Consider the following 57671-nt stretch of genomic DNA (forward strand, 5'->3'; position numbering starts at 1 on the left):
AGAAGAGGGCCGAGCCTTTCACGCCCGCTGCAAGGCCATACTGGGCGAGCTCGACGAGGCCGAGTCCGTAATTACTGCGCGATCGGCGCAGGCCAGTGGCTTGGTGAAGATCAATGTGCCGGTGACCTTCGGCAACTTGCATCTGGCCCCGCTGTGGTCCGACTTCATGACCCAGAACCCCAGGGTCACGCTGGATGTGACGCTGAACGACCGGGTGGTGGACTTGGTGGAAGAGGGCTATGACATGGCGGTGCGCATCGGGACCCTGCCCAGTTCGTCGCTGATCAGCAAGAAGCTGGCATCCACACGAATGGTTTTGTGTGCATCGCCCGCGTATCTCAAAGAACACGACCAACCAGAACACCCCTCGGATCTTGCACGGCATGCCGTCCTCGCCTATAGCCTTCTCGCCACGGGCGAGCAGTGGGGATTTGACGGTCCGGATGGCAGGCAGACCGTAGTCGTTAACCCCGTACTGCGCACCAACAGTGGTGATACCTGCCGCGCTGCGGCGCTCAAGCACCATGGCATCATCCTGCAGCCCACGTTCATGGTTGGAGAGGATCTGCGAAGCGGCGCCCTGGTCGAATTGATGCCGCAGTACCGCTCTTCAGAGTTTGGTATCTACGCGGTTTACCCGAGTCGGCGGTATATGTCGGCCAAGGTGCGCCTGTTGATTGAGTTTCTCGCCAAGGCGCTGGGAAACGCCAACTGGTGCGCAAGCTAGCGTATTAATACGTTGGGGAAGACCGTCTTGGGTCCACGATGCGAGCGTACTGAAATCATCGACACATTGCTGACAGTCACTACCGTGATTTGAATGGCGGGTTTGGAGCGATCAGTTCGGAAAACTGTACAGCCGCCTTCGGTCTCAAGCGGACGAGAAACCGCGCACCGCAAAAGTCTGCTCATCTAGGCACGAACACAGCCGGGCTGATACCAAAGAATCGACCCAATTTTCCCGCCATCGTGACGCTGATCTTTCGCTTGCCCGCCAGAATCGCTGACAGATTTCTCCGGGGAACGATGGCAGAGAGGTCTTCCTGCTTCAGGCCGCGCGCCTCCATCAAAAACCGCAGGGCGTCTCTGGGATTTGCTGCTTCGATTGCATGGTGCTTCTGTTCATAACGGGAGACCCACTCTGCGGCCAGCTCAAGCAGACCCGACAGCGGATGATCCTCGTCGTCCCCGGTCACATCCAGCAGCGCATTCATCAGGGTGACCGTGCGGTCGTAGTCCGCCTCGCTGTGAATAGGTCGCAGGTGCGCCACCGTATCAAACGCCCGCCAGGAGACTTGCAGGGCTGAAATGTCCATTTGAGTATCCATCCCTGAATCGAGATGGGTTTGAGCGGTTTGCATGATTAACTCTTCGGCATTCGTCACGTTCCTGCTGCATTGCTAGAACCCGCACCCCACCCGCTGTAAACGTGACAGGCCAGGCTCGATCTGGAGCGAGCGGTCAGATCGGCGTCAAGCCGCCAGCTGACCCAAAATTCCAGCAACCTGCCTCTCTCCCAATGCGATATCCACCATCATCTCGGTCGCCAACGCGCCAAGCTCCAGCCGCAACGCATCGACCGACAAGGCCGCCGGCACCAGCAAGTGCGCGTCGATCTTGAAGTGCTTGCCGGACACGCCGTTATGGACGATTTCGGTGTGCATGTTTTCTATGCTGATGCTGCGCTCGGCCAGTATCTTGGTCAGGCTGCTGACGATTCCGACCCGGTCTGAGCCGACCAGTTTTAGCTCGACGCTGCGCAACGACGTGGGCACTGCCGCGTCGTCGCTCTTGGCAACGACGACCTGCAAGCTGCTGGAATGCAGGCTGCGCAGCGCGGCTGCCAGGGCGTCGGCGTTTTGGCGCGGCACTTCGAAATGCACCATGCCGGCAAATTCACTGGCCAGCTTGGTCATGCGGCTGGCGGACCAGTTGGCGCCAAAGCGCTCTGCCCGCTCGGCCAGAGAACTCACGATGCCGTGCCGGTCTGCGCCGACGATGGAGACGACCAGCGAGGTGTTCGCCGACGACACCTCCTCGGTCAGCACGACCGCCTTGCGAATCATGGGAGCCCGGGTGGCGAAGTTGGGGTCTTGCGGGCAGGCAGGAACGGCGCCTTGCAAGCGGGCGTCATGAACAACTTTTCTCAACAGGGCCAAGCCCATAGGCGCCAAAGCGCGCTCCCACAAGTCGCGCGCGGTCTCGCCCTTTTTGACAAAGCACCAGTCCTGCGCGGCGATGGCGCCCGCGTCCCAGCCGTCGGCCAGGTGATAGATCGAACCACCCGCGATCGGGTCGCCTTCCAGAATCGTCCATTCGACGGCGGCAATGCCGCGGTGCCGCGGCAACAGCGAGGGGTGATAGCCGATGCCGCCCAGACGCGAACGCGCAAGCGCCTCGTCGCTCACGCGTGCGTGCGTGTGCGCGGCAATGATGAGATCGGTGCCCTCGGCAATGGCGTGGCCCGGCACGATGCGGGGGTTGTCAAGCACATGCACCGCAACGCCGGCCCCTCGCGCGGCCAGCGCCAGCCGGTCATCGGCGGCAGGGGCGACGATGCTGGTGAACTCGACTCCTTCCTCATGACGCAGCGCCTCGAACACCGAGGCAGCGAAAAAACGGGATCCGACCAAAGCGCATTTCATTTGGACATCTCTTTATTCAAGAATGGGAAAGTGGGGCCTCCTTGCATCGGCGCCCCTTCAAGCCAATCAGGTGACGAATACTGCCCGTCTACCTCTGGAAGAGGAAAAGACGCTCAGCCCCCAACCGTTTCAGCAACAGGCGCGACCAAGCCGATACGATCGAGCGCCGCCGCTAACTGCGCCACCGCGCGGTCCACGTTGTGCCACTTCTCCAGCCCGAACAGGCCGACGCGAAAGCTCTTGAAGTCAGCGCCTTCATCGCACTGCAGCGGGACGCCGGCGGCGGTCTGCAAACCCTGGTCCAGAAACTTGCGGCTGGACTGGATCTCGGGGTCAGTGGTGTAGCTGACCACCACGCCTGGCGCCTTGAAGCCTTCGGCCGCAACGCTCGGCAGGCCACGGCTTTCAAACAGCGCGCGCACCTTCTTGCCCAGTTCTTCCTGTTCGACGCGCACCTTGGCAAAGCCATAGGCTTGCGTTTCCTTCATAACGGCCGACAAGCGTGTGAGGGCGTCGGTGGGCAGGGTGGCGTGGTAGGCGTGGCCTCCCTTTTCGTAGGCCTCCATGATCTGCAGCCACTTTTTCAGGTCGCAGGAAAAGCTGGAGCTGGTGGTGGTTTCAATGGCGGCGCGGGCGCGCTCGCTGAGCATGACCATGGCGCAGCACGGTGAGCTACTCCAGCCTTTTTGCGGCGCAGAAATCAGCACGTCAACGCCGGTGGCTTTCATGTCCACCCACATCGCGCCAGATGCGATGCAGTCGAGCACGAACAGGCCCCCCACGGCATGCGCCGCGTCGGCCACGGCGCGCAGGTAGCTGTCGGGCAGCATCATGCCGGAAGAGGTTTCAACATGCGGGGCAAAAACCAACGCGGGCTTTTCTTTGGCTATGGACGCCTGCACTTCGGCAATCGGCGCGGGTACCCAAGGCGCCTGCTCGCCCGGCCCAGTCTTGCGGGCCTTGAGCACGGTGTGCGACGCGGGGATTTGCCCCATGTCGAAGATCTGCGTCCAGCGGTAACTGAACCAGCCGTTGCGTAAAACCAGCACATGTTTGCCGGCGGCGAACTGGCGCGCCACCGCTTCCATGCCGTAGGTGCCACTGCCGGGCACCAGCGCCGCAGAATGCGCGTTGTACACCTGCTTCAAAATGCTGGAAATATCGGTCATCACGCCCTGAAAGCTGCGCGACATGTGGTTGAGCGAGCGGTCGGTGTACACCACCGAAAATTCAAGCAGGCCGTCAGGGTCAACGTTGGGCAGTAATCCGGGCATGGTGTGGTCTCGCTTTAGTTGTAAAAAAATGGCATTGGCAGCTTAGCACGCCGTGCGCCGGCCGTGGGGTCGCAGACCGACGCGGATCTCCAAGCGCCGTGCATGGGGGCTCAATAAGTAAAGGTATCAAGGCGTCAGAAACTCAGCCCCCAAGTGGCCGACCTTGACATAAATGAGCGCGCCCTCTGCGCCGTGAAGGGGGCATGCTGGCTCCGGCGCGGGCTGCGCAGCCAGCTTAATTCGGGGTAGTCGCCCGCGTCATCGCGGAACAGGCCCTGGAGCACCAGAATCTCCTCGCCCCCGGGATGCGTGTGCGCCTTGAAGCGGGTGTCGGGCGCCCATCGCACCAAGGCCGTGCTGACGCCGTCGTGTTCGTGCAGCGGCATCACCGACAGGCCGGGCACCAGCCCCTGCCGCCAGAGCTCGGTACGGGTGTCTATGCGAACCGGCTCTACATCTTGCGCGGCAAACTGCCAAAGCTTGACGAAAAGCACGCAGCCTTCGCGCGAGAACGGCGCGTGGGAAGACCCCGGCGGGTTGCGCAAGTAGCTGCCGGCGGGATAGTTGCCTTGCTCGTCTGAAAACACACCCTCCAACACCAAAATTTCTTCACCACCGCCGTGAACATGTCTGGCAAAGCTGGAGCCCGGCTGGTAGCGCACGAGGCTGGTGGCGCGCGCCACTTCGCCGCCGACGCGGTCCAGCATGCGGCGATCGACGCCCGGTAGCGGCGACGGCGACCATTCGGCGTTGGCCGCGTGAGAGACGACGCGTTGCGCTAAGTCGTCATTCAGGTTTGGGGTAGGGGCGGCTGGCATCCTGGAATTTTAGGACTGGCGCCGGGATTTGGTGCGGTGGATTAAAGGCAACCTATGTGCAGCCACGGCGACTCGCTCAGCTGAAGCGCTATCTCAAGGGTGACGGGGCTCCGTCCACCAGCCTCAGCGCACCGGTTCAAGAAATGGCGTGTCAACTTCGCTCACATAAAAGATCACCACGCGCAGCGGGTCTGTGGCGCTTTTGTTGTAGCCCGTCATTTTGACGTTGGGTGGTTCGACGAAAGCCTGACCGGCACTGACGACGACAGGTGCCCTGCCGTCCAGGTCGAGCGTGAACTGGCCTTCGAGGACATACACCGTCACAGGGGAGCGGTGGGTGTGAAAGACAGTCTTGTCACCGGGCTTGAAAGCTGCAGTCAACACCCTGACCTCCTGCGTGTCGCCCTTTGGCATTTGCAAAACGCTTTCCCTCAAAACGAGCTTGGGGGCGGCAAGGCCTGGCGCCTGGGCATGAGCCGCAGGCGCAAAAGAAAAGACGCCTATCAGCAAGACCAGACAGACCCACCGCAAGCCAGCTGCTGTTTCATTGGGGTGGTTCATAAGAAGACCTTTCAAGAACGGTGGATGTCTGAACAGTTTAAGCACAACCCATGCGCTTCACCAGCTCCAAATTTGAATAGTTGCGCCGCAACGCGCGGGGCACGCGTTCGACCGGGCGCACAGACTATTCTGACTGTTGCGGCGCTGCCAACGGCGTTGGGGGATGCCGAGTCTGATCTGCCGCAGTCGCCGCGCCCCACCTTGCCGGGTGATTCAGCGCGTCAATGCGGCACAGCTGCCCCGACCAGTTTTGCCAGCGCTGCCATGTCGGCGAAAACAATGACAGCGCCAGCCCGCCGCAACGCCTCTGGCGCATCGTGCCCGGCCTGCGGCGGGCTGTAGCCAAACACCGTCGCCCCCGCCGCCACGCCAGCCGCAACCCCGGTCACAGTGTCTTCGACCACCGCGCAGCGCGCAGGCTGGATGCCGAGAGCCGCTGCTGCGGCCAGGTACACGTCTGGGAAAGGCTTGGAGCGCGGCATCTCATGGCCGCTGAAAATCCGGCCCTTGAAATAAGGCATGAGCCCGCACTTCTGCAGCTGCAGTTCGACCTTGAAGCGGTCGGCGCCGGATGCGCAGGCGATGCGGCTTTCAAACACCGCGTGAATTTTCGCCACCGCTTTGACGGCACCGGGAATCGGTTTCAAGTCACGCGTCAAGCCGGCGTTGCGGCGCTCGCGAAAGCGCACCATCCAGTCTTCGGTCAGGGGCTGGCCAGTGTGGGCCTCGATCAGCGCGGTTTCGTCCTTTACCGCCTTGCCGATGAAGCGCTGCATGCATTCCAGCGGACTGAGTGTCCAGCCGCGCTCTTCCAGCATGTCGCGCAGCACACCATTGGTGATGGGTTCGCTGTCCACCAGCACGCCGTCACAGTCAAACAACACAGCATCGAACTTCAGAATAACTTCCTCATATGCTATCTATTTAATAGCTGCTCGCGCCCGTTTTTATTGGGCTAGAGGCCTATTTAATGCCTTATTGGGGTTCAATCTTCGCGTCGCGAATCGCCTTGGCCCATTTGGCCGTCTCCGCCTTGCTGCGCTGGGCCAGGGCTTCGGGCGAACCGGGCTCGACCACGAAACCGATCGGCGCAAATTTTTCCTGCAGGTCTTTGCTATTGGCGGCAGCGTTGATGGCCTGGTTGAGTTTGGCAACGATCTCGGGCGGCGTGCCGGCCGGTGCAAACATGGCGAAGTAGGCAATGAGTTCGTAGTCTTTCAGGCCCAGCGCTTCATTGACCGTCGGCAAGTCGGGAATGGCGGCTGAGCGTTTGATCGAGGTGACGGCCAGGCCGCGTATCTTGCCGCCTTTGACCTGGGGCAAGGTCACCGCAAAGTCTGCGCTGAACATCATCACCTGGCCACCGATCAGGTCCGTCATGGCGGCCGGGCCGCTTTTGTAAGGCACGTTGGTCATCTGGACGCCCGCCATGCTGGCCAGCACCTCAGAAGACACCAGTTGCGAGGTGCTGGCGCTGGCAAAGGTGACGTTGCCCGGCTTGGCTTTGGCCAAGTCGACAAACTCGCGCAGGTTTTTGGCCGGCACGTCGTTGTTGACGGCGATGATTAGCGGGACCGAGCCCAGGTAACCCAACGGCGCGAAGGCGCTGTCCTGGTCGTAGGGGAGCTTTTTCATCAGGCTTTTCAGGGCCGCGTTGGTGCTGTTGGTGCCGATCAAAATCGTGTAGCCGTCGGGCGCCGACTTGGCGACTGCATCGGCGCCCAGCATGCCGTTGACACCGGCCTTATTTTCGACCACGACGACCTGACCCAGCGTTTCGGACATTTTGGCCGCGAAGGCGCGCCCGATCTGGTCGGTAGCGCTGCCTGCGGCAAAGGGCACGATGGCCTTGATGGGCTTGGCCGGATACGACTGGGCCAGGGCGGCAGCGCTGCAGAGCACGGCGCCGCACAGGGTTGCCAAGGAGCGAAGAATAAGGCGCATGGATGTCTCCTGAAAAATGTTGTCGAGCAAGTTTAGGGCATCTCATCCAGCAAAACGTCAAGAATGGCGGCGCTCAAGGTCTTGCCGTGCGCATCAAGCGCCAGCGAACGGGTTACGCCGCCGCCCAGCGCTTCGTTCATGACGAAATGCACAGCGCCCAGATGCGGCAGCGTGTAGCGCTGAACCGCACCGCAGACGATGCCTTCGTAATGGGCCCGCACGCGCTCGGCTGTCAGCACGCGTTCGAGCAGCGGGTAGTCGGCGAGGTCGCGCGCAATCACGCTGAGCGTGGCGCGGTTGCCCTTGTCGCCTGATCGGGCCAATGCAATGTCGCGCACTTTTCGCACCGTCATTTCTACAACTCCAATATCTGCAATGCAGGTCGAACGGCTTCGCGGGGGATCAGCGCCGAGGCGGCCGCAATGACTTCACGTACCGATTGGGTCACGCCACCACCGCCCGCCGGGCCGTTGAGATAGAGCGCTTCCACTTCCTGGCCCACCTGCTCGGCCTGGGCATGTGTGGCGCAGCGCACGGCGAGCCGGACGCGCACTTCGTAAGGCTCTTGAAAATTGTCCAACGAGGGGCCCAGCGCTGGCCCGTGCATGGCATTGACGCCGATCAGTTCGCTGCGATGCTCCAGCGCATCAAGTCCGAGCTTTTGCAGCCGCCGCTCCAGCACAGCAAGGGCCATCTCGCCGCGGGCTCTGGCACCGGGGCCGGCGTACGAGATCTGGCCCTCGCCGATAAAACCGTCCCGGTAGCCCAGCGTGACTTTCAGCTGGTCGGGCCGGGCATGGCCGCTGGCACCGGCTACCTGCACGCGATCCAGGCCAAGCTCTTTGATCTGCACGCCGGAAAAGTCGGCCACCACATCGGGCTGCAGGTAGCGCGCGGGGTTTTCCAGTTCATACAGCAGCTGGGCGGTGCAGGTGAGGCGGTCTACCCGCCCGCCCGTGCCCGGCAGCTTGGTGATGACGGCGCTGCCGCCCTCCTGCACCTCAGCCAGCGGAAAGCCGATGTCGTGCAGCCCGGGCACATCAAAATAACCTGGATCGGCAATGTAGCCGCCGCTGACCTGGGCCGCGCATTCAAGCAGATGACCCACCAAAATGCCTTGCCCCATGCGCGGCCAGTCATCGGCCTTCCAGCCGAAGTGGTGCATGAGGGGCGCCAAAAACAGCGCCGGGTCAGCCACCCGCCCGGCGATCACCACATCGGCACCGGCGCTTAGTGCAGGCAGCAGCGCGTCGGCGCCCAGGTAGGCATTGGCCGATACCAAATGACCGTCCAGGCTGCGCACGGTTTGGTCGGAGTCGAGCAGGCGTGCATCATTGGCAAGCATCCAGGGCAACACGTCATCGCCGGTGACCACGGCCACGCGCAGGCGCGGCAACCCAAGCTCGCGCGCGACCTGCAACACCGCCTGGCCAGCGGCCAGCGGGTTGGCCGCGCCCATGTTGGTGATGAGGGTGACGCCCTGCCTGACGCAGGCGGGCAGCACTGCCTGCATGCGTGCCTTTAGCAAAAGATCGTAGCCCTGCTGCGGGTCACGGCTGCGCCGCAGTTGCGCCAGGGCAATGGTGCGTTCAGCCAGGCATTCAAACACCAGCGCATCCAGCTCGCCGCGCTCAGCCAGATCCTGCGCCGGGTCAATGCGGTCGCCGGAATAGCCGGCGCCGGAGCCGATGCGAAAGGGTTTCATGAAATTCGACCCGCGCCGCCTTCTGCCGCGTTGCCAGCATCGACCCGGACCGCCTCACAGGCAGCACCCGCATATTCAAGGGCGAGGTGGGAGGCCGGGGCACAGCTGCGGGGCGCGTAGTAGAGGGTAAGCATCCCGCATGATAAATCGGCGGGCCGCCGCACGCCACTGCCTCCTACTTCAGAACACACTCCAATTGCTATTTATTTAATAGCTGCTTGTGCAAGTCCTGCATGGGCTAGCGGTCTATTTGACACCTGATCACAGCTGGTCGCCGTCCACATAGAACCAGCGGCCTGCCTTCAGCACGAAGCGGCTGCGCTCGTGCAAACGGACAGCCGGAATGCCCGGGCTTTTCTGCCGCGCGACGAATTCCACTTCGGCATGGCTGTCGTCCAGCAGGCGATGCTGCCGCAGGTCCAGCCCCAGCCACTTCACGCCGGCTTCAAACTCAATTTGGGCCGGGCGTTGGCTGGCCTGCCAGGTGGCCAGCAGGTAGCCGGCGCGCTGCAGCACAAAGGCGCTGTAGCGCGAGCGCATCAGCGATTCGGCGTCCGGCGCCGGCGCCGGCGTTCCATCAAAGTCGTCGAGGAAACGGCCGCAGCAACTGCCAAATATCAGCGCCTTTTTCGACGGGCCAAAGCGGCCGCAAGGGCAGGGCAAAGACGACTGTGCCGGCTGCAGCTGCGGCATCAGCCCTTGCTTGCTTTGCTGGCCCTGCGCGCTTCCAGCGTCTCGACCGGCGCGCCCTGCTTCAGCCATTCCGCAAAACCGCCGTCGATATGGGCCACATTGGTCATGCCCATGTCCTGCAGCGTCTTGGTAGCCAGCGCGCTGCGCCAGCCGGCGCCGCAAAACAGGATGAATTCCTTGCCCGCGTCGCCAAACACCGGCTTGAAATAAGGCGAGGCCGGATCGACCCAGAACTCCAGCATGCCGCGCGGTGCCAAAAAGGCCCCAGGCACCGTCCCTTCGCGCTCGAGTTCGCGCGGGTCGCGGATGTCGACAATCTGCACACCAGGGTCAGTCAGCCGGGCTCTGACCGACTCGACCGAATAGCTCTTGACCTCTTCCATGGCCTCATCGACGAGGGCCTGAAAACCTTTGGTAATGGGCATGGGAATCTCCTTCAGGTTGAAATCACGCTACCGCGGCGCAGCAGCCTGCATTGTCGCAAGGAACGCCAGCGCAATCAGACTTTGAATCCTGTAAACCGCTCGATCCTAGGACCGCAGCCCGGCCCGGCGACAGGTTTTGCAAAAACTGGCGCCGCCGCATACTCTCAAGCCAGTGCCCGCTGAATAATGATTTTCTGCACGTCCGACGTGCCTTCATAAATCTGGCAAACCCGCACATCACGGTAAATGCGCTCGACCGGAAAGTCGGTGACATAACCATAGCCGCCCAGCGTCTGGATGGCGGCGCTGCAGACTTCCTCGGCCATTTCGCTGGCAAACAGCTTGGCCATGGCGGCTTCCTTCAGGCAGGGCCGGCCGGCGTCGCGCAGGCTGGCGGCGTGCCAGATCAGCTGGCGGGCTGCCTCCAGCTTGGTCGCGCATTCAGCCAGCCGGAAACCAACCGCCTGGTGGTTGAAGATGGCGGTGCCGAAGCTCTGGCGCTCTTTGGCGTAGCTCAGCGCCACTTCGAAGGCGCTGCGCGCCATGCCGACACTTTGCGCGGCAATGCCGATGCGCCCGCCTTCCAGGGCGGACAGTGCGATCTTGTAGCCTTCGCCCTCGGCGCCTATGAGGTTCTCGACCGGGATGCGGCAGTTGTCGAAATTGACCTGCGCGGTGTCGCTTGAATGCTGGCCCAGCTTGTCTTCCAACCGTGACGCGGAGTAACCGGGCGCATCGGTCGGCACGATGAAGGCGCTCATGCCCTTTTTGCCGGCGCCCTTGTCGGTGACGGCAATGACGATAGCGACCTGCCCGTTCTTGCCGCTGGTGATGAACTGCTTGACGCCGTTGATCACATAGACGTCGCCGTCTTTCAGCGCGCTGGTCCGCAGCGCGGAGGCATCGCTGCCGGTATGCGGCTCAGTCAGGCAGAAGGCGCCCAGCAACTTGCCCTGCGCCAGCGGCATGAGCCACTGCCGCTTTTGCGCCGCGTTGCCGTAGCGCATCAAGATGGCATTGACCGGGCAGTTGGTCACACCGATGGCGGTGCTGGTGCCGCCGTCGCCTGCGGCGATTTCTTCAAGCACCAGCGCCAGCGTCAGGTAATCAAGGTTGGCGCCGCCGAATTCCTCAGGCACGCAGATACCGTAGGCGCCGAGTGCCGCCAGGCCCTGGTGCGCCTCCTTGGGAAAGTAGTGCTCTTTGTCCCAGCGCGCGGCATGGGGCCAGAGTTCAACCTGTGCAAAGGCACGCACCGCGTCGCGAACCTGTTCCTGCTCTTCATTAAGTATCAATTTTGCCTCCAGCCCTTTGTTTATAAGCGCAGCTAGCTATATTATTTATAGCACCTCAAGCGCTAGCGCAGTACCCTCGCCGCCGCCTATGCAGAGCGTGGCAATGCCCTTCTTGAGGCCGCGCGCCTTCAGCGCATAAATCAGCGTAACGATGATGCGCGCACCGCTCGCGCCAATCGGGTGGCCCAGCGCGCAGGCGCCACCGTTGACGTTGACGATGTCGTGGTTGATGTCCAGCTCAAGCATCGCGGCCATGGGAACGACAGCAAAGGCCTCGTTGATTTCCCACAGATCGACGTCTTCCACGCTCCAGCCAATTTTCTTCAGCAGCTTTTGCACCGCGCCTACCGGGGCGGTCGAAAACCACTCCGGCGCCTGGGAAAAAGTGGCGTGGCCGACGATGCGGGCGATCGGCTTGGCACCCAGCGCTTTGGCGGTCGATTCACGCGCCAGCACCAACGCTGCGGCGCCGTCGTTGATGGACGAGCTGGAAGCCGCCGTGATGGTGCCATCTTTCTTGAAGGCGGGTTTCAGCGTCGCAATTTTGTCGAGCTTGACCTTGCCCGGGCCTTCGTCGATGGAAATGACGGTCTCGCCGGCGCGGGTTTTGACGCTGATTGGCGTGATTTCTGCCTTGAAGGCGCCGGACTCGGTAGCGGCCTTGGCGCGCTGCACGCTGGCCGTGGCAAATGCATCCTGCGCGGCGCGCGTGAAGCTGTACTTGGCGGCGCAGTCTTCGCCGAAAGTGCCCATGGAGCGGCCGGGCTCGTAAGCGTCTTCCAGGCCATCAAGCATCATGTGGTCAAAAATGCGGTCGTGGCCGATGCGCATGCCGGCGCGCGCCTTAGGCAGCAAGTACGGCGCGTTGGTCATGCTTTCCATGCCACCGCTGACCATCACATCGCGGCTGCCGGCCAGCAGTTGGTCATGCGCCAGCATGGTGGCTTCCATGCCGGAGCCGCACATTTTTGACAGCGTGACCGCGCCGGTGCTGGCGGGCAGGCCGCCCTTGAAACCGGCTTGCCGCGCCGGCGCCTGGCCCTGGCCCGCCATCAGGCAGTTGCCAAACAGCACTTCGTCTATTTTGTCGGGCGCGACACCCGAACGTTCAATGGCGGCCCTGATGGCGGCACCGCCCAGGTCGTGCGCCGCCAGGCTGGAGAAGTCGCCCTGGAAGCTGCCCAGGGAGGTGCGGGCAGCGCCAAGGATAACGATGGAATCAGTCATGAGGTTTTCCTTTAAGTAGAGTTGATAGTGTTCGGCTAAGCTGTCGCAACAGTGAGCGCCAACGGCCGCCGCGCCCGGCCGCCCCAGGCAAGGCCAGCCCCCAAGGGGCTGAAGCCTACGGCTCCAAACCTGCTTGAGCAGGTTTGGACAGGCGACAGAGGCGCAGCGTCCCGCAAGCCGCGGCCTGCAAGGCCTCGAGAGTTACACGAAGTGAACGAACGTGGGGGCAACATAATCAGCGGGTCATGCCGCTCAAGCCGGTCAGCAACGGCCCCGGGGGTAACTCGGTCAGTACCTCCTCATCCGGCGTGCCAGGCGCATGCAGCTTGATGAAGCGCTTTTCGCGTTCGTAGGGAAACACATCGTAGACATGGCCGGCCCGAATGCGTGCCTGGTGGGTCTGCCAAAACGTGGCCTCCAGCAAGTCGCCGTGGTGCTTCATGAAGACTTCACGCACCGCATCGTTGCCCAGCAGGAATGGGCCGAATGTTTCAGGAAACACATCCTTGGGTCCGACCGAATACCAGACCTCGCCGCTCATCTCTTCTTCTTCATTGCGCGGCGTCGGCACCTTGCGAAATTTGCAGTCGGTGATGTATTCGATTTCGTCGTAGTCGTAGAAAACCACTTTGCCGTGGCGCGTGATGCCAAAATTTTTCCACAGCATGTCGCCCGGAAAGATGTTGGCCGCCACCAGGTCTTTGATGGCGTTGCCGTACTCGACCACCGCGCGCTCGATCTGGTCCCTGGCGGCGGGTTCGGTCACGCCGACATCGAAGGCTTCCTGCAGGTAGATATTCAGCGGAATCATGCGCCGCTCGATGTACACATGCTTGATGATGACTTCCATGTTGCCGTCGCCGTCGCGGTCGCTTATTTCTATCTGGCTGGGCGCGAATTCCCTGATTTCAGCAATCAGCTCTTCACTGAAGCGTTTCAGTGGAAAGGCGACTTCGCTGTACTCCTGCGTGTCGGCCATGCGGCCGACACGGTCATGCTGTTTGACCAGCAGATACTTGCCCTTGATCTGCTCGCGCGTGGTGTCTTTTTGCGGCGGGTAGTAGTCCTTGATGACCTTGAAGACATAGGGAAACGAGGGCAGATCAAACACCAGCATGACCATTCCCTTGATGCCGGGCGCAATGCGGAACTGGTCGGTGGAGTGACGCAGGTGGTACAAAAAATCGCGGTAAAAAAGTGTCTTGCCCTGCTTGGCCAGGCCCAGCGCGTTGTAGATTTCAGCGCGCGGCATCCGCGGCATCATGCTGCGTAAAAATTGCACATAAGCCGAGGGGATGCTCATTTCCACCATGAAATAAGCACGCGCAAAGCTGAACAGGATCAGCAGGTCGTCTTCGCCGAACAGCGCGGCGTCTATGACCAGTTTTCCGCCAGCGTCGTGCAGCAACGGCAACGCAAACGGCAGCTCGTTAAAGCCGTTGATCATTTTTCCAACGACGTAAGCACCCTTGTTGCGAAAAAACAGGCTTGATAGCACCTGGATCTGGAAATTGGCGCGCAGCTTCACGTCCTTGAGGCGCTCGCTCAAAGCCTCCACGACGTAACCAGCATCGCGCTCGATGTTGTCAAATTCAAGCCGCAAATCAAATGCACGCACCAGGCTGACGATGCACTCGTGCATGTTGTCGCGGGCCGGATAGTAGGCGCGGTAGGTCGGTCGCGCCGTCGGCTCGTCGTTTTCGATGTATTCGGTGCTGACGGCCGGCCGGACAAAAATGAAGTCGTTCTGAAAATAGCTGCGGTGCAGGATTTTGCAGGTGACGGAATTAAAAAAAGTCTCGGCCAGTTCAGGCTGCTGATGATTGACCAGCAACCCGATGTAGTGCAGCTTGACCTGGTGCCAGACATCCATGGGCTGCTCGCCGGCCTTGAATTCGCGCTCTAGCCGCGTCGTGGCTTCGCGCACCCGCAGGTCGTAAAACTCGATGCGCTCGCGCTGGGCGCGTTGCTGACCGTGCCAGTCAGCCGTTTCAAAGCGGTGCTTGGCACGCGCCGATTCGGTACGAAACAACTGATAGTGGCGGTTGAACCCGTCCATCATCGCCTTGGCGATTTCATAAGCGACCGTGGAGTCAAGGCGTTGCGGAAACATGGCTAGTCCTTGCGCCCGTTGGCATTCCAGATGTCCCAGACCCGGTCAACCGCCTTGCGGTACACGGCGTCGATCTCTTCAGTCTTCGAGACGCTCATTTGCAGGTCCTGCAGCAGCCCGTCGTGCACGCCAAACGACCAGCCGTGAACGGCGACTTTCTGGCCTCTGGCCCAGGCATCAACTATGACGGTGCTGACTGACACATTGACCACCTGCTCGATCACGTTGATGTCGCATAGGGCATTCGCACGCACGTCGTCTGGCAGGCTGTCGAGCAGCTGGCGGTGGCGGTGCCGTACGTCCTGAATATGACGAATCCAGTTGTCCGCCAGGCCGATGCGCGCGCCTTCCAGCGCGGCCTGCACGCCGGAGCAACCATAATGGCCGACGACCATAATGTCCTGCACCTTGAGGCGCTCCACCGCGAACTGGATTGCCGAAAGCGCATTGAGATCGGAATGCACCACGATGTTGGCAACGTTGCGGTGAACAAACACCTCGCCTGGCTCCAGCCCGGTGATCTGGTTGGCAGGAACGCGGCTGTCGGAGCAGCCGATCCACATGTACTTGGGCGTTTGCTGCTTGACCAGACCGGTGAAAAAGCCCGGCCGCTCGGCTTCCATGCGCGCGGCCCAGGCGCGGTTGTGGGTAAAAAGCTCTTGGATGGAAGTGGTCATAGAAGATATTTTGCCGGGCGGATTACATGGTTTCGGCAAACAACTCGCGGCCAATCAGCATGCGGCGGATTTCGCTGGTGCCGGCGCCAATTTCATAGAGCTTGGCATCGCGCCAGAGTCGGCCAAGCGGGTAGTCATTGATGTAGCCGTTGCCGCCAAAGATCTGCACGCCCTCGCCGGCCATCCATGTGGCCTTTTCGGCACACCACAAAATGACAGAAGCGCAGTCTTTGCGCACCTGGCGCACATGATCGACGCCGAGCATGTCGAGATTTTTGGCCACGGTGTAGGCAAAGGAACGCCCGGCCTGCAGCACGGTGTACATGTCGGCGACTTTGCCCTGAATCAGCTGGAATTCGCCAATGCTCTGGCCAAACTGTTTGCGGTCGTGAATGTAGGGCAAGACGCTGTCCATCACCGACTGCATGATGCCGAGCGGCCCACCAGTCAGAACGGCGCGTTCGTAGTCGAGGCCGCTCATCAGCACCTTGGCGCCGCTGTTGAGGCTACCCAGGATGTTTTGTGCCGGCACTTCAACATTGTTGAACACCAGCTCGCCGGTGTGGCTGCCGCGCATGCCCAGCTTGTCAAGTTTTTGTGCAACTGAAAAACCTGGCATGTCTTTTTCAATCAGGAAGGCGGTGACGCCGCGCGCGCCCAGCTCAGGCTCGGTCTTGGCATAGACCACCAGGGTGTCGGCGTCGGGGCCGTTGGTGATCCACATCTTGCTGCCGTTGAGCAGGTAGTGGCCGCCTTTATCCTCCGCTTTCAGTTTCATGGAAATCACGTCGCTGCCAGCACCCGGCTCGCTCATGGCCAGCGCACCGACATGCTCGCCGGAAATCAGCTTGGGCAGGTATTTTTGCCGTTGCGCTTCAGTGCCGTTGCGCTTGATCTGATTCACGCACAAATTGCTGTGCGCGCCATACGACAAACCCACGGAGGCGCTGGCACGGCTGATCTCTTCCATGGCGATCATGTGCGCCAGGTAGCCCATGCCAGAGCCGCCGTATTCTTCGCCCACCGTGATGCCGAGCACGCCGAGCGCACCCATTTTTTTCCACAGGTCCATGGGAAACTGGTCACTGCGGTCGATCTCGGCAGCGCGCGGCGCGATCTCGCTTTGGGCAAAGTCGCGCACGGCATCGCGCAAGGCATCGACGTCTTCGCCGAGTTGAAAATTGAGGCCTGGCATGTTGGTCATGATGGAGTCTTTCGCTGAAGGCTTGAGAGAGTGCGGTAATTAATAGGTCTTGGGAACGGGGACAATGGTTTGCTGCATCAGCGCGCAGGCGCTTTGCTTGCCGAGGGCATCAAGATGCATCACGTCGGCCGTGGTCACGATGATGCGTTTGCCAGCCTTTACGACGCGACCAATGGCTCGCAGCTCACCGCCCTTGAAACCGGCCAGGAAATTGATCTTGTACTCGACTGTGGTCACCTCTGAGTCGCTGGGAACCAGCGTCAGCGCGGCGTAGCCGCCGGCAATGTCGGCCAAGGCCCCCATGGCGCCGCCATGAAAGCCGCCTTGCTGCTGGTTGACGAGTTCTGAATACGGCAACGCCACTTCGCACAGCCCGGGTTCGACGCGGATCAAGCGGGCACCCAAGTGCTGCATCAGGCCCTGGCGCAAAAAACTCGCTTCGATGCGCAGGTACAACTCTGTTGGCGCGGCAGGTGCGTCCATGTCAATGCCTTTTGAAATGTGTTCGAACGGGGTTTTGCAAGCGGCGCTTAATTGACGTTTACGTAAACGTCAATTATCAACTATGTGACTTTTTCGGCCTTGCCGAGCAGCGCCTTGGCCTCTTTTTCGTGGGTGCGAATCTCATCCAGATTGGCCTGCAGGTCCACCAGCTGCGCCTCCAGCTTTTTGCGGTGCTCGGTCAGCACGGCCAGGAACTTTTTGAGCTGCGGAGCGGTGTCACGCGGGCTGTCGTAGGAGTCGATGATCTCCTTGGCCTCTACCAGAGACAGCCCCAGTCGCTTGGCGCGCAGCGTGAGCTTGAGCCGCGTCCGGTCGCGCGCCGTATACAGCCGGCTGCGCCCGCCCGGTCCCGCGCGCTGCGGCTGCAGCAGGCCCATGTCTTCGTAAAAACGCATGGCGCGCGTGGTCAGGTCAAACTCTTTGGCAAGATCGCTGATGGTGTAGTGGGTGACCATAATGAAGAGGACAGTTCGGGCAAAGGTGGCAAACTAAACAGAAGCCGAGCGCACTGAAAAACGCCTTTGACGTTTACGTAAACGTCAACTATACCGGCAATTTACCATGAGACGCTTGGGGCGCCGTGTCGACTGCCCGCTTACAGCCAGCCGACGCCAGTGGGACACGGCAGCATCCCTTGGTCAGTACGCGCTCACCGCTTATCGAAGGCCGCCTGCTCCAGTTGCAGGTACAGATGCTCCACATTCCTGCTGTGCACGGAGTGGTAGGCCAACCAGTTTTTGAACTCGGGCAACTCCGAGCGCGCACCCGCCTCACCGAGGCTTACACCCTGCTGATAGGTTTTCTCGACCGTACTTTGCAACGCTGTCAGATAACGCTCCAGCTCCTCGAGACGGGCTACCGGCGCCACCGGCCCTTCGCCCGGAACCACGACGCGGAGCGGCTGCCGCTTTAAAGCCTGCAGCGCACGCAACCAGGTCTCTATTTGCGCGTCCCGCGTATCAGGCACCCTGTCGATGGAAACCAGGCCGCCGGCAAACAGCACCTTCGAGGCGCGGTCGATCACGCCGATTGAGCCGGGCGATGAACTGCGTCCGTAGTAAACGATGTCGAGCCATCGTCCGGCGACCTTGAGGCTGGCAGGGCCTTCGATGATGCGGGTCGGCGCTACGACCTGGGTACCCTGCATTTCGTCCTTGCCAAGGATGTCATTGAGGTTTTTTAAACATTTATCGCAGCGTTGCTCAATCAGCTCGGCAGCAGCGCGGTGCGCAAGAATCGGTACACCTTGTAGCGCGAGTGCGCCATTGCCGAAGATGAACGCCGGGTGCTGATGGGTATTGATCACCAGCACGATGGGCTTGGAAGTCAGGCGCCGGACCGCCGCGAGCAACTCGGCGGCATAGCGTACGCTTGTGCCGGTATCAACCACTATCACACCCTTGTCACCGATCAGAATGCCCTGGTTGCCAACCGCGCCGCGGTTCTCCGCAGTTGCTTCGGCATGTTGATTGACCACTGCATAAACCCCAGGCGCCAGCTGCTGCGGTGACGGCATCCGTTCTTCCGCCGCCATGGCCGGCAGCACGCCAACCGCCCCGACGAGCACTAACAACATCAGAATCAATGGCAAGATTCTTGCTTGAAATTGAGAACGCTGCGCGCCTTGTTGAGTCATGGGTGACCCTTCAAAAATCCTTGCGGCTGTCGGCGGCGACAAACGCGATAACCATCGCTGTTCCATGACTGTATTTCTGTTTGGAGGAGAGGCATGCGACTTTCATCATCATTGAGCACCTTTTTGCTGCTTGCAGCAAACGCTGTGCCACTGGCGGCCTTCGCCAATGACTTCCCCACCACTTCAAGGGTCGAGTACGTGCTTGAATGCATGAAAACGCACAATGGCAAATACGAATTTCTCTACAAGTGTTCGTGTGCGGTTGATGAAATAGCCAAGCAAGTGCCCTTCGATGAATATGTCGAAATTTCGACCGCCTTGCGGCATCAGACGATGGGAGGTCAGCGCGGCGCGGAATTCCGGGACCCTGCGAATGTCAAGGAAATGGCGGGCAAATACAAAAACATCGAACGTCGGGCTGCAGATGCATGTTTCGTCAAATAATGCACGCGGGATGACGCGGCGCGGCGCCTGCCGCTACCTGCTTGCAGCCACGATGGGATCGGCGCTGTTCGTAGCGGCTGCGCAGGCAAGCACGAAAACAATCGCTTTGATGAAATTTGAACTAGTTGACGACACCGGCGATAGCGCCAGCGATGAAGCGCAAAAAGTCAGGCTGGCGATGATCAGTGAGCAGTTACGCATCGCCTTCACCGAAAATCGTCTGTACACAGTGGTAGACAACGCTCCGGCGGCTGCATTGATTGCGGACCTGGACAGTCGCTTCGCGCTACACGACTGCAACGGCTGCGATGTGGACATAGGCCGCGCCCTGGATGCTGATCGGGTTCTGACGGCTTGGGTGCAGAAAGTCAGCAATCTGATCCTGAATATCAACATACAGATTCGCGATGTAAAAACCGGCCTCATCATGCTAAACAAATCGGTCGATATCCGCGGCAATACCGATGAAAGCTGGAGCCGGGGCATTCGTTACATGGTGCGCAGCATGGTGGAAAAAAATCAGGCGAATCGCTGAATTCCCGGTGCTACAGCATCGGTTGCCGCAGCGGTTAAAAACACTTTTTTGCGGTTCCCCGCTCGACTGCTGCTATCAGGTTATTGCGGCGAAATCTTGAGCGCTGTGCTGAAGCTCAGATCGTGCGAATCCTGTACTTGTGCGGTCAATAAGCCTTCGGCCTTGGGAGTGAAATAGAAACGGAAATGCGGATTTTCACTGATTGAAAAATCAAGATCGGCCGTCATGACCGGCTTGCCCGCATAAGCAACCTCAACCTTGCGCACAAAGTGCGGAGAATCGTAGAGCCGGGTTAACTGGTTCATTGCCAGGCCGGACAGATTCGGATGGCGAATCATCAGTTGCGCCATCACCGTTTGGTTCAATTTCGGATGGTCATCAGCTGCCAACTTTATCTTACCCAGACTGATAGCAGGCTCAGAGCTTTCCTTGCCTATGGGCACCGAACAACCCCCGGACGCTTTCAAATACACCGTTGACATCGACAGCGCACCGTCGTTCATCTCGACCACGGCGCGTAGATGCGTGTACTGCTCGACCCGCACCCGGGTTTCAATATCGGCACGACCGCTTTCGGGCGTCATATGAAACACCGCCGCAACCGGCCCAGGATTGTTGTCCAGAATGAGGTGAATCGTTTTGATATATCGCTCCGAGGTCTGTGCCACCAGGGTCCTGATCGCCACCGGCACCACCGCCGCATCTTCAGCCCGTGCGGGCGCGCTCAACTCAATCAGCTTGGCACCGTTCTCATTGATGGGCCTGTCCTGAAAAAGGTGGACACGAAGTTTTAGCCAAATGGGGTTGTTCTGCGCGGACGGTGGCTGGTCGGCAGCGAACGACAACAGGGGCAACAACAGCGTGACTGCGGCAAGAAACTCACGGCGCAAGCAATCGTTCGATGTCATCTCGGATCTCCTTGTTGCAGCTCAATTTTCCCACTCCGCTTCTGTAAAAGCAACGGTCACATTGCGTGGATGAAAGGCTTCAAACAGTTGCCACTGGCCGCGCTCGGAAGCACCGACTTCGCCAACCGCCTGCTGAATCGAATGTCCGGCACGCACTGCCGCGCGCACCTCGACTTGCAGCGTACGCAAATACCGCCCTTGGGGAGCCATTGCTGCGGGCCACGTGCTGCTGACGGTGCCATGCCCGGGCACCACGCGCTTGGCCGCGATGCGACCCAAGCCCTTCATCGTTGCCAGCCATCCAGACAGCTTGCCATCGACGACGGGCACCCGCTCGCGGAACAACAAATCGCCCAGCCATAACGTGCCACTCTTTTGATCGAACACCGTCAGGTCGTTGTCGGTGTGCGATGTCGGCCATGCCCGCAGAGTCAGTTTGCGCTTGCCCAGGTCGATGGTCTGGGAAGACTTGACCATCACGTCAGGTGGAACCAGAGCGCTTTCACGAGCATGTTCGAGACCCAGCGTGCGTTCCAGATATTTGAAGTAATAGGGGTGCCGCGCCGTCATTGAAGTGGCGAGATTTCGGTGCCCCACAAAATGCGGTTTGTCGACCGTGAATGCTGCATTGCCGTACACATGATCCGGATGCCCATGGGTATTGATCACATAACAGATCGGCGCTTCCGTGCGCTTTTTGATGGCCTCGCGTAGCAAACGGCCCTCTGCAAAGCTGCCACCGCTGTCAATTACAGCAACGCATTTTTCGCCAATGATGAAACCAACGTTGGCAATTGCGCCGATATTTTCTGACGTCAACCCCTCCTCGTGCACGCCCTGATGCACAAATACGCCTGGTGCCACCTCCTCTACCGGCAAGGCACCTGCCGCAACGGCATTTACGACAGTGAACACCATATAAAAACACACACTGCGCATGACGCACTTCGAGACGCGCTTGACGAACAGCCGTGTGCGCCACCCCCGCTTTTTTTTCATATGAGATCGGTGTCCGTGTAATAAATACTGTTTTGCACTGCGCGAAAGAAATTCGTGATTTTTCATCATGAATGCATTGCATCGAAAAATCAATCCCAGAACCTTCCCCTTGCACTTCGAGCGCCGTGCCATGAGTCGTCCGGTCGCGGACGGTCTTCACGGTGAGCCAAAGTCGTGCAGTTTCGCGCAATCCTGCCAGCGCTCCGAATGCCCAAGAATCGGAACATGTCGTCACCAGTTCTGTTCAGCTTCCAGTACAGGCATAAGTCTCCGTTTTACTGCTGGCGCCCTTGGTAAAACATGACTTCGCGACGCCAACTGTAGATGGCACGCTAAATGCTCTAAGTCATAGCCGACATGTTGTCGACTGTGAACATCTGCTGACGAAGGCCAAGCAGTTTATGTATTTCCGTATTTATTATTATTTGGAGACAAACATGTTTTTGAATGTAACCATGAGACATTTGTTGTGTGTCGCTGGAGCCGTCACTGCAAGCCATGCAGTGTGGGCGGATGCACAGCTAACCGAGGCCGCTGCAAGCCCAAAGAATTGGGCCATGCAAGCCGGCAATGAAGCCAATCACCGGTACAGCGCCTTAAAGCAAATCAACAGCGGCAACGTTAAAGACCTGCAGGTGGCGTGGACGTTCTCGACCGGCGTCTTGCGTGGTCATGAGGGGGGCCCGTTGGTCGTGGGCGACACCATGTATGTGCATAGCCCTTTCCCAAATAAGGTATTTGCGATCAATCTTGAAGACCAGAGCATGCGCTGGAAGTACGAACCCAAGCAGGATCCGACGGTGATTCCTGTTATGTGCTGCGACACGGTTAATCGGGGCGTCGCATATGGCGACGGCAAAATCTTTTTGCAACAAGCTGATACGACACTGGTTGCCCTTGATCAGAAGACAGGCAAGGAAGTCTGGAAAATAAAGAACGGCGATCCGAAGGTCGGCGAGACCAACACCAACGCACCGCATATTTTTAAAGACAAGGTTTTGACGGGCATTAGCGGTGGCGAGTTCGGCGTGCGGGGCCGCATGACAGCCTATGACATCAGAACCGGCAAGGAAGCCTGGAAAGGCTACTCGGTCGGACCGGATGCTGACATGCTGATCGACCCCAATACGACCATGACGTGGACCAACGGAAAGATGGCGCCGGTTGGCAAAGACTCGTCGCTCAAAACCTGGTCCGGTGATCAATGGAAAATAGGCGGTGGCACTACCTGGGGGTGGTTCAGCTATGACCCGGCCACCAACCTGGTCTACTATGGCACGGGCAACCCCAGCACGTGGAACCCAGCACAGCGCCCGGGGGACAACAAGTGGTCGATGACGATTTTTGCGCGTGACCTTGATACCGGCAAAGCGAAATGGGTCTATCAGATGACGCCGCATGACGAGTGGGACTACGACGGTGTCAATGAAATGATTCTTGCCGACATCAACGTCAAAGGCCAGCCGCGCAAGGCACTGGTTCATTTCGACCGCAATGGCTTCGCCTACACGCTTGACCGCGTGACAGGTGAACTGCTGGTTGCAGAGAAGTTTGACCCCACCGTGAACTGGGCGTCGCATGTTGACATGAAGACGGGTCGTCCAGCCGTGATCCCCAAATACAGTACGGCCAAGGGCGGGCCAGACGTCAACACCAAAGGGGTGTGCCCCGCGGCACTGGGTACCAAGGATCAGCAGCCCGCCGCCTACTCTCCGCTGACAGGTCTGTTCTATGTGCCTACAAACCATGTTTGCATGGACTACGAGCCCTTCAAAGTGGATTACACCGCAGGACAACCTTATGTTGGCGCCACCCTTTCGATGTTCCCCGCCACTGGCAGTCACGGCGGCATGGGGAACTTTATCGCGTGGGATGCCGGCACCGGCAAAATCGTCTGGTCCAAACCGGAGAAGTTCTCAGTCTGGAGCGGGGTGTTGGCAACCGCCGGGGATCTGACTTTCTATGGAACCCTTGAAGGCTTTATCAAGGCCACCGACAAAAACGGTAAGGACTTGTGGAAATTCAAAACACCGTCCGGCATCATTGGCAACGTGACCACCTGGGAATACAAAGGCAAGCAATATATCGGTGTGCTGTCGGGAATCGGCGGTTGGGCCGGAATCGGCATGGCAGCCGGCCTTGAGAAGGATACGGATGGTCTGGGCGCCGTCGGCGGCTACAAGGAATTGGCCAAATACACAGAACTCGGCGGCGTACTGACCGTGTTCGCAATACCCGGCATCTCGCCAATCGTCGCGGAAAAGTAAGTAACTAAGCAAATCGAATCGGCCGCCCGGCACATTCGTCGACCAGCTTTTGGGCGTGCATGTGCGAGCTGATTCGGTCGCTATTGTCTCTTTGTGGATTGCATATCAAAAACACACAGGGACTGGCGTCCGGGTTCAGCCGGCGATGTCAGTTTCCTTTTTTATTAGGATATGGGATGTTCATTCGTGCCACCGTTTTGAGCCTCAGTCTTGGGGTTTCTTTCGCAAACTTCGCAGCCACTGATAGCGCGGAAAAGCCCAATCTGACACAGCTACCGCCTGCCGCGCAAACGCCAAACGCGAGTCCAACCGCAACGGCCGCGGGCGGCGCGCTGTACACCGTTGTGGAAACGAATAAGGTCGACGCCAAGACCCTCCAAGGCTGGCGAACTTGGCGAGCGCAGGCCTGCGAGCGCTGCCACGGCCCGGCCCAGGAAGGTTTGGTCGGGCCGTCACTTGTCAACAGCCTCAAAACGCTGACCAAAGAAGAATTCGTAACAACGATCAAGATCGGGCGCGTCGACAAAGGCATGCCTAACTTCGGTGGCATTCAAAACGTGGTCGACAATCTTGACAACCTGTATGCCTACCTCAAGGGGCGATCAGACGGTGCTATAGCTGCCGGTCGTCTTGAAGCCATTGAAAAATAAGTCGACCCCCGGCACCTCCTTTTGTGCTTTCGTGTAAAGGATTCCGCTTATGTTTTCCCTGAAACTCAAGCAATTGCGCCGGACGCGATGCGCGACAAGGGCTTTGCTGGCCGGCCTGCTGGCATTTGCAACGTTTGCGCAGGCGCAAGATCAGCCTGGCAGCGAGCAGAAGGTACTGCGTGTTTGCCAGGACCCCAAGAACCTACCCATGTCCGATCAACAAGAGCACGGATTCGAAAACAGGATTGCCGCACTTTTCGCCCAAAAACTCGGCTGGAAACTGGAGCACACTTGGTATCCGCAGCGGATGGGTTTCATCCGCAATACGCTCAAGGCCAAAATACCGGATACCGATATCTTCAAGTGCGATGTCGTGACTGGCGTATCGACCGATTTTGATCTTGGCTTGGCGACCAAACCGTATTTGTTCTCGACCTATGCGCTGGCTTATGTCAAGGGCAAAGGCCTCGACGAAATTAAAACACCGGAAGACTTACTCAAGCTGAAACGGTCGACACGGGACAAGCTCAAGATCGGAATATTTGCCAGATCACCGGCCTCCGACTGGCTGCTCAAGAATGGGCTTATCGGGCAGATGGTGTCGTTTCAGCCGCAAACTGGCGATCCTGAGCAGTATCCAGGTCAGCTGATTGACCGAGAACTGGCAAGCGGCAAGATCGATGTGGCGATCGCCTGGGGACCTATAGTCGGGTACTTCGCCGATCACACCAGCGGGGCGGCAATCACAGTGGTTCCATTCCAGCCAGAAGCTGATGGCATTCGGTATGGCTTTGGTATCGCGATGGGCGTCCGCTATGGTGAAAAGGCGTTGCGCGATCAACTCAATGCACTGATCGAATCAAGTCAGTCAGAAATTGCTGCCATCCTCAAGGAATATGCCGTTCCGACGGTTCGATCACCAATCGTGGCAAGCAAACGTTGACGGCCCTCCCTCCCGAGGCGCTGATTCTGTTGCTCTGCCTTTAAACGACCACCACATCGAGGAGAAAGACTATGCAAGTACAGTTCCCGCGCTGTGCGGGTGCGGCGTTGGTTGCAATTTGTGTACTAATGGTCGCCGTGACTGGCGCTGTCCGTGCACAAGAAATTTCCCTTGCTGAAAATGTCCTTTTCCAGCGAAAACATTTCGGGAACATCAGAAATCCAACCACGCTTAACTACACCTTTCATCAAACTGCGAGTGGATCAGACGCGTTTGATGACAAGGTGTCGGTTGATATCTTGAAGCGTCACGCCGACGGTACTGCCTCGGTTGCCGCGCACTTTCTTACAGGCTCAAGAGAAATTCCTATCCCGCCGATTGATCACGCGCAAGGCAATCCGGTAATTCTTGGATTTTTAGAACGTGACATTGCCGAGATGAAGCGGCTTACCGGTGGCTCGACCAGTTATTTTCGCAAGCGAATCCGCTTGGCGTTGGCGGCGTCAGAAGTCCCTGTCAAGAAAATCAAGGTGCCTTATCGGGGGGGTAAGGTCCACGCACAGGAGATCATGATTTACCCCTACTTGGATGACCCCTTAAAAGAACGCCTGGGGAAATACGTCAGCAAGGGTTATGTTTTTATAACAAGCGAGGCTGTACCTGGCACCCTTTATCGAGTCTACACAACCATGGTGACTGCAGATGCTACACCCTCGGTGGCTACCAACATGGCAATTGCATTGGACGACAAGCCGGATTGAAGAAGAAGTTCTGAGAGGTTAGTGTGCCGGTCCATAGATATTTCACACTGGGACGGGATCGTGAAAATTTTTATTTGTCAGCATGCATGCGGCATGCCCATGGCTGGGACAACCTCGTCAGCGGCGGGTTTTCGCGGGGAAATCATGTTGCGCGCTTTACTAGCCGACATCACCCGTGCGGGGCAGAGTCAAGTCTCAGTTTTGCGCGATCCATCGCTCGGGTTCATCGATCAGCCGAATGGCACATCTATCATTCCATGGCGACATCAAGACGCAATGGAAAAGGTTGATCAATGTATTCGGGAGGCTGACGCGATCTGGCCGCTGGCGCCGGAATCGAACGGGGTATTGGAATCGATCTCTAGAAGAGTACTACTGCACAACAAGGTGCTGCTTGGCTGTAGGCCAGCAGCGATTCATTTGACTGGCAGCAAATTCCGTACGTCCCGGGCTTTGAGGGCGGCGGGCATCGCCGCAGTGCCGACTTATCACGCGCACTCCCCCCTGCCGTCAGATACGCATGCCTGGGTAGTCAAGCCAGATGACGGCGCAGGGTGTTCCGATACGCGCATTTTCTCGCCGCTCGAAGCGGCACGAAAATGGATTGCTGTACAAAAAAGCGGTGGCTACGTACTGCAACCGTATATCTCGGGACGGCCTTGCAGTTTGTCAGTTCTGTGCGGCAATGGTGACTTAGTCTTGCTAGGTTGTAATGATCAGCGGGTCGCGGTGTCAGACAACCAGTTTCATGACATGGGTAGCACGGTCAACGGCATCGAGGACGACAGCGGTGAATTGGAGCGTCTGACCCGCCGTGTGATTTCTGCGCTTCCCGATATGTGGGGCTATGTCGGGATCGATTTCATTCGCACCGATCAGGGCCCAGTGGTGCTCGAGGTAAATCCCCGAATGACTCTTTCTCATGCTGGATTGCACGCCTCCATCGGCGCCAATCCGGTCGAAATGTTGCTGGCCATGCTGCGCGATGGTCACTGGGGAGTGTCAAAGCACCAGATGAGCAGACGGCAGGTCAGCGTCGATGTCAACGCCTACCAATATCACGCTCAAGCCGCTAGCACCGTCGAGGGCTAGCTTGTCAAGCAATGTCTGCTACTGATAATTTTCCCGCGAGGGAGTCTCAATGCCAAGCCGATGAAGTTTGCGATAAAGCGTATTGCGGCTGAGCTTAAGTTGCTTGGCGACCTTGCTCAAATTCCATCCCGCCATTTTTAATTCCTGAATGAGCGCATCACGCTCGGCTGATTCGAGTGGATTGCGCAAAGCGTTAGGTGCTGGAGGCGGTATCAGGGCCCCGGCAACATTCTTGCTACCAAAAAAATTCGCTGGTAGGCACTCGCGCGTCAAAATATCACTATTTCGCAATACCACCATGGTGCGCAGCACATTGCGTAACTGCCGAATATTGCCCGGCCAGCGGTGTTGTTCCAGTGCTGCCATCAAATCATCATCGATCGTGACGCAGGCGTCTGCCGGCAATTCCTGTGTCAGCAGGAACTGGATCAGGGCTCTGCGATCAGCGCGTTCGCGCAGCGGTGGCAGAGTCAAAGTCAGCCCCTGAATTCGGTAGTACAGGTCTTCGCGAAACTCATTCTTGGCAATCTTTTCAGGCAAGTCGCAATGCGTGGCACTGATAAGCCGGATATCAAGTCTGATCGGGGTTTCGCTTCCGAGCGGGGCAACCTCCCGTTCCTCCAGTACGCGTAGAAGCCGTGCTTGCAAGGCAATTGGCATATCGCCTATTTCGTCGAGAAACAGTGTGCCGCCATTGGCCTGGATTATCTTGCCCCTCTGCCCCTCCTTGCTGGCCCCTGTAAATGCGCCGGATTTATAGCCGAACAATTCGCTCTCGATCAGCGACTCCGGGATCGAGGCGCAATTGATTGCCACGTAGGGCTGATGAGCTCGATTACTAGACAAGTGCACTGCTTTGGCGAACAATTCCTTTCCTGTCCCGGTCTCGCCGTAAATCAAAATCGGCACATCACGTTCTGCAATACGCAAGGCCGTTTCAATATTGCGCGTCATCACTGGATCATGACCAAACTGCAATTGTTCTAGCGGCGTGCGTGCGCTCCTCTCAGAATTCCCACTCGCCGCGGACGCGACCACAGCACCAATCGCCGGCGGTACTGACTTGTTGCCTAGCGGTGCCGCAAGCGCCAGCGCAAAGAAGCGCCGTCCATGTCGCGCATCGAACACCATCACGGGCGTTTGCGCATGCTTTTGGCACTCCCGAAGCAGGGACTCGAACCTCATGTTGAAGAAATCATCGAGCGGTTGACCGATGATGCCGTCACGTCCGACCCCGAGTTGCACCAGCGCGTTTCGGCTGGCGGCAAGCACCCGACCATTGCCATCGATTGCGAGGATGCCCTTGCTGAGCGTACTAACAAATTCGGGACGGGTATGAAAAACAAACAGCCGGCGGTCACGATATTCATTGACGAAAATCTGGTTTTCTATTTCTTGCACAGACATATTGACCAAGTCGAGCACATGAATTGGCGCCCTGTGGGACTCACCCGATGCATCGAGCACGGCCAGTGTCTTGCCGCGCCAATCAAGAATAGGAGCTGCCGCACAGGTCAGCCCTGTGTTGCGGAAGAGGTAGTGATCCCCCTGATGGATCATCATCGGTCGTTGCTCCCGCAAGCATGTGCCCATTCCGTTGGTACCTTGAAAGCGTTCGGACCAAACCGCACCGGGCAGTAAACCGGATTTTGATGCCGCGTGGGTAAAGCCCGGATCGCCAAAATAATTCAGCAGCACGCCTTCACAATCAGTCAGCATGATGGCGTATCCAGCGCGGGCGATTTGCTGGTATAGCGTGGCCATCTCGCACTTTGCAGCACGCAGCACGGATGACAATTGTTGTTGGCGCGAAAGCAACTCCTGACGCTCCACAACATACAACTCGCCAGGCAACGTGGGATCAAGCTTGAATTCGTTAGAGCAGCGTATCCAGGAATCCGTAACGTAGCCCGGCACTTGCAAGCTGGCAGACCTGGCAGCGGGCATGCAATGAACAACTTCACGAATCCGGGTGCAATGACTTTGCACACTTAGCATGGTGTCTCCTTACTTTTTGTATTAAGGCAATTGCAACCTTTGTATTGCCCAGTTAGGAACTTAGTTCTGGCGGCTCATATTCGCGCTGCCACACGGGGTTTTTTATCTTTCAAGTGGGAAGGATCATCGCAGCTTAAGTTATTCGTTGTCATCGCGCAATTCGTGGTGACCGCAAGGTGTGCTGATCAAGCAGCACGCTTGACACAACTGTCTCGGATCCGGTGCAAAGCATTACGTGGCGCCGACAAGCGACTCACGAGGCTGATTCGCTCAACAGATTGCCAAGTTGTTTTCTTTCAGTGCGCGGCGATGCTTTCAATCGCCAATGCAAATCACGGGCATGGAACTCGGAAAATATTGTTACTTTATTTACAAGGCGGCCTAACTCTTCAGTCGTTCGCAAGGTTCGCTACCGAACTATCCGCATCGTCTTAGTGTGGAATGAGAACGCCACACCTTCGATGGAGGCAATGTCGGACAGCAAGTGCAGCAATGCCACGCATTGCCATGGCGAGCCCAAGCGCAAGAACAACTGGTGGCAGGGTACTTGCATTACTTGACAACCTTACTGTCTCTGGAATTTCCGCATGAACAACGCCGCACAAACTGCCAACTTACTCAACATTGATATTGTTGTCTATCCAGGCTTTAAGGCACTGGAGGCCATCGGGCCATTGAAGGTATTTGATTGCGCCAATTCCTGTCTGAAGCAACGCCAACTGCATGGTGGCTATCAGGTCAGTATTGCCTCAACCAAAATTGGCCTGGTGCCTTCCGACACGATCATGTCGCTGCAAGCCACCAAAAAACTCGACGCCCTCTCAATACCTGACCTTGCGATTATTGTGGGGGCCGACGAGATCGAAACCGCCTTAGCCAATTGCCCCGAAATCGTCCTGTGGGTGACTACTGTCGCAGACAGGATCAAAAGGCTGCTGGCCCTGTACAACGGTGTTTTTTTTTGGCGGAAAGTGGCGCATTGAATGGCAAACGTGTCACGACCCATTGGAGCGCAGCGGATCGATTGCAGGCCCGCTATCCGGCGATAACCGTCGATGCCGACTCGATCTTCATTCGCGACGGCAATATCTGGACATCGGCTGGCGTCACGGCCGGGATTGATCTGGCCTTGGCCATGGTGGAAGACGATTTTGGGCGAGAAGTCGCGCTGGAAGTGGCACGCGATTTGGTAGTCCATTCAAAACGGCCCGGCGGCCAGTCCCAACTAAGCCTTCATCTGGCGAGCCAAATGACGCATCACCCTAAAATACGGGAGCTTCAAAACTGGATTCTTTCTCACGTGGCGGAAAATTTGAGCGTACCGATGCTGGCGGCCAAAGTAGCCATGAGCGACCGTAACTTTGCCCGGGTATTTCAGCGTGAAACATCAGCCAGTCCAGCCAATTTTATTGAGATGGCTCGATTTGAATTGGCCAGGCACCTGGTAGAAAGCAACAGTTCTTCACTCAAACTGATTGCCTGCAAGACTGGTTTCGGAACCGAAGAAAAAATGCGCCGGGTCTTTCAAAAGCGTCTGGGTGTCACACCCCGCGCCTACAGCGAACGTGCCTCTACTGACCTGCGAGCAGGATAGCCATCGAGATAGGGATGCGGGGGCAAGATCACCACTGTCTGCGCGAGTCGCAAGCCCAATCAAGGTGCCGCCTTCGCCCAAGGCGACTCGGCCGGCACATCGCATGATTATTTCAGCACGTCGGCGGCCTTTGCGGTATGCGTTGCAATCGCATCCATCAGTACGGGCGACAGGCAATCGTAGGGCGGCAGCCCCAATTCAACCAACCTCGCCCTGACGGCGCCCATGTTCTGAGGATCGGCACCCGATTCAATGATGGACGACACAAACGCTGCGAATCCTGGGGGCGCCCAACCTTTGGCGTTCGAACGCTCGGTGTGAATAAAGTCGAGCCCGAAGAACGGATGAGTAGTATTTTCTATACGACCATACATGTGAACGCCGCATTCTTTGCAAGCATGGCGCTGAATGGTTGCCTTGGAATCCACGACTTGAAGCTTGTCGGCATTCGCAGTCACAGCGACGTTGTCACGCGAGACGACGGCAACCTGCGAAAACAGCGCGCCCGACGGTTTCCAGCACCTGGAGCAGCCGCAGACGTGGTTATGCGCGCACTGCCCTTTAATTTCCACGGTCACCTTGTTGGTTCCGCAGGCGCATGACAGGGTTCCGCCAGCAAAGCCCTCTACCGCTGGCTCGATTCTCTCATCGACTTGCGGATGAATTTTTACAGCACTACCCATGATGTTCTCTCCTTTTTTTAAATTTCACGTGATTGCCGGCGAAACGGGTGAGCAAGAATTAATTTTCCATCCGTCGGCCGAGTTCCGGCCTTAGGCAAAGCCACACACTGATCATCAGAATTCAGCAAGTAACAAGCCTGGTGAAATTATGGCTGGGACAAGGAAAAAGGATGGTTTTGCCAACGCGATTGGCAGAAAATCACGCCTGATCGTCCAAATTTGCGGGGAGATACGTAACAAGCAAATAGAAGATTCATCGGCCCCGGTGAGACTGAGCCGCTTGGGGAAACACAAGCACTTCAGTGCCGGCCGACTTAAACCGAATCGCTGTTGCAGTAGCAGGCAGGTCAAAGCGACTACAGCGCCGTGACCTGGCAGAAAAGTGTGCGAGCCGGCTTTGAGACTCAGCCTGGGCAGCAGTTACCGCGTCAACGCCGCCATTGGCGGTTGGCAGTGACCAATGCGGCCAGGTAGCCATGCAGCCAATCAAAATTGACTGGTTTGGCAAGCAGGCTGGCGTGTAGTGGCAAGCCACCCCGCGCGGCGATGGCCTCGGCTGGCAGGCCACTGATCACGATGATGGGCATCTCAGCCAACTGTGGATTGCGCTTGAGCGCTTTCAACATTTCGATGCCGTCCACGCCGGGCATGGCCAAATCCGTAATCAACAAATCGGGCCGCATGCTGGCAATGTCCATCAAAGCCTCCAGAGCAGACGGCACCATGGTGCAATCCACCGGCATATCCCAATCCTCAAACTGGCAGCGGTACAACTCGCGCGTGTTCTCATCGTCTTCCACCATCAGCACGCGCAAACGATGCTTGGGATCGGTATCGGCCCGCGCAAGTTGCGGGCTGTGCTTGGCCAGATAGGCATTGATGGATTGAAGGGCGATCCGCCGGTGGCCGCCCAATGTTTTCCAGGCGTCTATCTCTCCCTTTTCCACCAGCGATTGCACGGTAGCGACTGAAAGCCTTAAGAGCTTGGCCGCATAACTCGTGCCGCAATAGTCTTCGCTGGAAAAGTCTGCGGCGGTGATGGCTGCTTCGAAGGATTTGGGCTCACGCTTCATGGATGCTCTCAAAATGTAATAGATGTTTCACTTACAGTATTTTAATCATTTTTACCGATTTATGGAATGCATTACCGCAAGGATAACCAAACAAAGACCGCCGCGGTCCCTGACAGCAAGCGCTTGCTGTTTTCATGCAACGGTAGCCGCTTTTGGCAGCGTGAAGAAAAAAGTAGCGCCGCAGCCGGGCGCCGAGTCGGCCCATAGCCGGCCGCCGTGACGCCCGATCACACGGTTGGCGGTCGCCAGCCCAATGCCCGTGCCAGGAAACTCCGAGACCAGATGGAGCCTTTGAAATGGGTTGAACAGTTTGTCGGCGTAGGCCATGTCGAATCCGGCACCGTTGTCCCGTACAAAAAACTCCGGCAATCCTGCTGCGTCGAGTTGTTGCCCGACATTGATTTCGGCTTGGGCTTCGTGTGAACTGAATTTCCAGGCATTGGCCAACAGGTTTTCCATCACTGCCCTGACGAGGCGCCCATCCCCGCTGGCCTGCAGGCCGCTTTCAATGTGCACCTGCACCTGGCGCTCCGGATGACGCAGTTGCAAGTCGTCCAAAATGCCGCGCGCCAGCGCCGACAGATCCACCGGCTCGCTGTGCAACTGCATGCGCGATACCTGCGCGAGCGACAACAAACCTTCGATCAGTTGCCCCATCTGCGCCACGCCCGCCTGAATGCGTGACAGGTAATGCGCTACTTTCTCGCCCGCTTGGCCCGCCAGCTGCTTGCCCAGCAAGCGGCTGAAGCCGTCGATGGTGTTCAGTGGCGACCGCAGATCATGCGATACCGAATACGAAAAGGCTTCGAGCTCCTGATTGGACAAGCGCAGCGCTGCTTCAATGGCCTTGATCTCGGTGATGTCCGCGTCGATCCCGACCCAGAAGGCCACCTCACCCTGCTCGTCCAGCACCGGTGACGCGCGGTAAGCCATGGTGTGGTAGCTGCCCTGCTTGTCCCGGACGCGCCGGACGCCCGTGAACTCGGACTGGCCCGAACGGGCCGTTTCCCAGTTGGTCCGGATGTCCGGCAGGTCTTCCGGGTGTATGACGGAAAACCATTGCGCGCCGGTCCAGTCCTCCGGCTTGCCGCCCACCAGTTCACACCAGGCACGGTTGCAATAGGTCGCGCTCCCGCTCGGATCGGCGGTCCAGACCACCTGCGGCGCCTGCTCGGCCAGCGCCCGGAACAAGGCCTCCTGGCGCGCCAGCGCGATGGTGCGCTCAGCTACTTTTTGTTCCAGGCCGGCATTGAGCAGATTGACCTCTTCCAGCAGCTGCGAGTTTTCAATCGCGATGGACGCCAGCTGGGCCAGCTCCGTGGCAACATATTCATCCTGCAGCGTGAACTCTCCTTCGTACTTGTCGGACAGCTGGAGCAGCCCGATGTTTTTGCCGTCGCGCCCTGTTAGCGGTATCCCCAGCCAGCCGCGTAGCATCGGGTGCTTGTCGGCATGGTTGCCAAAGCCGCGCCAGCGCGGGTGCGCCTCCAGCTCGGCTTGCGTCAAGCGCATGGGCCGGTTGCTCTCGCAAACCAGGGTAGTAATGCCGGCGCCATTCATCGGGCCTGTCAAGTCACGGTATTTCGCGTATTTTTCGGACAGCGAGAGCGCAGTGATGGCCTGCGCCCAGTTGCTGCCATGGGTGAAGCTCACCACGGCCTGGTGTGTGCCTATCACGCCGCGCGCCTGGTCGGCCACCTCTTGCATGGTTCCCTGCAGTGTGTGATGCCAGGTGATGGCCTGAGTCGCGTCGGCGGCGCGTTGCAGCGTGAACAGGTAATCCTGCACCTCCTTTTCGGCCCTGACCTGGGCGCTTACATCCAGCGCCACCATAAAGCGCGCGGCGCTGCCCTGATACTGAACAGGCTTTGAGACCACGCTCACGGGAAAGAGCGAACCGTCTTTGCGACTGTGCTGCGCGACCACGTTTTTCTCAAGCTCCGTGACGCGAGAGACTTGACGAAAGTATTCATCCTCTGAATCGGGAATCACATCGGGAAGCTTTAGCGCCATGAACTCTTCGGTCGAGTAACCATAGCTTTGTACAGCAGCAGCATTCACTGTCAAAAACCTCCCGGTGACGTTGTCAAATACCCACATGGGCACCGGAGCGTCCTCGAACAGTGCCGCATAGCGGTGCTCGCTGTCACGCAGGGCCTGCTCGGCCAGCTTGCGCTGGGTGATGTTGCGCTCAACCGAAACCCACTCGGTCACCCCCCCAGCTGAGTCAAAAAGGGGAACCAAATTGGTTTCGACCCAGATCTGCTCTCCGCTCTTGGTGTAGTGGATCAACTCGGCCCGCACGGGCTTACCGCTCCTGATCGAAGCGATGATCCGGGTCAACCCGGCCCCTTCGGTTTTGGGACCGTGCAACAGAGCTGTTGACTGGCCTACAGCCTCTTCTAGGCTGTAGCCCATCTGGCGCGTGAAAGCATCGTTGACAAAAAGAATGCAAGTCCTGCGTTCATCGGGGTAGACCTTGAGGACCATCACCATGTCGTTCAGGCGGGAAATACAGGTTTCCATCAGCCGTAAATGCGCCTGCACCTCATGCTGGGCGGTGATGTCCTGCAGCGCCCCAACAAGCCGCACCACCTTGCCGTCCTGCTGCATGGCGCGGCCCTGCGTACGCACCCAGATGCGCCGCCCCTTGGCGGTCAGCAGTGGCAGCTCCATATCCCAGGGGCTGGCTTCTTGCCACGCGGCCTGGAGTGCGGCGCGCATCACCGGTTGCGCTTCGGGCGCGTAGAAACCGACTGCGTCCTCAAGACCGACACCCGTTGAGGGCTCCAGCTCATGAACGCGGTAACACGCTTCAGACCAGTAAGTGTCCAGGGTCTCCGCCAGCACTTCCCAGCCACCCACTTGTGCCAGTTCGCCAGTGCGGTTCAGCATTTCGGTGCTGCGGGCAATCACCAGCTCCGTCCGTTTGCGATCCGTGATGTCCTGGATCACGCCCGTGCGGCGGCTCGTGTGCTCGTCTTCACTGGCGACCTGGGTGCGACCGACCACATGCATCCAGCGCACCTCACCGGCGGACGTGACAATGCGAAGCTCCATGTCCGCCGGCCCACCGTCCTGCAGGGCGGCTTCGGGACAGGCTTGATAAGCCTCCCGGTCGCCGGGATGAATCCGCTGCATAAACCCCTCGTGGCTGCTGCCCAGCGTTGCACGGTCTACGCCCAGCAGCTCGTAGACCTCGTCGGACCACCAGATCAGCTGGTTCTCCAGATCAAGCTGCCAATAACCTATGCGGCCCAGGCGCCGCGCGTCCTGCAGCTTTCGCTGAACGCCAAGGCTGTATACCAGCTCAGCCTCCAGCGCATCGTGATGATTGCGCAAGGACTCTGCCATGAGCTTGAACCCGGCCGCTATTCCGGCGAACTCACCACTACCACCCAGGAGGCGTGCCGGGATGCGCACATCCTGCCCGCCGTCCCTGACTTGCCGCATCGCGTCAAGAATTTCCGCAGCAGGCCTCACGATGGCGCGGCCAGCCATCAGCCACGCTATCCAGCCACCCAGAAAGGCGACAAGCGACAGCGCCAGCAACTCAAGCCACTGCTGTTTGCGGGCAGGCGCCAACACGGTGTCGCGGTCTGCACTGATCGCCACAAAAAAAGGTGAGTCCGCAGGCTTTCCGCTAGGTAAAAAAGTCACAATCCGCGCGAGGCCCTGGCCATCCGTGTCTTCGCCCACCCCGGTGCGCATGGTTTTGACCGCCTCTTGAAGCAGCGGGCTGTCAACACGCTGGCCTATCACTGCGGATTTTTCAGGATTGGCTGCCAGCACAATGCCTTGGCGATCCATGATGATCAGACGGCTACCCGTCGGCAAGGGCGCATTGGCCACCGCCTTCGATATCTTGTTAACATCCACGCCCGCCGCCACAATCGCCTTGACTTTCCCCGCGCTGTCCAGCACGGGCAGGGCAAAGGTAACGAGCGGCGTCCCCGTCGTCCGGCTCATCACGTAACCGCCGGCTACAAAAGTACGAAGCGCCAGAGCCGATTGAAAAAAGTTACGGTCCCCGGCAAATACGCTGGCTACGCGGCCTACACCGTCACAGCGAAAGTAGCCGTCAATACCAATGAGCCCCAAGTTGGCATAGACCGGAAGCGGGTCCAGCAAGGCCTGCAGATAACGCTGGCAGTCCGCCGGTTTGCCCTCCAGCAAGCCGGGGGCGTTGGCAATCGCCAGCAGAAGCTGGAACGAGGAGCTGGTTACCCGGTCCTGATTGGCCGCCACCAGTGCGGCCGCGATTTGCAAATTGCCCGTGGCCCGGGTGATGGCGGCGTCTTCGCTCAGCCAGGCCTTGAAAATGGACAGGCCGAAAAGCGGAACAATGGCCGCCACGACCAGCATGACGATGCGAGTGCGCAGCGTGATTTTCAGATTCATCGCGGCAAGCCGTTAGTGGCCGGGCTGCAAGCGGCACCGGTCAGCGGAGTCGGCGCGCACCCTCAGCTGCTCGCTATCGACTCATTGACGCCCAGCCAGTAGGCCTGCAGACGATTAAGCTTTTCAGTCAGGTCGCCGAAATCGACCGGTTTTCGAACAAAGCCATTGGCGCCGCTTTGGTAGCAAGCCACCATGTCAGAGTGTTCACTGGACGACGTCAGCATGACCACAGGCACCAGCGCGGTGAGCGGGTTGCTGCGCACCTTGCGCAGCACATCGAGCCCCGACAACTTGGGCAGCTTCATATCCAGCAGGACAAAAGACGGCTGCTTTCGGGTGTCGCGGCCGGCATGGCTGCCTTGTCCGAAGAGATAGTCCAGCGCCTGCGCGCCGTCACGCGCCACCGCGATCTCTGCGGTCACGCCAAGCTCTTCCAAAGTCAAAACGGTCAGTTCCAAGTGATCCGGATTGTCTTCAACTACAAGTACGAGTTGATCGTTCATGGTGTTCTTCCGTGGTGCGTTCATCAACTTCCCTGAACTTCCTGAGATTTTGTTATTTATATCGTTTTAAACATTTTACCAAAAGTTACTTCCAGCCGCCCGACTTTCTGCCTGCCAATTCCGTGAAGAAATTGGCAGGCAGCGCGCCCACGCGACCTGGTGCCCGCGCATCCTTGCCTCACCAGCGCGGAATGGCGTCGTCCTTGAGCTGGCCGCGCAGCTGGGCAAAGTCGGGCACTACGGCGCGCACCGTGTCCCAAAAGCGCGGGCTGTGATCCATCACCCGCAAATGGCTTAGCTCGTGCACCACCACGTAGTCGATCACGGAAGGCTTGAAATGCACCAGCCGCCAGTTCAGCCGGATCGACCCGTCGGCACTCGCGCTGCCCCAGCGCGTGCCGGCGCTCGACAGGCTGAGCTTGCGCCACTGCACGCCCAGCCGCGGTGAAAAATGTGTCAATCGCTCGGTAAATAGCTGCTTGGCCTGCCGCATCAGCCAGGCCTGCACGGCATCGCGGATCTGCTCGGGCGTGGCGCTCAGGGGCAGCGCCACCTGCAGGCTGCGCAGCGCGCCAGCGGTCTGTCCGGGCTCGGCAACGGGCGCGCCAAGTTCGGCGCCCACACCGGCAAACGCGTGGCGCGAATCAATCACCACCCGCACCTGCTCGCCCAGGAAAGGCACGGTTGCGCCGTTCTTCCAGTCGATGCGCGCGGACTCCAGCCGCTCATGCCGTTCGCGGGTTTCCTGCAGCTTCTTGACAATCCAGCCCGACTTTTCCAGCACCGCCTTGTCGACTTCATGCAGCGGCACCCATTTGGGCGCGCTCACCGCCAGCCCGTCTGCGCCCACCGAAAACCCGATGGTGCGGCGTTTGCTGCGCCTGAATTCATAAGCCACGGCGATCTCATTGAGCAAGGCTTCGCGCGTGGCGCGCGGGTGTCTGAAGGTGGCGGGCGCCAGCGCCTGCTGCAGGCTGAGCGGCGCCAGAGGGGCTATGACAGGCGCACTGTGCGCTATGTTTTCGATAGCTGGTTGCACCCGCTCTGCCTGGGTTACAAGGCCTTTTTCTTGTAAATTTGGCTTTCCTCCGGCTTTCCGACTTGCGCCAGGCGCTACCGACTCCGACTCCGGCTCCGGCTCAAAGAGATCCAGCGTGAACTGCAGCAGTTTTTTCATCATGAAAAGGGAGCGCGCGTTGCGGCCGAACCAACCCGGGGCGCGTCAGGCTTGCTGCCCGGCAGTGGCGCTGCTGCTGCCCGCATAAGCTGTGGGGTCGAGCCGGCGCATTTCGGCTTCAATCCAGGCTTCGACTTCGCGCATCAGTTCATCGGGTTTGCGGCCCGCGCTGGGAATTGGCTTGCCAATTGAAATATCGACGATGCCCGGCTGTTTGATGAAAGCCTTGCGCGGCCAGCATTTGGCCGAGGTCACGGCAATTGGAATCACCGGCGCACCGGTTTCAATCGCCAGCCGTGTGCCACCGGACTTGTAAACACCCTTTTGACCCCGCGAGATGCGCGTTCCCTCGGGAAACATGATCACCCAGGTGCCCTGGGCCATCAGGCGCTTGCCCTGCGCCACGACTTTGCTGAAAGCCTGGCTGCGCTGGCTGCGGTCGATATGGATCATGTCCATGCGCGCCATGGCCCAGCCAAAAAACGGAATATAGAGCAGTTCCTTCTTGAACACATAAGCCAAAGGGTGCGGCATGATGGCCGGCATCGTCAGTGTTTCCCAGGTCGACTGGTGCTTGACCAGCAGCACGGCGGCGCTAAGCTCGCCAGTCGGCAGGTTTTCCATGCCGGTCAGACGATTTTTTATGCCCAGGATAAAGGTTCCGCTGTCAACAGCCAGCTTCAGCCAGCGAGCGCACATCCAGTACATGGTGGTGCTGTTGACGAAAAGCGAAGCCACCACCACAAAAAGTGCCCACGGAATAACGGTAAGAATTATCCAGAGCATGTGCAGGATGGAGCGAATCAGGGGCATGGCGGCTTCCGGTGGTTTCGTTGTTGATTTTATGGTTACGCCGTGCGGGCGACGGCGCTCAGTTCAAACCATTTCTTAAGGGTGTTTTATGCCTCTAGCCCATACAGGACGGGCGCAAGGTGCTATCATTTTTATTCCGCCGCCGGCACGCGCTGGGCGCGTTCCAGAATGAAATCTGCAAAGGCCGACAAATCAGCGTGCACGACGGTGCCTGCGGGCAAGCCTTCAGGCTGACCGGCGCCCTGCCCTGACTGATCGACACCATATTGCGCAGACTTGCCAGTCAGCACCAGATGCGGCTCACAACCGGCCGCCGCCCCCGCCTGCAAATCGCGCAGCGAGTCGCCCGCAGTAGGCACGCCCTTGAGCGGCACGCCCAAACGCGCGCCAATCTGCTCAAACAGCCCGGGCAGCGGCTTGCGGCAGCTGCAGCTTTCTTCCGGGCTGTGCGGACAGAAAAACACCGCATCGACACGTCCGCCCACGGCAGCCAGCATCTTGTGCATCTTGGCGTGAATGGCGTTGAGCGAGGTCACATCAAAAAGCCCCCGGCCCAAGCCCGACTGGTTGGACGCAATCACCACATGCCAGCCCGCATGGTTGAGCCGCGCAATCGCGTCAAGTGCGCCCGGCAGCGGCAACCACTCCTCGGGCGTCTTGACGAAGTCGTCGCTGTCACTGTTGATGGTGCCGTCGCGGTCGAGGATGACAAGTTTCATGAGGGCGCCCTGGTTGTCTTGCTAAGTGGGTCAGGCCACGAGGCGCGACAAATCGGCCACGCGGTTCATGGCGTCGTGCAGGCTTTTCAGCAGGCCCTGGCGGTTCAGGCGCAGGTCCGGTTCTTCGGCATTGACCATCACACCGTCAAAAAACGCATCGACCGGCGCGCGCAAAGCCGCCAGCGTTTGCAGCGAAGCGGTGTAGTCGCCCGCGTCAAACTGCGCGTTGGCCTGGGGGATCAGTTCCAGCATGGCGGCGTGCAAGGCGATTTCAGCCGGCTCCTTAAGCAGCAGCGCGCTGACATGCGCGTCGACGTCCTGCGCCTTTTTCAGGATGTTGCTGATGCGCTTGTTAGCCGCCGCCAAAGCCTGGGCTTCGGGCAACGCGGCGAAGGCGCGCACTGCCGCAAGGCGCTTGGGGACATCGCCCAGGCGCTGCGGCTGCAAGGCCAGCACGGCTTCGACTTCTTGGGCGCTGTAGCCCTGCTCGCGCAGGCTGCCTGCTAGGCGGTCGTAGATGAAATCGGTAAGCGCAGGGCCGGCGTCACAGATCTTGTCGCCAAACACCCGGGCTGCAGCGGCCACCAGCGGAGCTAGTGTCAGCGGCAAATCTTTCTCGACCAACATGCGGATCACGCCCAGCGCATGGCGGCGCAGCGCAAACGGATCTTTGTCGCCCGTCGGCAAATTGCCGATGCCGAACATGCCGACCAACGTTTCCAACTTGTCGGCCAAGGCGACGATCACGCCGGTCATGTTGCGCGGCAAGTCGTCACCCGCAAAGCGCGGCTTGTAGTGGTCTTCAATCGCATCGGCGATCTCGCTACTCAGGCCATCATTGAGCGCGTAATAGCGGCCCATGGTGCCTTGCAGTTCAGGGAATTCGCCCACCATGTCGGTGACCAAATCAGTCTTGGCAAGTTGCGCAGCCAGATCGGCTTGCTGAGCGAGTAAATCACCGCCTAGGTGCTGGCCGATGGCTTTGGCAATCGCGCGCACACGCTCCACGCGCTCACCCTGCGTCCCCAACTTATTGTGATAAACCACCTTGTCCAGCCCAACCACGCGCGAGGCCAGCGTCTTCTTGCGGTCCTGGTCAAAAAAGAACTTGGCATCGGCCAGGCGCGGGCGTACCACGCGCTCATTCCCGCCAATCACCGCGCTCGCGTCGTCAGGCGTGATGTTGCTGACCACCAAAAACTGGTTGGTCAACTTGCCTGCCGCATCAAGCAGCGGAAAGTATTTCTGGTTCGCCTTCATCGTCAGGATCAGGCACTCTTGCGGCACGTCGAGAAATTCTTTCTCGAACGCGCAGACCAGCACATTGGGCCGCTCGACCAGCCCGGTCACTTCGTCGAGCAGCGCGTCGTCGTCGATGGCTTTCACGCCGCGGCCTATTTTGTCAGCGGCTGCAGCAAGCTGTTTTGCAATCTCGGCGCGGCGCTCGGCGAAGCTGGCAATGACAGCGCCCTCGTCCCGCAACTGCTCGGCGTAGCTGTCGGCATCTCTCAAAGTAACCGGGTCAACCAGCGCTTCAAAGCGGTGGCCGTGCGTGCTGTTGCCCGCCTTCAGGCCCAGCCCCTTGACCGGGACGATGGTGCTGCCATGCAGTGCCACCAAGCCATGCGCGGGCCGTACGAAGTTCACGCTGGTCCAGCCGGGCAACTCGCAATCGGTTTCCAACTGGTAGCTCATCACCTTGGGAATGGGCAGCTTGGCAATGGCTTCTTCGAGCGCCTTTTGCAATCCGACGTCGAGCGTGGCGCCGGTCACGAGGTTGTCGTAAAACAGCGCTTCGGCCTTGCCATCGGGGGCGCGCTTGAGCGCCGCCACAGCCGCCGCCGGATCGGACAAGTCAGCGCCCAGCGCCTGCAGCTTCTTGAGCAGGGCCGGCGTGGCGTTGCCCGAGGCATCCAGACCGACGGACAGCGGCATGAGCTTTTGCAGCACGGCCTTGTCAGCGGCCTTGAGCCAGACCCGGCTGATATGCGCGGCCAGCCGGCGCGGCGAGGCATAAGCCGTCACCACCGATTCGGCCGTGGCCAAGCCCAGCGCCTTGAGCTGATTGGCCAGCACAGCGGCAAAGGCCTCGCCCAGTTTTTTGAGCGCCTTGGGCGGAAGCTCTTCTACAAACAGTTCAACCAGAAGATTTTTTGTTGTCATTTTTATGCGGCTTTTCTGGTCTTCGGCGTCATCTGTTCAACCCACTCGCGCGGGGCCATCGGGAAACCCAGCCGTTCGCGGCTTTCAAGATAGCTTTGAGCGACCAGACGCGACACGTTGCGGATGCGCCCCATGTAGGCGGCGCGCTCGGTCACGCTGATGGCGCCGCGCGCGTCCAGCAAATTAAAGCTGTGCGCGGCTTTCAAGACCTGCTCGTAGGCCGGCAAGGCCAGCTGCACCTCAATCAGGTGTTTGGCCTGCTTTTCATGCGCGGTGAAAGCGGTGAACAAAAAGTCCGCGTCGCTATGCTCGAAGTTGTAGGTCGATTGCTCGACCTCGTTCTGCTTGTACACATCGCCATAACTCAAACCTTCGGTCCACGTCAGGTTGTAGACGTTGTCCACGCCCTGCAAGTACATGGCCAGGCGCTCCAGGCCGTAGGTGATTTCGCCTGTGGCCGGTTTGCAGTCGATGCCGCCGACCTGCTGGAAGTAGGTGAACTGGGTTACCTCCATGCCGTTGAGCCAGACTTCCCAGCCCAGGCCCCAGGCGCCCAGCGTCGGGTTCTCCCAGTCGTCCTCAACAAAGCGGATGTCGTTTTTCTTCAAGTCGAAACCCAGCGCGGTGAGCGAGCCGAGGTAGAGCTCCAGAATATTGGCCGGCGCGGGTTTCAGCACGACCTGGTACTGGTAGTAGTGCTGCAGCCGGTTCGGGTTCTCGCCATAGCGCCCGTCTTTCGGGCGGCGGCTTGGCTGAACGTAGGCGGCCTTCCACGGCTCGGGCCCGAGTGCTCTTAAAAACGTAGCAGTGTGCGACGTTCCGGCGCCGACTTCCATGTCATATGGCTGCAACAGGGCGCAACCCTGGTCGGCCCAATAAGACTGCAGCTTGAGAATGATTTGCTGGAAAGTGAGCATAAAAATGGGTTCTGACAAAAGCGCAGCGCCGGTTGGCGCAGCAGCGACAGCGCGGGCGGTGATCGCTCAAAGTTTTTATTTTACGCGGCGATGTTGCCTGCCCCGCGTGTCCGCACGCCCGTAGTCTGCACTTGCACGCTCTGGGTCGCGCGGCTTAGCGGCGGCGACGCGTTAGCAGCGCCAGCCCGGCAACCGCCAGGCCCAAAGCCCACCACGGCCACAGCCCGTAGCGCGCCACCCACCAGGCATAGGGCGTGATGCCACTTCGCCCTTGCACCTCGCCCGCCAGCACGCCGCGGGTGTAGCGCGGCAGCGAATGCGTGACCTCGCCACGGTCGTCAATGATGACGGTGGCGCCGGTGTTGGTGGCACGAATCATCGGTCGGCCAAACTCCAGCGCCCGCATGCGCGAAATTTGCAGATGCTGGTCAATCGCCACGGTGTTGCCAAACCAGCCGATGTTGCTGACATTGACAAAAATCGTGGGCGCCAGCGCCGCGTTGACAAAGCGCGCACCCAGCTCTTCGCCAAACAGGTCTTCGTAGCAGATATTGGGCGCCAGCCGCTGGCCCTGCCAGTCAAATGAAGCCTGCCCGACCGCGCCACGGTTGAAGTCGCCGAGCGGGATCTTCATAAGCTGGGTAAACCAGCGAAAGCCCCAGGGAATGAACTCGCCAAATGGCACCAGATGGTGTTTGCTGTAGCTGTAGACAGCCGTGTTGGGCCCGCTGGCAGGCCCGCCAGCGGCGGCGGGCTTCAGGCCGATCACCGAATTGGTGTAACCGGCCTCATGGCTGCCCATGGGCAGGCCGATCAGCGCGGCCTGCTCGCCGTTGGCAAAGCGTGCTTGCAGTGCCTGCAAGTAGCCCTCGGGCAGCTGTTGCGGCAGCAGCGGCAAGGCGGTTTCGGGCGCTACCACCAGCGTGGCTTTGGCATCGCGCAGTTGCGCGCCATACCAGGCCAGCGCCGTCGCCACGCCGGTGCCGCCCTGAAATTTCTCTTCCTGGGCGATATTGCCCTGCAGCAGCGCAACCGAGAGCAGGCCGGGCGGCGGCACCGACGCGTCCATGTTGACGCCGCTGTGCACCGGCAGCCAGGCCACGGCCAGGCTGAGCAGTGCTGCCACGCCCATGCTGAGCCAGCGCGTGCGGCGCGCACGCCAAGACAGCGCCAGCCAGGCCGCGACAAACGCCGCCAGAAAGGTCAGGCCGTGTACGCCGATCCAGGCCGCCAGTGGCCGGGCCCAGCCGTCCACATGCGCGTAACCGCCCTCACCCCAGGGGAAACCGGTGAAAAATTTGACGCGCGCCAGCTCGGCCAGCAACCACAGCGCGGCAAAAACCAGCGCACGCAGCGCACGCTGCTGGGGCGCCAGCGCTACAAACAGCGCGCTGGCTGCGGCGTAGTACAGGCCCAGCGCGGCGGCCAGCAAGACAATGGCCAAAAGCGTCAGCGGCGCGGCCAGGCCGCCGTAGTCATGCATCGAAATAAACAGCCACCACGAAGCGCCGCATTGCATCGCCGTGGCAAACAGACCGCCGAGCCAGGCAGCGCGCGGGCTGGAGCGGCATTCATCGAGCTGCCTGACCAGCAGCGCCAGCGCCAGCAGCTGCAGCCACCAGACCGGCAGGCCTTGCCCCAGGCCTATCCCGGTACCAAACAAAAAAGGCCATGCAATGCTTGCAGCATGGGCGCTTCCTGCTATTAAAACAATAGCAATCTGCAGCAGGGTAAGGCGCTTGCGCACGGCCGGGCGACCAAACTGCTCGAGCAGCGCCGGCAGGGTGGGAAACGAGATCATGCTATGAATGCTGTCCCGCGCCATCTGCTCAGCCCGGGCGTATCAGGTGCTGGCCACGGCAGGCGAGACTTTGAACCAGCGCACGGCACCACCTTTGGTGTGCAGCACGGTGAACTGCAAGCCGGCCAGCGCGTAGTGCTCGCCACGCTTGGGCACATGGCCCATCTCGTGCGCCACCAAGCCGCCTATGGTGTCAAAGTCGGTTTCGGGCAACGTCACGGCAAAGGCTTCGTTGACGCGCTCGATGCCGGTGTTGCCACTGACGCGGTAGGTGTGGTCAACCAGTCCAAAGATGTCGCCCTCGTCTTCGGCGACGTCGAACTCGTCCTCGATTTCTCCGACGATCTGCTCAAGCACGTCTTCAATCGTGATGAGGCCGGCGACGCGGCCGAACTCATCGATGACGATGGCCAGGTGGTTGCGGTTGCCACGAAATTCGCGCAGCAAATCGTTGAGCCCCTTGCTTTCGGGCACAAAGGCGGCGGGCCGCAGCAGAGCCCGGATGTTGAGCTCGGGCGCGCGCTGCAGCTTAAGCAAATCCTTGGCCATCAGGATGCCCAAGATGTTTTCCTTTTCGCCTTCATAGACCGGAAAGCGCGAGTGAGCGGTGTCTATCACCAGGTGCAGCAGCTCGTCGAACGGCGAATCGATGTTGATCACATCCATGCGCGGCGCGGCCACCATCACGTCACCGGCCGTCATGTCAGCCATGCGGATCACGCCCTCAAGCATTTCGCGGCTCTGGGCGCCGATGACTTCGTTGTCTTGGGCGTCCACCAAGGCTTCGATCAACTCGTCTTTTGAGTCGGGGCCGGGGTGAATCATTTCTGCGAGCTTTCTCAGAAAGCCGCGTTTGTCTTCTGGCCTGGAAGACCGACTGGGAGGAACGTCGGACACGTAGGGGCGGTCGGTAGTTGAGAAGCTGCCTAGGATAACTTAATTCAAGCGGGCGCAGGCAAACGGCAGGGACGCCTTGTTGGTGCGGACTGTACCGGGTGGCGGGCGAATCTTGTCGATGCTTGCCAGCGGCGGCGGCTTTAGCGCCGCCTTCAGCATCATTTGTGCCTGTAGCCCAATTAATACGGGCGCGAGCGGCTATTTCTATTGGGCTATAGCCCGAAACAGCCCCTACATCGGCGTGCGGTCACGCCCCTCCCGAACGCCACGCCTGACCTCCTGAAGCATGGCCAGAAAAGCCCAGAACTTCTTGGCCTGGACCTTGAGTCGGTAATCGGTCTGGGCGATCTGCTCGTCGAGCAGTTCGGTGATGCGCGAATCGAGGTTGGCCGGCAGCAGCGTGAGATGGGCTTCGCTCTCGGAGCCGTCGCGCTCAATGCGTGCGCCGGCCTTGCGGGCAATATTGAGCATGGCGGTGTTTTCGCTCAGTGCGTGGATGAACATCATGTCAACGCCCTCGTTGCGTGCGTGTATTTCGGCGCGCTCGAACAGGCGCGAGCCAAAGCCGCGGCCGCGTGCCTGGGCCAGCACCGAGACGCCAAACTCGGCGCAGCTCTTGTGTTCAGCGTCGTTCGAAAACGCCAGATGCGCCATCGCGATCAATTCCAGCTTGCGGTTGTAGATTCCGAAAATCTCGTCGCGTTCAAAATTGAGGCCGTCCACATAGCGGTGTATCTGCTCGTCATTGGCTGCATATCCAAAGCGCAAGTAACGGTCACGGGGAGCGAGCGCCAGCAGGTGCGCGGCAATACGCTCGCCGTGGCGCGGGCCAATCGAGCGGATCGGCACCAGCACCAGGGCGGTGTGGGACGTACTGGGCGGACGCTGCGCATGCTCTTGCATCGGCGGGCGAAAGAATTCCTTGCCTGCGTTGAAGGATGCTTTTAGAAGTGCGCTTGAGTTAACCATGGTGTCAATATAAGGGTTTTCCCCAACTCAATCCCCAATAACAGCCTTTTTGATTACCTGGAATTAGGCGTTTTAGCCGCAGCGAATGGCCGCCACCCTCACACAATCTGGCAAAAATCGGCCACAGCCCAATAAATACGAGCATAGTACGCTATCAGATTTGTAGCTAAACGGATCTCCCCAATCAGTTTTTATGTTGCAGCGCAACAACGCATAAATCACCGGCCTTTTAGCTCTCAATCAGACCCCCCTTCAAACCCGCATGGCCGTCGTGGCCTCGGTCCCTTCCAGCACGAAACTGGTTTTGCAACCGCGCGCGCCGGGGTGCTTGGGCAAGGCGTCCATGATGAAGCGGTTGTGGTGCGCCATGTGCTGCACCACGACATTCAGCAATAGTCCATGCCGCCCTTCAAAGCCGCGCATTTCACCACCTCGGACCAAGTCTGCACGCTGCCTCGTCGCGCTGATGGCTTTCGGTGTGCTTTTACAGCCGCACATTTAGGTAGGCCGTCAGCCCCAGCCCAACCGCTTCAGGCTTGACCAAGGCCTTAATTCCCATTAAAAACGTCTTCTGGAGACAAGCATGACTTCAACCCTAAAGCCGGCCAACGCGCCGGCCACTTCATGGGACAACCCCATGGGCACCGACGGCTTCGAATTCATCGAATATGCCGCTCCCGACCCGCAAGCCATGGGCGCGCTGTTTGAGCGCATGGGCTTCAAGCCGATCGCCCGGCACCGCCACAAAAACGTGCTGCTCTACCGCCAGGGCGGCATCAACTTCATCCTGAACGCCGAGCCCGACTCGTTTGCGCAGCGCTTTGCGCGCCAGCATGGCCCCAGCGTGTGCGCGATTGCCTTCCGGGTGCAAGATGCCAAAGCCGCCTACGAACGGGCGATTTCACTCGGTGCCTGGGGCTACGCACACACCGCAGGACCGGGCGAGTTGAACATTCCGGCCATCAAGGGCATTGGCGACTCCATCATCTATTTCATCGACCAGTGGCGCGGCAAGAACGGCGCCCAGCCCGGCGCCATCGGCAACATCGGTTTTTACGACGTAGACTTCGAGCCGCTGCCCGGGGTGCAAGGCGACGCGCTCGACCCGGCGGGCCACGGCCTGACCACTATCGACCACCTGACGCACAACGTGCACCGGGGCCGCATGGACGAATGGGCCGGCTTTTATGAACGGCTGTTCAACTTCCGCGAAATCCGCTACTTCGACATCGAGGGCCAGCTGACCGGCGTGAAAAGCAAGGCCATGACCAGCCCCTGCGGCAAGATCCGCATCCCGATCAACGAAGAAGGCAACGAAAAAGCCGGCCAGATCCAGGAATACCTGGAGCGCTACCAGGGCGAGGGCATCCAGCACATTGCCATGAGCAGCAACGATTTGGGGGCGACCGTCGATGCGTTGCGCGCCAGTGGCGTCAAGCTGCTCGACACCATAGACACCTACTACGAGCTGATAGACCAGCGCATCCCGGGCCACGGCGAAAACGTGGTCGAGCTTAAGAAGCGCAAGATTCTGGTCGATGGCAAAAAAGGCGCGCTGCTGCTGCAGATCTTCAGCGAAAACCAGCTCGGACCGATCTTTTTTGAATTCATCCAGCGCAAGGGCGACGACGGCTTTGGCGAAGGCAATTTCAAGGCGCTGTTTGAAAGTATCGAACTGGACCAGATGCGCCGCGGCGTGCTGAACCAGCCATGATCAAGCGCGTTCCAGCTGCACCGGCGAGCCCAGCGCCGGTCGTCTATGGCCAGTCCGAACGGCCACCGCGCGGCGACTATGCGCGTGCTGGCCAAGTCAAGGCCGACTACACCTGCCCGCAAAACTACGCCTCTTACACACAAGAAGACCACGACACCTACCGCCGGCTGTACGAGCGGCAGTCGGCGCTGCTGCCGGGCCGGGCCTGCGACGAATTCATCGCCGCCCTGCCCTTACTGGGCGCCAGCAGCCGCATTCCGCGCTTTGACGACATCAACCAGCAGCTGCGCCCGGCCACAGGCTGGGAAGTGGTGGCAGTGCCGGGGCTGATTCCCGAAGTGCCATTTTTTACGCTGCTGGCCAACCGCAAGTTCCCGGTCACCGACTGGATACGCACGCCGGCGGAGTTTGACTACATCGTCGAGCCCGATGTGTTTCACGACCTGTTGGGCCATGTGCCGCTGCTGTTCAACCCGGTGTTTGCCGACCACATGCAAGCCTACGGCGCCGCCGGGCTGAAGGCGCACCGGCTGGGCGCCTGCGAGCAGCTGTCGCGCCTGTACTGGTACACCGTCGAGTTTGGGCTGATCCGGCAAAACGACGGCCCCAACAAGGGGTTAAGGGCTTATGGCGCCGGCGTCTTGAGTTCACCGGGCGAGCTGGTGCATGCGGTGACCAGCCCCGAGCCGCAGCGCATCGCGCTCGATCTGCTGCGCGTCATGCGCACCCGCTACAAAATTGACAGCTACCAGCAGAGCTATTTCGTCATCGACAGCCTTCAGCAGCTGTTTGACATGGCGGCGCCGGATTTCACGCCGATATACATGCAGTTGAAAAGCCTGCCTGAGCTGGAGGCGGACGCAGAGCTGGCTGAAGACCGACTGATTCAGCGCTGAATCCGCGATAAAAAGGCCGCACGCGGCGCGGCAAGGCCCGCAACAAGTCACCGAATGTTTCCTTTGGAGCCATTCCTGCCTCAACCCACTAGGTAAAACTTTGTTACGCTCCCGGCAATGACTGATTTGACTGAACTGCCGCACGCCCTAAACCGAAGTACCAAGGTGCTGCTGGTGATGGATGTGGTTGAGTCCGTGCGGCTCATGGCATTCGACGAGGATGACTTTGTACGGCGCTGGCAGCAATTGGTGCAGCAGGTGGAACAGCGAATTTTGCCGCAGCACGGCGGGCGCATCGTCAAGAGCCTCGGCGATGGCCTGATGCTGGAGTTTGCCAATGCCGCCGGCTGTGTCAGAGCCGCTTTTGATTTACAGATCTTCAGCCGGCTGGCCAATCAAGATTTGGCAGAAGACCGGCAGATGCACTTGCGCATGGGCGGGCATGTAGCCGGGTTTGTCACCGACAAACATGATATTTACGGCACGGATGTCAACCTGACCGCCCGCTTTGCGACGCTTGCCGGGCCGGGCGATGTGGTGATCAGCGCTGAACTGCGCGACTGCCTTCCCGCAGGCCTCGACGCAGACATTGAAGACCTGGGCGAGTGCCACCTCAAGCACCTTAGCGAGCCGATACAGGTTTACCGCGCCTGGCCGGTTGACGATCTGGCGCGTGTGCCTGCTGCGGCACACGCTACAGCGCCAGACTTCAGGCCCACTGTGGCGGTCATCCCGTTTGAAGCGCGCAGCAACGAACCGGAACATTTTGTGATCGGCGAGCTGTTGGCCGATGGCATCATCGCCCAGCTGTCTCGCAGCGCTGATTTGCGCGTCATTTCCCGCCTGTCCACCACTGCTTTACGAGGCCGCGTAGGCGCAGTTTCAGAGGCCGAGTGTCGCCTCGCGGCCTCTTTTGTTCTGTCGGGCAGCTATATCGCCAGCGGCAGCAAGATCCTGATCATGGCGGAGCTGGCCGAAGCGCACAGCGGCCAGGTAATCTGGGCTGATCGCCTGTCGGGTGACACGATGGATCTGCTGCAAGCGCAGAGCGACCTGGTCAATCGCATGGCGGCAACAGCGAGCAGAGCCCTGATTGATTCCGAAGTCCAGCAATCGTTGGCGCAACCGCTGCCGCGGCTGGACAGCGGCGCTTTGCTGCTGGGTGGTATTGCCCTGATGCATCGCTCCTCCGCTCGGGATTTTGATCGCAGTCGGGCGGTCCTTGAAGCATTGATGGATCGTCACAACCGGGCAGCGACGCCGCGTGCATGGCTTGCCAAGTGGTACACCATGCGGGTGATTCGGGGCATGAGTACCGAGCCGGGGAAGGATACCCAACTCGCACTGGAGCAGACCCGCAGGGCCCTGGACCTTTCCCCAGACAACGCCTTGTCACTGGCGATTGAAGGCTACACCCGATGCCAGTTGCTGGGCGAGGCGGATGCTGCGCACCAGTGCATAAAACACGCCATTGAGCTCAACCCCAATGAGCCCTTGGGCTGGCTGTACAAAAGCGTGTGGTCCGCCATGTGGGGCTCCGCAGCCAGCGCAGTGGCTGAGGCCGAGCACGCCGCACAGCTGTCACCGATTGATCCTCTCAAGTATTTTTTTGACGTGATTCTGGCTTCCGGCCAGATAACCAACGGTGAGTGCGAAAAAGCTGCTGAATCTGCCAAGCGTTCGCTGCGGGCAAACCGGCATCATCAACCGGCTTTGCGGGTACTGCTGCAGGCGCAGACGGAGAGCGGGAAGCTTCAAGAAGCCCATGACACCCTGAAGCTTTTGCTTGTGGAGATTCCAAATTTGACGGTTTCAAACTACCTTTCCATGGGTAGCCCGGCCAGCACGACGCGCCAACGCTTTGCAGAAGTTCTTCGCAAAATGGGAATTCCTGAATCTTGATTTAATTTGGTTTGATTAATTAAAACGAAAGAAAACCATGTCAACTTTAAGCACCTTGGGAGGCGGTACTGGCGGTGGAACCGGCGGCGGTACAGGGGGAGGGACAGGAGGGGGTACCGGAGGCGGAACGGGTGGGGGCTTAGGGGGCTTGGTGGAGCCATGGAGCCCGTCTCTTGCGGGCGCACTCACGCGCAGCCGCTCCGCTCTCGTTGGTCCGTTCCAGGGCAGGACGCTTCCCGCCGAGTTGCCTGCGCCACTCGACAAGCCAGACCGCCTGGCGCGATGGGAGGTCGTTCCCCGATTGCAGGTTTGCACACTGGAGCTTTTTTCTGGGCTTCGCTTCGACGTCAACCAATCTAAAGAAGCCGTGACCTTGGGCTTTGTGAATCTGGACAAAAAACCGCTGAAGAACCTGGACCTCGTCAAACTGGTACGACCTTGCGCGAAGGTGTTCTCGCAACAACTCGAGCTGGTGTCCAACTACGCGCAGTTGAGGGATGACCGGGCGATAGAAGTTCTCACGCAGCTGGTGCCGCAAGTTCCATTTTGGGCATCGATTATTGGCCTGCAGGCGCATCGGCATAAATACACACTGGAACTCGCTGAGTTGGCGTTGTCGCTGGCCTCGCATGTGGAAATGCGGCTCAAGCATGCGTTTGCGTGCCAGCGTCCGGTCGAGCTTTCGCCGCAAGTCCAGCCGATGATTCCCACCCCGGGACACGCTAGCTGGCCCAGCGGACATTCAACCGAGGCGTTCATGAACGCAACGTTGCTGCAAGCATTACTGCAGGCCGCCAATAAAACAGGTGCCAAGTATGAAGAGCAGTTACAGCGGCAAGCCGCGCGCATTGCCGTTAACCGCACCGTCGCCGGGCTGCATTTCCCGGTAGACAGCGCGGTGGGGCGCTTGCTTGGAACAGCGCTAGGGGAGTTCATGGTGGCGCGCTGCATGGGCACTCCAAAACTTCATCAGCGCGGCTTTGACGGCCCCAAATTTCATGATGCCAAAGGCCATGCGGTGGACTTTGACCTGCGTGTCTCCATGTCAGACAACCAGAGCGGCTACTACCAGCTGCTCTCGCCGATTGGCGTCGTGGCCCCGTCTCCACTGCTGGCCTTCATGTGGGATATGGCGGTCAAGGAATGGCAGCCCGTCAAATAGTCACTCATTCAATCAGTTAGAACAGGCAGGCAACTCATGATCTGGAGCAAATTACCTACGGGTGAATTCACCGGTATTGACTGGGCCAAACCGGGTGCGACCAGCAGCTTTGACCCCTATCTGGTCTGGGCTGAAGCCGACAGGTTTGCGGGCTACGGTTTGACCAAACCGCCCAAGTGGCTGCCGCTGCTGATCGAGCTCGCGTCAGGTGTCAGCGTTTCGCAACTGAAAGCGGCGTCCTCGCCCAAATGGTTGTATGTGCCTCCGGTCTACAGCTCCGATGCGGCCCCTGCCGGACTGCGCTTTTGCACGGCTCGGGTCAGGTCCGCGTTCTTCAAACACAGTGGCAAAGGCGGACGCCTGCACGCGTTGGTTCAGAGGTTTGAGCTTGGCTTGCCTGGCGGCCAGCATGCAGACGACCCGACTGCGCCAGAGGCGGCGAACACGGCCGCCCCGCATGCGCTACTCCAGGGAAAGGTGATCGGCCTGATTGATGGTGGCTTCGCCTTCGCCAACACGAACTTCCTGCGTGATGGCAAGGCGCGGATCGGGTATTTCTGGCGCCAGGACAAAGAGGGGGCGGGCAAGGTGCCCCAGGCACTGGGCTACGGCCATGAGCTGACGGCAGCAGACATCAATCAGGCCATGCAACGCAACAGCTATGGCGGCATGGTCGATGAGACAGCTGTCTACCAGCACTTCAAGATGAGCATGGAGCTGAACAAGCAGTTGAACCACGGCACCCACGTCATGGACATTGCCTGTGGGCCGCGCACGGTGCTGGCACAGCTTGCCGCGTCTCCCGATGCGCCGCCCAGCTGGTCGCTGGCCACTGATGATGCCAGCCGCTGCGAGCTTGTGGCGGTGCAGCTTGATTGGGACACGGTCTTTGACACCTCCGGTGGATCGATGACCGTTCACATCATGGATGGCTTGCTGTACATCCTGTCGCGTTGCGCGCCAGGCACCAAGGTGGCGGTCAACATCAGTTGGGGCACTATGGCCGGGCCGCACGATGGCAGCTCGCTACTTGAAGCGGCGATGGACCAGCTGATAGCGCTGAAGGCCGGCGCTTTGCAAATCATTTTGCCTGCCGGCAACAGCTACCAAAGCCGTAGCCACGCTAATGCAACGCTATCAAAAGGAGATCATGTGACGCTTCACTGGCGCGGGCAACCCGGCGATTTAACGCAAAATTTCCTGGAACTCTGGATGCCACCAAGCGCCAGCGGAATTACCGTGCAGCTCACTCCGCCTGGCCATGACGGCCTCCCGCCGCTGGCTTGGGGCGAATCAGGCATCTGGAAAGGCGCTGGCGACCAGCCCCTTTGTGCGCTGATTTATCCCGAATCCGTCGCCCTTGGCGCTCATGGAACCTGTGCATTGATTGCAGTTGCGCCCACGTTTTCGGTTGAAAAGACACGCGCCACAGCTCCCAGTGGTGTTTGGGAAATCAAAATCACCAACACCGAAGCAGGCAAGGTAACCCTGGACGCCTTTGTTGAACGTGATGACGAGATCATCGGGGTACATACCGGTGCATTGCAGTCCTACCTGGAAGACCCGTACTACGACACCAGCGGAGACCCCGGATCATTTGTCGACCACCCCGACAACCCTTCACCGATACGCCGCAGTGGCAACTTCAGCAGCATTGCGGCCGGGCAGAACACGGTGTCGGTTGGTGGCACGCGGATCAGCGGTCCGCACTGGGCGCTTTATTCCCCGCAAACGCCCGACCCCGACGCGGGGCGCCCCCAGCGGCCCGGTGTGGTGAAACTTGCTGACACGGAGGCGTTCAGTGACGAAAATCCCATTTTATTTGGACTGAACGCGGCAAGCACCCGAAGCAGCGGCGTCGCGCGGCTGGTCGGCACAAGTGATGCGGCCCCGCAAGTCACGCGAAAAATTTTTAACGCGCTATGAAAAAGGCTTTGTCGCCCTACCAGCGCGCAGGCAGCTTCCTGAGCATGGTAATGCGCTTGCTGCCCATCTCGATGTACTTGCCTCTTTCGAGGTCTTTGAGCAGGCGGCTGACCATTTCACGCGAGGCACCGACGCGGTTGGCGATGTCCTGGTGGGTGATGGGTTCGAGCGTGATGCCGGCCTCGCCTTCGCGCACCAAGACGCCGTCGCGCTCTTCGAGCACCGCGATCAGCCGGCCATAGACGTCGAGCAGCGCAAGACTGCGTGCGGCCTCGGTGGCGGCGCGGGCGCGGCGTATTACCTGCACCACCAGACTCATGGCAAATTCGGGTGTATGTGCCAAATGCTCGCTCACCTGCGTCCGGCTAAGTACGGCACAGGTGCTGGGCTCCAGCGTCATGACGGACGCTGAACGGGCACCACCGTCGAGCGACATTTCACCGAAATAGTCGCCTGAATAAATAGTTCCGAAGGTGATTTCGCGCCCGTTTTCATTCATCGAAAACACCTTGACACTGCCCTTGAGCAGCACAAACAGGCTGTCGCCGGTGTCCGCTTCATTGATCAGGATCACCTTCTTGGGATAGCCGTGCACCGTGCCGCGCAAGGCGAGCGCGCTCAATTCCGGAGACAGGTTGGCGTACAGGCCGGCTGCGGAAAGTGTGTTCGAACTCTTCATGCGCGTAATCTAGCACGTTGCCCGACTCCGGAATACCGCCCAGCTTGCCTACGCCGGTGACAAAGGCCTCAACGGCGGCAAAATCGCTACCCGATTCACCAGCTCGCGAACACCGCTGCTGGCGGTCTTGAGGCACAGGCTGCGCACATGGCTGCGCACGGTAGAGACGGCAACGCTCATTTGCCGGGCGATCTGCGGTGTGCTCAGGCAGTGGCTCAAAAAGATCAGCACCTGCTCTTCGGTGCGGGTCAGGCCATGGCTGCGGGCAAATGAGCCAAAGACGGCGGACTCGCAGACGCCGGCGCGCGACAAAAACACGGCAATGCGTTCGCAGCGCCGGCCCGCCTGATGGCCCAACGGTACCAGTGCCAGCGTGCACGCTGCGGCGCCGGCCGACAACTCGACGAGGCCGCGCAGGCCTTCCACGGCGTGGTCAAAAGCTTTTTTGAAGAGCTTGCTGTCGGCCGCCAAAACGACCTTGAGCTCGCCCCGATGAGCCTGTAGCACGACAGCCTGGGTCAGTTCAAGGCGGGCCGCGTGGTTGGCATGAAGAATCCAGCTCTGGGCGCTGACGACCAGCACGCCGTGGGCCAGTTCGTCAACCAGCAAGGCCAGCAGGGCCGGCCCGCCATCCGCAGCCGTTTCGCTGACGGGCGGTGCCGGGTCGGACTCCTGAAAATCGGCATCTTGCCGCGATTGCAATGACACGGGGCGCTCCTTCCTGTTTCAGAAGAAGTCTAAAAAATCGCCTCCCATGGGGCAAGTAACTAGGCCCATCCAGTTTTGTGTGAAATTAACATGCAGATTGCGAGAGACACGACCAGGTCGGCAACGCTTAAGGCAAGGGGGCGTCCAGCAAAGCCAGCGTCTCGGTTATGACCAGCGGCAAGAACGCCAGCTGCACATGGGCGACGCCGCGCACCAGCCGGTTCCGCGCACCGGGCAGGGTGGCGTTGGCGCTCGGGAACACGATATTGTCGCAATTGGAATACCAGCAGGTGAAGAGCGCATGCCGGTCTGGGGGCATGTCATGGTCGAGTTGCGCCTGCCAATCGGACAGCAGACGCATCTGGCGGGCGTTGTGGCCATGGCCAAAGCGCGCCAGCCAGGTGCCGCGGTGCGGCGTGCCCAAAGTCACGACATGGTGCACGCGCGCTTCGGCCTGCAGGTGCTTGAGCCAGGCGCGGGCGGCCAGCCCACCCATGCTGTGGCACACCAGCAGCGGCGCCAAGCCGCTGGCACGCGTGACTTGCGCCACCGCCTCTTCGATCTGCGGCGCGTAGTCGTCGATGGAGCCAAGCACCGGCTCCAGACTGACGGCGACGAAGGCGTGGCCGCCGCCCTGCAAACGCTCGAGCCAAGGTGTCCAGAAACCACGGTTGCAGAACAAGCCATGGACGAACACCACGCCGCGCCGCCCGTGCAGCAACTCTGGCGGCGCAAGATGGTCGGCAATGGCATGGGCGCGAAACGGCTGACGCCAGCAGAACACCGGCGGCGCTGCCAGTACTTCACCGAGCCAGGCGCCCAGCAGCTCCTGGCCGCTCGGCCGGGTGGCTGCATCGCTTTGGCCGACCATGCTCAGCAGTATGAATTCGATAGCAAGAAAGCCTGTGTAGGCGAGCGCAATCGCCGCAAAACCGCCTACGGCCAGCCAGGGGGCAGTGCGGCCAAAGTAAAGCAGCCAGCCAGCGGCCGCAGCGAGCAGGCCGAGGGTGATGAGTTTTTGCAGATGCGCCAGCATGGATGGAAAACGGTCGCGGTCAAGCCAGCGTGACGTCACGTCCGCCCAGTTTTTTCGCCAGCCCCTGCGCCAGCCGGTTGACCACACCGTAAACCGACAGTTGCGGATTGGCGCCAATGCTGGTCGGAAACAGCGAGCCGTCGTGAATTGAGAGGTTTTCCAGTTGCCAATGCACACCGTCGGGCCGCGTCACGCCCTGCCGCTCGGTGCCGGCCAGGCCGCAACCGCCCATCACATGCGCGCTTACCAGCTTGACCAAGCGCGGCCTCATGGGCAAGGCTTGCAGCGCCTTGCGCGCCTGAGCCCACGAGGTATGGGGCACAGCCATTTCGTGCAGCGGCAACACCTGCCTGGCGCCGGCAGCAAACTGGATTTCCATCATGGACAGCAACGCGCGACGTGCGCCGTCCAGCACGTAGTCGCTCAGCGGGTAGTCCAGCACAGCAGAATCGTCCGCGCGCAACTTGACTTGGCCGCCGGGCGCCTCCGCATGAAAACCGTCGCGCAGCAATGCCAGCAGCGTGTGGTTGTGCGGGAAAGAGCGCAGCAAATCAGCCTGGCCCTGGCCAAAGCCAGGTACGGTGGAGGCAAAAATCACCGGATGCAGCGGCGGCGCTTCG

The 57671-nt window shown here is 59.6% G+C and carries 51 protein-coding genes and 2 pseudogenes (2 of these 53 only partly in view); 14 read left to right on the forward strand and 39 right to left on the reverse strand.

Going from position 1 to position 57671, the window contains the following annotated elements; all coding sequences use genetic code 11:
• Positions 1-727, forward strand: partial view of a LysR family transcriptional regulator gene (locus HHJ18_RS00295; protein WP_296910354.1) — the 3' portion only. It extends 176 nt beyond the left edge of the window; only the last 727 of its 903 coding nucleotides appear in the window; its start codon lies off the left edge, out of view; it ends in the stop codon at positions 725-727.
• Positions 728-908: 181 nt separating this feature from the next.
• Here the strand turns inward: HHJ18_RS00295 and HHJ18_RS00300 are convergent, their stop codons facing one another.
• The 19 genes from HHJ18_RS00300 to HHJ18_RS00390 all read right to left on the reverse strand — a co-directional run bounded on the left by HHJ18_RS00300 (position 909) and on the right by HHJ18_RS00390 (position 18721).
• Positions 909-1361 carry a helix-turn-helix domain-containing protein gene (locus HHJ18_RS00300; protein ID WP_296910357.1) on the reverse strand — a complete coding sequence of 151 codons (453 nt, stop codon included), beginning with the start codon at positions 1359-1361 and terminating at the stop codon, positions 909-911.
• Positions 1362-1472: 111 nt separating this feature from the next.
• Positions 1473-2645, reverse strand: coding sequence for a formyltransferase family protein (locus tag HHJ18_RS00305; RefSeq protein WP_296910359.1), 1173 nt, complete (start codon positions 2643-2645; stop codon positions 1473-1475).
• A gap of 113 nt (positions 2646-2758) precedes the next feature.
• The gene (locus tag HHJ18_RS00310) at positions 2759-3919 is read right to left on the reverse strand and encodes an aminotransferase class V-fold PLP-dependent enzyme (protein WP_296910360.1); all 1161 of its coding nucleotides are present in this window, start codon (positions 3917-3919) and stop codon (positions 2759-2761) included.
• A 134-nt stretch (positions 3920-4053) separates the two neighbouring features.
• A complete protein-coding gene (locus HHJ18_RS00315; RefSeq protein WP_366558785.1) occupies positions 4054-4737 on the reverse strand; it encodes a cupin domain-containing protein in 684 nt (227 codons plus the stop codon).
• A gap of 123 nt (positions 4738-4860) precedes the next feature.
• Entirely contained in the window at positions 4861-5151 is a 291-nt protein-coding gene (locus HHJ18_RS00320; RefSeq protein WP_296910473.1) for a cupin domain-containing protein, read from the reverse strand.
• A 368-nt stretch (positions 5152-5519) separates the two neighbouring features.
• Positions 5520-6197 carry an HAD family phosphatase gene (locus HHJ18_RS00325; RefSeq protein WP_296910476.1) on the reverse strand — a complete coding sequence of 226 codons (678 nt, stop codon included), beginning with the start codon at positions 6195-6197 and terminating at the stop codon, positions 5520-5522.
• Positions 6198-6273: 76 nt separating this feature from the next.
• Positions 6274-7242 carry a tripartite tricarboxylate transporter substrate binding protein gene (locus HHJ18_RS00330; RefSeq protein ID WP_296910362.1) on the reverse strand — a complete coding sequence of 323 codons (969 nt, stop codon included), beginning with the start codon at positions 7240-7242 and terminating at the stop codon, positions 6274-6276.
• A gap of 32 nt (positions 7243-7274) precedes the next feature.
• Complete coding sequence (locus tag HHJ18_RS00335) at positions 7275-7595, reverse strand: hypothetical protein (RefSeq protein WP_296910364.1); 321 nt, start codon at positions 7593-7595, stop codon at positions 7275-7277.
• Positions 7596-7597: 2 nt separating this feature from the next.
• Positions 7598-8947, reverse strand: a complete 1350-nt coding sequence (locus HHJ18_RS00340) for an acyclic terpene utilization AtuA family protein (protein WP_296910366.1) — start codon at positions 8945-8947, stop codon at positions 7598-7600.
• A gap of 261 nt (positions 8948-9208) precedes the next feature.
• Positions 9209-9640, reverse strand: a complete 432-nt coding sequence (locus HHJ18_RS00345) for a YchJ family metal-binding protein (RefSeq protein WP_296910368.1) — start codon at positions 9638-9640, stop codon at positions 9209-9211.
• Positions 9640-10065 (reverse strand): rhodanese-like domain-containing protein, encoded by a 426-nt coding sequence (locus tag HHJ18_RS00350; RefSeq protein ID WP_296910370.1) that lies wholly within the window; start codon positions 10063-10065, stop codon positions 9640-9642. The genes HHJ18_RS00345 and HHJ18_RS00350 overlap by 1 nt, the downstream gene beginning before the upstream one ends.
• Positions 10066-10229: 164 nt before the next feature.
• Positions 10230-11360: an acyl-CoA dehydrogenase family protein gene (locus tag HHJ18_RS00355; protein WP_296910372.1), complete on the reverse strand. Its 1131-nt coding sequence runs from the start codon at positions 11358-11360 to the stop codon at positions 10230-10232.
• Between the two features lie 45 nt (positions 11361-11405).
• Positions 11406-12587: an acetyl-CoA C-acyltransferase gene (locus HHJ18_RS00360; RefSeq protein ID WP_296910375.1), complete on the reverse strand. Its 1182-nt coding sequence runs from the start codon at positions 12585-12587 to the stop codon at positions 11406-11408.
• A 235-nt stretch (positions 12588-12822) separates the two neighbouring features.
• Complete coding sequence (aceK, locus tag HHJ18_RS00365; RefSeq protein ID WP_296910377.1) at positions 12823-14700, reverse strand: bifunctional isocitrate dehydrogenase kinase/phosphatase; 1878 nt, start codon at positions 14698-14700, stop codon at positions 12823-12825.
• A 2-nt stretch (positions 14701-14702) separates the two neighbouring features.
• Entirely contained in the window at positions 14703-15377 is a 675-nt protein-coding gene (can, locus tag HHJ18_RS00370; protein ID WP_296910380.1) for a carbonate dehydratase, read from the reverse strand.
• A 22-nt stretch (positions 15378-15399) separates the two neighbouring features.
• A complete protein-coding gene (locus tag HHJ18_RS00375; protein WP_296910382.1) occupies positions 15400-16581 on the reverse strand; it encodes an isovaleryl-CoA dehydrogenase in 1182 nt (393 codons plus the stop codon).
• Between the two features lie 39 nt (positions 16582-16620).
• The gene (locus tag HHJ18_RS00380) at positions 16621-17064 is read right to left on the reverse strand and encodes a PaaI family thioesterase (protein WP_296910384.1); all 444 of its coding nucleotides are present in this window, start codon (positions 17062-17064) and stop codon (positions 16621-16623) included.
• An 80-nt stretch (positions 17065-17144) separates the two neighbouring features.
• The gene (locus HHJ18_RS00385; protein WP_296910386.1) at positions 17145-17540 is read right to left on the reverse strand and encodes a MerR family DNA-binding transcriptional regulator; all 396 of its coding nucleotides are present in this window, start codon (positions 17538-17540) and stop codon (positions 17145-17147) included.
• Between the two features lie 194 nt (positions 17541-17734).
• The gene (locus HHJ18_RS00390; protein ID WP_296910388.1) at positions 17735-18721 is read right to left on the reverse strand and encodes an MBL fold metallo-hydrolase; all 987 of its coding nucleotides are present in this window, start codon (positions 18719-18721) and stop codon (positions 17735-17737) included.
• Between the two features lie 93 nt (positions 18722-18814).
• Between HHJ18_RS00390 and HHJ18_RS00395 the strand changes: the two genes are divergently transcribed.
• Positions 18815-19165 carry a hypothetical protein gene (locus HHJ18_RS00395; protein ID WP_296910391.1) on the forward strand — a complete coding sequence of 117 codons (351 nt, stop codon included), beginning with the start codon at positions 18815-18817 and terminating at the stop codon, positions 19163-19165.
• 52 nt (positions 19166-19217) lie between these two features.
• Entirely contained in the window at positions 19218-19700 is a 483-nt protein-coding gene (locus tag HHJ18_RS00400; protein WP_296910392.1) for a DUF3280 domain-containing protein, read from the forward strand.
• An 80-nt stretch (positions 19701-19780) separates the two neighbouring features.
• On the opposite strand, the gene HHJ18_RS00405 is transcribed toward HHJ18_RS00400, so the two are convergent.
• Positions 19781-20608 (reverse strand): quinoprotein dehydrogenase-associated SoxYZ-like carrier, encoded by an 828-nt coding sequence (locus HHJ18_RS00405; protein ID WP_296910394.1) that lies wholly within the window; start codon positions 20606-20608, stop codon positions 19781-19783.
• A gap of 21 nt (positions 20609-20629) precedes the next feature.
• Complete coding sequence (locus HHJ18_RS00410; protein ID WP_296910396.1) at positions 20630-21676, reverse strand: quinoprotein relay system zinc metallohydrolase 2; 1047 nt, start codon at positions 21674-21676, stop codon at positions 20630-20632.
• Between the two features lie 368 nt (positions 21677-22044).
• Between HHJ18_RS00410 and HHJ18_RS00415 the strand changes: the two genes are divergently transcribed.
• The 5 genes from HHJ18_RS00415 (at position 22045) to HHJ18_RS00435 (ending at position 27320) form a co-directional block, all read left to right on the forward strand.
• Complete coding sequence (locus tag HHJ18_RS00415) at positions 22045-23874, forward strand: methanol/ethanol family PQQ-dependent dehydrogenase (protein ID WP_296910398.1); 1830 nt, start codon at positions 22045-22047, stop codon at positions 23872-23874.
• 176 nt (positions 23875-24050) lie between these two features.
• Complete coding sequence (locus tag HHJ18_RS00420) at positions 24051-24524, forward strand: cytochrome c (RefSeq protein WP_296910400.1); 474 nt, start codon at positions 24051-24053, stop codon at positions 24522-24524.
• 49 nt (positions 24525-24573) lie between these two features.
• Positions 24574-25467 (forward strand): quinoprotein dehydrogenase-associated putative ABC transporter substrate-binding protein, encoded by an 894-nt coding sequence (locus tag HHJ18_RS00425; protein WP_296910403.1) that lies wholly within the window; start codon positions 24574-24576, stop codon positions 25465-25467.
• A gap of 71 nt (positions 25468-25538) precedes the next feature.
• Positions 25539-26228 carry a hypothetical protein gene (locus HHJ18_RS00430; protein ID WP_296910405.1) on the forward strand — a complete coding sequence of 230 codons (690 nt, stop codon included), beginning with the start codon at positions 25539-25541 and terminating at the stop codon, positions 26226-26228.
• Positions 26229-26288: 60 nt separating this feature from the next.
• Positions 26289-27320: an ATP-grasp domain-containing protein gene (locus HHJ18_RS00435; protein ID WP_296910407.1), complete on the forward strand. Its 1032-nt coding sequence runs from the start codon at positions 26289-26291 to the stop codon at positions 27318-27320.
• Between the two features lie 18 nt (positions 27321-27338).
• Here HHJ18_RS00435 and HHJ18_RS00440 read toward each other — a convergent pair whose 3' ends face one another.
• Positions 27339-29318: a sigma-54-dependent Fis family transcriptional regulator gene (locus tag HHJ18_RS00440; protein ID WP_296910409.1), complete on the reverse strand. Its 1980-nt coding sequence runs from the start codon at positions 29316-29318 to the stop codon at positions 27339-27341.
• Between the two features lie 587 nt (positions 29319-29905).
• Here HHJ18_RS00440 and HHJ18_RS00445 point away from each other — a divergent pair.
• A pseudogene (locus tag HHJ18_RS00445) lies at positions 29906-30912 on the forward strand (DJ-1/PfpI family protein).
• Positions 30913-31019: 107 nt separating this feature from the next.
• Here the strand turns inward: HHJ18_RS00445 and gfa are convergent.
• The 13 genes and pseudogenes from gfa to HHJ18_RS00510 form a co-directional block, all read right to left on the reverse strand.
• Positions 31020-31595: an S-(hydroxymethyl)glutathione synthase gene (gene gfa / locus HHJ18_RS00450; protein ID WP_296910411.1), complete on the reverse strand. Its 576-nt coding sequence runs from the start codon at positions 31593-31595 to the stop codon at positions 31020-31022.
• Between the two features lie 428 nt (positions 31596-32023).
• On the reverse strand, positions 32024-32668 hold the full coding sequence (locus HHJ18_RS00455) for a response regulator (protein ID WP_296910413.1): 645 nt from the start codon (positions 32666-32668) through the stop codon (positions 32024-32026).
• A 132-nt stretch (positions 32669-32800) separates the two neighbouring features.
• Complete coding sequence (locus HHJ18_RS00460) at positions 32801-37069, reverse strand: PAS domain S-box protein (protein WP_296910415.1); 4269 nt, start codon at positions 37067-37069, stop codon at positions 32801-32803.
• 62 nt (positions 37070-37131) lie between these two features.
• Entirely contained in the window at positions 37132-37572 is a 441-nt protein-coding gene (locus HHJ18_RS00465; RefSeq protein ID WP_296910417.1) for a response regulator, read from the reverse strand.
• A gap of 178 nt (positions 37573-37750) precedes the next feature.
• The gene (locus tag HHJ18_RS00470) at positions 37751-38752 is read right to left on the reverse strand and encodes a SprT family zinc-dependent metalloprotease (protein WP_296910419.1); all 1002 of its coding nucleotides are present in this window, start codon (positions 38750-38752) and stop codon (positions 37751-37753) included.
• A 42-nt stretch (positions 38753-38794) separates the two neighbouring features.
• Positions 38795-39562 (reverse strand): lysophospholipid acyltransferase family protein, encoded by a 768-nt coding sequence (locus HHJ18_RS00475; RefSeq protein ID WP_296910421.1) that lies wholly within the window; start codon positions 39560-39562, stop codon positions 38795-38797.
• A gap of 131 nt (positions 39563-39693) precedes the next feature.
• Positions 39694-40281: a D-glycero-beta-D-manno-heptose 1,7-bisphosphate 7-phosphatase gene (gmhB, locus tag HHJ18_RS00480; protein WP_296910423.1), complete on the reverse strand. Its 588-nt coding sequence runs from the start codon at positions 40279-40281 to the stop codon at positions 39694-39696.
• Positions 40282-40311: 30 nt separating this feature from the next.
• Positions 40312-42444 carry a glycine--tRNA ligase subunit beta gene (gene glyS, locus HHJ18_RS00485; protein ID WP_296910425.1) on the reverse strand — a complete coding sequence of 711 codons (2133 nt, stop codon included), beginning with the start codon at positions 42442-42444 and terminating at the stop codon, positions 40312-40314.
• Between the two features lie 2 nt (positions 42445-42446).
• Positions 42447-43361, reverse strand: coding sequence for a glycine--tRNA ligase subunit alpha (gene glyQ, locus HHJ18_RS00490; protein WP_296910427.1), 915 nt, complete (start codon positions 43359-43361; stop codon positions 42447-42449).
• A 154-nt stretch (positions 43362-43515) separates the two neighbouring features.
• Positions 43516-45162, reverse strand: a complete 1647-nt coding sequence (gene lnt, locus HHJ18_RS00495; protein ID WP_296910428.1) for an apolipoprotein N-acyltransferase — start codon at positions 45160-45162, stop codon at positions 43516-43518.
• Positions 45163-45204: 42 nt separating this feature from the next.
• Positions 45205-46059, reverse strand: coding sequence for a transporter associated domain-containing protein (locus HHJ18_RS00500; protein WP_296910430.1), 855 nt, complete (start codon positions 46057-46059; stop codon positions 45205-45207).
• A 231-nt stretch (positions 46060-46290) separates the two neighbouring features.
• Positions 46291-47028 (reverse strand): GNAT family N-acetyltransferase, encoded by a 738-nt coding sequence (locus tag HHJ18_RS00505; protein ID WP_296910431.1) that lies wholly within the window; start codon positions 47026-47028, stop codon positions 46291-46293.
• A 252-nt stretch (positions 47029-47280) separates the two neighbouring features.
• Positions 47281-47575 (reverse strand): annotated as a pseudogene (locus HHJ18_RS00510) (Lrp/AsnC family transcriptional regulator); the annotation flags it as partial.
• A 36-nt stretch (positions 47576-47611) separates the two neighbouring features.
• On the opposite strand from HHJ18_RS00510, the gene hppD reads away from it, so the two are divergent.
• The 5 genes from hppD to HHJ18_RS00535 all read left to right on the forward strand — a co-directional run bounded on the left by hppD (position 47612) and on the right by HHJ18_RS00535 (position 54628).
• Entirely contained in the window at positions 47612-48742 is a 1131-nt protein-coding gene (gene hppD, locus HHJ18_RS00515; protein WP_296910434.1) for a 4-hydroxyphenylpyruvate dioxygenase, read from the forward strand.
• Positions 48739-49638 carry a phenylalanine 4-monooxygenase gene (gene phhA / locus HHJ18_RS00520; RefSeq protein WP_296910436.1) on the forward strand — a complete coding sequence of 300 codons (900 nt, stop codon included), beginning with the start codon at positions 48739-48741 and terminating at the stop codon, positions 49636-49638. The genes hppD and phhA overlap by 4 nt, the downstream gene beginning before the upstream one ends.
• Positions 49639-49755: 117 nt before the next feature.
• The gene (locus HHJ18_RS00525) at positions 49756-51540 is read left to right on the forward strand and encodes an adenylate/guanylate cyclase domain-containing protein (protein ID WP_296910438.1); all 1785 of its coding nucleotides are present in this window, start codon (positions 49756-49758) and stop codon (positions 51538-51540) included.
• Positions 51541-51907: 367 nt separating this feature from the next.
• Positions 51908-52702 (forward strand): phosphatase PAP2 family protein, encoded by a 795-nt coding sequence (locus HHJ18_RS00530; protein ID WP_296910440.1) that lies wholly within the window; start codon positions 51908-51910, stop codon positions 52700-52702.
• 36 nt (positions 52703-52738) lie between these two features.
• A complete protein-coding gene (locus HHJ18_RS00535) occupies positions 52739-54628 on the forward strand; it encodes a hypothetical protein (protein WP_296910443.1) in 1890 nt (629 codons plus the stop codon).
• A gap of 16 nt (positions 54629-54644) precedes the next feature.
• Here HHJ18_RS00535 and HHJ18_RS00540 read toward each other — a convergent pair whose 3' ends face one another.
• The 4 genes from HHJ18_RS00540 to HHJ18_RS00555 all read right to left on the reverse strand — a co-directional run.
• Positions 54645-55307 (reverse strand): Crp/Fnr family transcriptional regulator, encoded by a 663-nt coding sequence (locus HHJ18_RS00540; RefSeq protein ID WP_296910445.1) that lies wholly within the window; start codon positions 55305-55307, stop codon positions 54645-54647.
• 48 nt (positions 55308-55355) lie between these two features.
• A complete protein-coding gene (locus HHJ18_RS00545; protein WP_296910447.1) occupies positions 55356-56015 on the reverse strand; it encodes a LuxR C-terminal-related transcriptional regulator in 660 nt (219 codons plus the stop codon).
• Positions 56016-56142: 127 nt separating this feature from the next.
• Positions 56143-57051: an alpha/beta fold hydrolase gene (locus HHJ18_RS00550; protein ID WP_296910478.1), complete on the reverse strand. Its 909-nt coding sequence runs from the start codon at positions 57049-57051 to the stop codon at positions 56143-56145.
• 19 nt (positions 57052-57070) lie between these two features.
• Positions 57071-57671, reverse strand: partial view of a GMC family oxidoreductase gene (locus HHJ18_RS00555; protein WP_296910449.1) — the end only. 1025 nt of this gene lie beyond the right edge of the window; the window shows 601 of its 1626 coding nt (coding positions 1026-1626); its start codon lies beyond the right edge, outside the window; the stop codon is at positions 57071-57073.

The organism is Polaromonas sp. (assembly GCF_012927455.1).
In the GTDB taxonomy this organism is placed as follows: Bacteria; Pseudomonadota; Gammaproteobacteria; order Burkholderiales; family Burkholderiaceae_C; genus Polaromonas.

What these genes read in the sequence shown, in the direction of transcription:
- HHJ18_RS00300 (WP_296910357.1), bottom strand. Translation starts at nt 1,361, where the DNA reads ATGCAAACCGCTCAAACCCATCTCGATTCAGGGATGGATACTCAAATG.
- HHJ18_RS00305 (WP_296910359.1), bottom strand. Translation starts at nt 2,645, where the DNA reads ATGAAATGCGCTTTGGTCGGATCCCGTTTTTTCGCTGCCTCGGTGTTC.
- HHJ18_RS00310 (WP_296910360.1), bottom strand. Translation starts at nt 3,919, where the DNA reads ATGCCCGGATTACTGCCCAACGTTGACCCTGACGGCCTGCTTGAATTT.
- HHJ18_RS00315 (WP_366558785.1), bottom strand. Translation starts at nt 4,737, where the DNA reads ATGCCAGCCGCCCCTACCCCAAACCTGAATGACGACTTAGCGCAACGC.
- HHJ18_RS00320 (WP_296910473.1), bottom strand. Translation starts at nt 5,151, where the DNA reads ATGCCAAAGGGCGACACGCAGGAGGTCAGGGTGTTGACTGCAGCTTTC.
- HHJ18_RS00330 (WP_296910362.1), bottom strand. Translation starts at nt 7,242, where the DNA reads ATGCGCCTTATTCTTCGCTCCTTGGCAACCCTGTGCGGCGCCGTGCTC.
- HHJ18_RS00335 (WP_296910364.1), bottom strand. Translation starts at nt 7,595, where the DNA reads ATGACGGTGCGAAAAGTGCGCGACATTGCATTGGCCCGATCAGGCGAC.
- HHJ18_RS00340 (WP_296910366.1), bottom strand. Translation starts at nt 8,947, where the DNA reads ATGAAACCCTTTCGCATCGGCTCCGGCGCCGGCTATTCCGGCGACCGC.
- HHJ18_RS00345 (WP_296910368.1), bottom strand. Translation starts at nt 9,640, where the DNA reads ATGCCGCAGCTGCAGCCGGCACAGTCGTCTTTGCCCTGCCCTTGCGGC.
- HHJ18_RS00350 (WP_296910370.1), bottom strand. Translation starts at nt 10,065, where the DNA reads ATGCCCATTACCAAAGGTTTTCAGGCCCTCGTCGATGAGGCCATGGAA.
- HHJ18_RS00360 (WP_296910375.1), bottom strand. Translation starts at nt 12,587, where the DNA reads ATGACTGATTCCATCGTTATCCTTGGCGCTGCCCGCACCTCCCTGGGC.
- aceK (WP_296910377.1), bottom strand. Translation starts at nt 14,700, where the DNA reads ATGTTTCCGCAACGCCTTGACTCCACGGTCGCTTATGAAATCGCCAAG.
- can (WP_296910380.1), bottom strand. Translation starts at nt 15,377, where the DNA reads ATGACCACTTCCATCCAAGAGCTTTTTACCCACAACCGCGCCTGGGCC.
- HHJ18_RS00375 (WP_296910382.1), bottom strand. Translation starts at nt 16,581, where the DNA reads ATGACCAACATGCCAGGCCTCAATTTTCAACTCGGCGAAGACGTCGAT.
- HHJ18_RS00380 (WP_296910384.1), bottom strand. Translation starts at nt 17,064, where the DNA reads ATGGACGCACCTGCCGCGCCAACAGAGTTGTACCTGCGCATCGAAGCG.
- HHJ18_RS00385 (WP_296910386.1), bottom strand. Translation starts at nt 17,540, where the DNA reads ATGGTCACCCACTACACCATCAGCGATCTTGCCAAAGAGTTTGACCTG.
- HHJ18_RS00390 (WP_296910388.1), bottom strand. Translation starts at nt 18,721, where the DNA reads ATGACTCAACAAGGCGCGCAGCGTTCTCAATTTCAAGCAAGAATCTTG.
- HHJ18_RS00395 (WP_296910391.1), top strand. Translation starts at nt 18,815, where the DNA reads ATGCGACTTTCATCATCATTGAGCACCTTTTTGCTGCTTGCAGCAAAC.
- HHJ18_RS00400 (WP_296910392.1), top strand. Translation starts at nt 19,218, where the DNA reads ATGGGATCGGCGCTGTTCGTAGCGGCTGCGCAGGCAAGCACGAAAACA.
- HHJ18_RS00405 (WP_296910394.1), bottom strand. Translation starts at nt 20,608, where the DNA reads ATGACATCGAACGATTGCTTGCGCCGTGAGTTTCTTGCCGCAGTCACG.
- HHJ18_RS00410 (WP_296910396.1), bottom strand. Translation starts at nt 21,676, where the DNA reads ATGATGAAAAATCACGAATTTCTTTCGCGCAGTGCAAAACAGTATTTA.
- HHJ18_RS00415 (WP_296910398.1), top strand. Translation starts at nt 22,045, where the DNA reads ATGTTTTTGAATGTAACCATGAGACATTTGTTGTGTGTCGCTGGAGCC.
- HHJ18_RS00420 (WP_296910400.1), top strand. Translation starts at nt 24,051, where the DNA reads ATGTTCATTCGTGCCACCGTTTTGAGCCTCAGTCTTGGGGTTTCTTTC.
- HHJ18_RS00425 (WP_296910403.1), top strand. Translation starts at nt 24,574, where the DNA reads ATGTTTTCCCTGAAACTCAAGCAATTGCGCCGGACGCGATGCGCGACA.
- HHJ18_RS00430 (WP_296910405.1), top strand. Translation starts at nt 25,539, where the DNA reads ATGCAAGTACAGTTCCCGCGCTGTGCGGGTGCGGCGTTGGTTGCAATT.
- HHJ18_RS00440 (WP_296910409.1), bottom strand. Translation starts at nt 29,318, where the DNA reads ATGCTAAGTGTGCAAAGTCATTGCACCCGGATTCGTGAAGTTGTTCAT.
- gfa (WP_296910411.1), bottom strand. Translation starts at nt 31,595, where the DNA reads ATGGGTAGTGCTGTAAAAATTCATCCGCAAGTCGATGAGAGAATCGAG.
- HHJ18_RS00455 (WP_296910413.1), bottom strand. Translation starts at nt 32,668, where the DNA reads ATGAAGCGTGAGCCCAAATCCTTCGAAGCAGCCATCACCGCCGCAGAC.
- HHJ18_RS00460 (WP_296910415.1), bottom strand. Translation starts at nt 37,069, where the DNA reads ATGAATCTGAAAATCACGCTGCGCACTCGCATCGTCATGCTGGTCGTG.
- HHJ18_RS00465 (WP_296910417.1), bottom strand. Translation starts at nt 37,572, where the DNA reads ATGAACGATCAACTCGTACTTGTAGTTGAAGACAATCCGGATCACTTG.
- HHJ18_RS00470 (WP_296910419.1), bottom strand. Translation starts at nt 38,752, where the DNA reads ATGATGAAAAAACTGCTGCAGTTCACGCTGGATCTCTTTGAGCCGGAG.
- HHJ18_RS00475 (WP_296910421.1), bottom strand. Translation starts at nt 39,562, where the DNA reads ATGCCCCTGATTCGCTCCATCCTGCACATGCTCTGGATAATTCTTACC.
- gmhB (WP_296910423.1), bottom strand. Translation starts at nt 40,281, where the DNA reads ATGAAACTTGTCATCCTCGACCGCGACGGCACCATCAACAGTGACAGC.
- glyS (WP_296910425.1), bottom strand. Translation starts at nt 42,444, where the DNA reads ATGACAACAAAAAATCTTCTGGTTGAACTGTTTGTAGAAGAGCTTCCG.
- glyQ (WP_296910427.1), bottom strand. Translation starts at nt 43,361, where the DNA reads ATGCTCACTTTCCAGCAAATCATTCTCAAGCTGCAGTCTTATTGGGCC.
- lnt (WP_296910428.1), bottom strand. Translation starts at nt 45,162, where the DNA reads ATGATCTCGTTTCCCACCCTGCCGGCGCTGCTCGAGCAGTTTGGTCGC.
- HHJ18_RS00505 (WP_296910431.1), bottom strand. Translation starts at nt 47,028, where the DNA reads ATGGTTAACTCAAGCGCACTTCTAAAAGCATCCTTCAACGCAGGCAAG.
- hppD (WP_296910434.1), top strand. Translation starts at nt 47,612, where the DNA reads ATGACTTCAACCCTAAAGCCGGCCAACGCGCCGGCCACTTCATGGGAC.
- phhA (WP_296910436.1), top strand. Translation starts at nt 48,739, where the DNA reads ATGATCAAGCGCGTTCCAGCTGCACCGGCGAGCCCAGCGCCGGTCGTC.
- HHJ18_RS00525 (WP_296910438.1), top strand. Translation starts at nt 49,756, where the DNA reads ATGACTGATTTGACTGAACTGCCGCACGCCCTAAACCGAAGTACCAAG.
- HHJ18_RS00535 (WP_296910443.1), top strand. Translation starts at nt 52,739, where the DNA reads ATGATCTGGAGCAAATTACCTACGGGTGAATTCACCGGTATTGACTGG.
- HHJ18_RS00540 (WP_296910445.1), bottom strand. Translation starts at nt 55,307, where the DNA reads ATGAAGAGTTCGAACACACTTTCCGCAGCCGGCCTGTACGCCAACCTG.
- HHJ18_RS00550 (WP_296910478.1), bottom strand. Translation starts at nt 57,051, where the DNA reads ATGCTGGCGCATCTGCAAAAACTCATCACCCTCGGCCTGCTCGCTGCG.